Source organism: Stenotrophomonas beteli (genome assembly GCF_001431665.1).
GTDB classification, from domain to species: domain Bacteria; phylum Pseudomonadota; class Gammaproteobacteria; order Xanthomonadales; family Xanthomonadaceae; genus Stenotrophomonas; species Stenotrophomonas beteli.
Genome location: NZ_LLXV01000038.1, coordinates 1 through 57671, shown reverse-complemented (window position 1 = coordinate 57671; position 57671 = coordinate 1). Strand labels below are relative to the sequence as shown.

Here is a 57671-nt window from a genome sequence, read left to right as displayed (position 1 = left end):
GCACGGATTACATCGTGCGTACCGATGCGGCGAAGACTGCGCTGGCCTTCGTCGCCCTCGACGCCAGTGGCGAGCGCAGCTTCAGCTTCTACCGCCCGCCGGCGGCCGACCTGCTGTTCCGTGACAGCGATTTCCAGGCCGCGTGCCTCGACAGCGCGCAGTGCTTCCACGTCTGCTCCAACAGCCTGACCGAGCCGGCCATCGCCGAGGCGACCTTCGCCGGCATGGACCGTGCACGTGCGGCCGGCGCGGTGGTCAGCCTGGACCTCAACCTGCGTCCCGCGCTGTGGCCGGCGAACGAGGACCCGACGCCACGCCTGTGGCAGGCGCTGGAACGCGCCGATCTTGTCAAGCTGTCGCGCGAGGAGCTGGACTACCTGGCCGCGCCGCTCGGTGCCGATGGCGAGGCGACGGTGCTGCGGCGCCTGCTGGCCGCGCAGGCACGCTGGGTCATCGTCACCGACGGTGCGGCCACGCTGCATTGGTACACCCGCGACAACCACGGCACGGTCACAAGTTTCCGCGTGGCTACCGTCGATACCACCGCGGCCGGTGATGCCTTCGTCGGTGGCGTGCTGGTCGGCCTGCTCGAGCGCGGTGGGGCGGGCGCTGGTTTCGCCGCGTTCTGCCAGGACCCGGAGGCGATCACCGCGACGTTGCGCTTCGGCGCCGCCGTGGGTGCGCTGGCTGTTACCCGCAAGGGCGCGTTTGCCGCGATGCCCTCGCTTGATGAAGTGCAGCAGCTGCTGCAGGCCCAGGACATTACCGCATGAGCACCTCGCCCGATTTCCGTTCGCCCGCGTTCCTGCGTGCGCACATCGCTGACACGATGGCGTTCTACCATCCGCGCTGCATCGATCCCAACGGTGGCTTCTTCCACTACTTCCGTGACGACGGCAGCATCTACGATGCCAGCCACCGCCACCTGGTGAGCAGCACGCGTTTCGTCTTCAACTACGCGATGGCCTACCGCGAGTTCGGCAACGCCGAATACCGCGAGGCGGTCGAGCACGGCGTGCGCTACCTGCGCGAGGTGCATCGCAATCCGGCCACTGGCGGTTATGCCTGGACCCTGCGCGACGGCAAGGTCGAGGACGACATGAACCACTGCTACGGCGTGGCGTTCGTGCTGCTGGCCTACAGTTGCGCGCTGAAGGCCGGTGTCGAGCAGGCCCGCGAGTGGATGGACGAGACCTGGCAGCTGCTGGAAGCGCGCTTCTGGGAGCCACAGCACGGCCTGTACAAGGACGAGGCCGATGGCCAGTGGAATTTCACCGGCTATCGCGGCCAGAACGCCAACATGCACATGTGCGAGGCGATGCTGGCGGCGTTCGAGGCCAGTGGCGAGCAGCGTTACGTGGAACGGGCGCTGCAGCTGGCCGACAACATGACCCGCCGCCAGGCGGCCAAGGCCGGTGGCCTGGTCTGGGAACACTATGACGTGAACTGGGAGATCGACTGGGATTACAACCTGGACGACCCCAAGCACCTGTTCCGCCCGTGGGGCTTCCAGCCCGGCCATCAGACCGAGTGGGCCAAGCTGCTGCTGATCCTGGACCGCCACGTGCAGGCTGATTGGCTGGTGCCGACCGCCCAGCACCTGTTCGACGTGGCCGTGGCGCGCAGCTGGGACGACGCCCGGGGCGGCCTGTACTACGGTTTCGCGCCAGAGTCGCGCCGGCAGCCGGGCATGGAGGGCGTACCGATCGGTGGCGACAGCTTCGTCTGCGACGACGACAAGTATTTCTGGGTGCAGGCGGAGACGCTGGCCACCGCCGCGCTGATGGCCAAGCGCACCGGCGAAGACCGTTACTGGCAGTGGTACGAGCGCATCTGGGCGTACGCGTGGGAGCACTTCGTCGACCACCAGTACGGCGCCTGGTTCCGCATCCTCGATGCCGACAACCGCAAGTACAGCGATGAGAAGAGCCCGGCCGGCAAGGTGGATTACCACACCATGGGCGCGTGCTACGAAGTGCTGAACGTCGTGCGCTGAAGATCATTCGAATGCAGCAGTGCCAGGCCCTGCCTGGCCATCCGGAATCGGTAGCGCCGGGCCGCGCCCGGCGGAAGAACAGGAGCATCACGTGCATCGCATTTCCCTCGTTGTCCGTCTGCTCCTGCTGCTGATGGCAGCTTCCGCCTTCCCGGTAGCGGCAGCGCCTCTGCAGGCGAAGTGGGAGTTCCGCATGCTGCCCGGCGACGCGCAGGGCGCAGCCCACCCGGGCCTGCAGCAATGGCGTGCGGCGACGGTACCGGGCAGCGTGCACACCGACCTGCTGGCTCACGAATTGATCCGTGATCCGTATGTCGGTGCGCCCGAGGCCGAACTGCAGTGGATCGGCCTGGCTGCCTGGGAGTACCGCGCGCGCTTCGACGTGGATGCTGCGACCCTGGCAAAACCCAATGCCGAACTGCGCTTCGATGGGCTGGATACCTATGCCGAAGTCATGCTCAACGGCAAGCCGCTGCTGCGCGCGGATAATGCACACCGGACATGGCGTGCCCGCGTGGACGGGCGCCTGCGGGCGAACGGCAATGAACTGCGGATCGTGTTCCGCTCACCGATCCGCACGCTGCTGCCGGGCGTGCAGGCGATGCCGCACAAGATCGCCGGCAACTATCCTTCGCCCTATGGGGATGAGCCGAAAGACGCGATGGTCGGCAACTTCGCGCGCAAGCCGGCCTACCACTTCGGCTGGGACTGGGGGCCGCGCTATGTCACCGCCGGCGTCTGGCGCGGGGTCGACCTGCAGGCCTGGGATGCTCACCGCCTGACCGATCTTGCCGTGCGCATCGATGCACTGAGCGCGCAGGAGGCGAAGCTGGCGGTGCTGCTGCAGGTGGAGCAGGGCGCGGCGGCCGGCTCGGCGGTGGTCGCCGTGGACGTGCGCGATCCGCAGGGCCGCAGCGTGGCCCAGGTGCAGCGCACGGTGCTGCTGAAGCCCGGCCAGAACGCTGTCGAAGTGCCGGTCGAACTGGCCAAGCCGCAGCGCTGGTGGCCGGTCGGCCATGGCGCGCAGGACCGCTACACCGTGCAGGCGCGGCTCGGCGATGGCGCCGATGCAGGGCTGGTGCGCGAACAGCGCATCGGCCTGCGCACGGTCGAACTGCGCCGCGAGGAAGACGCCAAGGGCGGGCAGGGTTTCGCCTTCGTCATCAACGGCGTGCCGATCTTTGCCAAGGGCGCCAACGTGATCCCGTTCGATGCCTTCCCCGCACGCGTGGACGCCGCGCGGCTGCGCCAGGTGCTGACCGCCGCGCGCGACGCCAACATGAACATGCTGCGCAACTGGGGCGGTGGCTACTACGAAGAAGATGCCTTCTTTGATATCGCCGATGAACTCGGATTGCTGGTCTGGCAGGACTTCATGTTCGGCGGCGGCATGCAGCCCGGCTACGATCCGGCGTTCCGCGCCAGCGTTGTCGCCGAGGCGCGCGACAACGTACGCCGGCTGCGCCATCACCCCAGCATCGTGCTGTGGTGTGGCAACAACGAAGAAGAGACCGCCTGGAAGGACTGGGGGCACGGTCGCGACCTGAAGGCGGCCGATCCGGCGTTCGCGGCCAAGGTCTGGCAGGGTTACGTCGATCTGTTCGGCAACGACCTGCGCCAAGTGGTCGGCGAGGAAGGGCTGGGCGTACCGTACTGGTCCAGCTCGCCCGGCAACGATCTGGACGAGAAGGCCAACGACTCGACCCGTGGCGACAAGCACTACTGGCAGGTGTGGGGCAATCCGGCGTTGCCGGTGCAGGCCTATCTGCACGAGACCCCGCGTTTCATGTCCGAGTACGGGTTGCAGGCGTGGCCATCGGTGGCGACGGTGGACCAGATTGCCACCCGTGCCGAGCAGCGCATCGACAGCCCGGTGATCCGCGCGCACCAGAAGTTCATGGCCGGCGAGGGCAACAGCCGCCTGCTGCATTACATCGAACTGGGTTACGGAACGCCGAAGGACTTCGAGGACTTCGTCTACCTCAGCCAGGTAATGCAGGCCGATGGCATCGCACTGGCGGCGCTGCATCATCGCGCCTCCCGGCCCTACACGATGGGCTCGCTGTACTGGCAGCTCAACGATGTCTGGCCAGGCGCCTCATGGTCCAGCGTCGACTACTTCGGTCGCTGGAAGGCGCTGCACTTTGCCGCGCGGCGCTTCTTCGCGCCGGTCACGCTGGCGGCATTGCGTGACGAAGGCAGTACGCGGGTGCGCCTGCTCAATGACGGTGCTGCACTGGATGCACGCTGGCGGCTGCGGGTGATGGACGTCGGCGGCAAGGTGCTGCGTCGTCGCGAGGACGCGGTGACGTTGACGGCGGCGGGTGTCACCACCATTGGTGATTTCCGCGATGCCGAACTGCTGGTCGGCGCCGATCCGAAGCGCACCGTGGCCGTGTTCGAGCTGCTGCAGGATGGCAAGGTCAGTGCGCGCCAGGTGGTCGGTTTCGTCGAGGCCAAGGACCAGGTGCTGCCGCGGCAGAAGCTCAAGGCCACGTTGGCCCTCGATGGTGACCACTACCGGCTGCGGCTGGAAAGCGCGGCGTACGTGCGCGCGACGTGGATCGATTTCGGCGCGCTGGATGTGCAGGTCGAAGACAACCTGCTGGACCTGATGCCGGGCGAGACCCGCGACATCGCGGTGCGCGGCCCGGTCGACCTGGCAACGTTGCGCGAAGCGCTGAAGGTGAAGACCCTCAACGATCGTTGAGGGGTATCCCGCTTTGGTGGGTGCCAACCTTGGTTGGCACACCAGGAGCATGCCAACCGAGGTTGGCCTCTACCATTTTGCTTACAGCTGGATCTGCTGGAAATTCTCGACCCGCTCATGGCCGTTGGCGGCCTGGCCGATGCGCGGCAGCGGGTAATCGTCCAGGCGGTCGATCAGCCGGGTCTGCAGGCCGGCTTCGCGGGCAGCGTCCAGTTCTTCCACCACATCGGACAGGAACAGGATCTCGCCGGCCGGCACGCCGATGTCCTGCACGATACGGCGATAGCTGTCCGCCTCGCGCTTGCCACCGACTTCGGTATCGAACCAGCCCGACACCAGCGGGCTGAGGTCACCGGCATCGCTGAAGCCGAAGAACAGCTTCTGCGCCGGCACCGAGCCGGACGAATACACGTACAACGGCAGGCCCGAGGCGTGCCAGCCTTTCAGCACCGCCGCCACTTCCGGGTAGAAGTGCGCGGTGTAGTCGCCGCGGCGGTAGCCGGCGTCCCAGATGCGGCCCTGCAGGGCTTTCAGCGCGGTGTGCTTGCGGTCCTGGTCGATCCAGCCCTGCAGTGTTTCCACGACCAGGCTGTCCTGGCAGGCGCCACCGATCTCGGTGGCCACCGCGTCCAGCCAGCGGCGCACGTCCGGGTCTTGGCCGTGTTCGGCGACGAAGCCGGGCAGCGCCTGGCGCGCATAGGGAAACAGCACGTTCTTGACGAACGAGATGCTGCTGGTAGTGCCTTCGATATCGGTCAGGATGACGCGGGGCTGCATGGATCAGGATGCCTGGGTAGGGACGTAACGGGGGAACTTCTGCGCGATGTCGGTGCCGGTGAAGTGGCCGACCCAGCCATCCGGCTCGGTGAAGAAGCGGATCGCCACGAAACTGGGCTCATCGCCCATGTCGAACCAGTGGGTGGTGCCATCGGGCACGGCGATCAGGTCGTCCTTCACGCACTCGATCTCGTACACCTTGTCTTCCACGTGCAGGGTGAACAGGCCGGAGCCGGCAACGAAGAAGCGCACCTCGTCTTCCTTGTGGAAGTGTTCGTCGAGGAACTTCTTGCGCAGCTCGGCGCGGTTCGGGTTGTCCGGGGCGATCGAGGCCACGTCCACGCTCTTGAAGCCGCGTTCGGCCACCAGGCGATCGATGTCGGCGCGGTAGGCGGCGAACACTTCCTCCTGGCTGGCGCCGGGCGCGACCGGTGCGGTGGCCTGCCAGCGTTCGAAGGTGACGCCGATCTTCTGCAGTTCGGCAGCGATGACCGCGCCGTCCTGGGTGTCCAGCAGCGGCGATTCGGGGCGGGTGTCGTCGTAGATGCGCAGTCGGCTCATGGCGGCAGCTTGAACGTCTCGGGGGGAAGACAGGGTAGCAGGGTGGGGGCGAGGCGCAGATTCCGGATCGGCATCTGCGCATGCGCGCGGGTTCAGCCGCGCAGCCTGCGCAGTTCCAGTTCGCAGTGGAACAGGAACTCGAACGCTTCCAGGTGGCGGCGTGCTTCGGCCATGTCACGGCCCCAGGCGTACAGGCCATGGCCGTCGATCAGGTAGCCCCACAGGTTCTGGCGGTCGAGCAGATCATCGACCTGCTTGGAAAGCACGTTCATGTCCTGGGTGTTGGCGAACACCGGCACATCGATGGCCATCTCGTGGGTGCTGTTGCCGGCGAAGGCCTTCAGCAGCTCGTAGCCTTCCAGGCGGATATGGCCCTGCGGCGCATACAGGCGCGAGGCGATGGTCTGCACCGGCGAATGGGTGTGCAGCACGCAGCCCACTTCGGGGAAGCGGCGGTACAGTTGGGTGTGCAGCAGGGTTTCGGCGGACGGGCGCAGCGGGCGGCCGACGGCCTGGCCGTCGAAGTCCACCACCATGATGTCGTCCTCGATCAGGCGGCCCTTGTCCTTGCCCGAGACGGTGATCGCCGCGTGGCGGTCGTCCAGGCGGTGGGAGAAGTTGCTGCTGGTGGCCGGAGTCCAGCCGGCGTGGGCCAGTTCGCGGACGTTGTCGATCAGCAGCTGGGCCAGTTCGCTCAGGCGCGCGGTGTCGTACGGGAAGGTGGGGGCGTTCATACCGGCGATTTTACTGGATTCGGCTCGTCGCTGGACCTGCCCAGCAGCGGCGGACCCGCTGAGCGTGCAAGGCGCGGCAGTGCGTTGTCACAGGGGTTGCAGGATTTGGATCGAGCCAGGCACAGCGCTGGCTGAATGGGGGATGCCGCCAGCACGCTGAAAGCGATTCCGGTCGTGGACAGCCTTCACGCTTCGAAACACCATCGAGTGGCCGCAGAGATTCCGGCGAGCGCCAAGGACAGGAGTATTTCGATGATCGCGCGCGCGATGGGAGTGATGGGGGTGATCGGTGTCGTGCTGGCCTGCAGTGGCTGCACGATGGAATGGGTCAAGATGGATCCGGGTGCACGGTCATTCGGCCCCGCCCATTCGAGTTGCAAGGCGCGGGCCGACGATCACTGGCCGGTGAGGAATGAAGTGGCCACGCGCACCGTCTACGAAGACCGCAAGGTGCCCTGCAGGCTTGATGAAGTCTGCACGATCGACGGCAAGTACAACATGGTGCCGATGCCGAAAGAGGAGAGCTATATCGTGGACGTCAATGCGTCCGACCGCAGCAGCGAGTTCAATGCCTGCATGGCCGGTGCCGGCTGGCAGCAGCAGCTCATCTGGTTCAATCGCCGCTAGGCGAGGCGGGTACCCCGCCCAAGGACGGCGGAGGGCAGGGCCGGCGTGGCCCTGCCGTTCTTACTTACCCCGCAGGCGGCTGTGCCTGAAGCCGTAGCAGAAATAGATCACGAAGCCGACGAAGGTCCATACGCCCATCAGCATCCAGTTGTGCATCGTCATCGCCGACAGCAGCGCCAGGCAGCTGAGCACCCCCAGACTGCAGATCAGCCACGCCATGGGCATGCGGAACGGTCGCGGCAGGTCCGGCTGGGTGCGGCGCAGGATCAGCACGCCGGCGCAGACTGCGGCGAAGGCGATCAGCGTGCCCATCGAGGTCAGCTCGCCGAGGATGTCCAGCGGGAACAGCGCCGCCAGCAGCGCGATGCCGATGCCGGTGATCACGGTGTTGATGTGCGGCGTGCGGTACTTCGGGTGGATCCTGGTGAACACCGGCGGCAGCAGGCCGTCGCGGCCCATGATCATGAAGATGCGCGGCTGGCCGATGATCATCACCAGCACCACCGAGGACAGGCCGACCAGCGCGCCGACCTCGACCACCCAGCGCAGCCAGCCCAGCTGCGGGTGCGCCGCCACCGCGGTCACCACCGGCTCGTCGGTGCCCAGCAGCGGGAACGGCACCAGGCCGGTCATCACTGCGGCCATTGCGATATACAGCACGGTGCAGATCACCAGCGACAGCATCATGCCGATCGGCATGTCACGCTGCGGGTTCTTCGATTCCTGCGCCGCCACCGATACCGCCTCGAAGCCGATATAGGCGAAGAACACCATCGCCGCGCCACGCAGCACGCCTTCCATGCCGTACTTGCCCGGGCCTTCATTGGCTGGAATGAACGGGGTCCAGTTGCTGGTGTCCACGTACTTCCAGCCGACCACGATGACCAGCACGATCAGGCCGGTCTTGAGCACGACCATCGCCATGTTCATCGCCGAGGACTTGCTGATGCCGACGTAGCACAGCCAGGTCAGCAGCAGTACCAGCGCGGCGGCGGGCAGGTTGGCGATCGCGCCGGTGGGGCGCAGCTGCGCGTCGAGCGGAGCACTGACCAGGGCTGCGGGTAGATGGATGTCGAACTGGCTGAGCAGGCTGAGGAAATAGCCGGTCCAGCTGACCGCGACCGCCGAGGCGGACACGCCGTACTCGAGCACCAGCATCCAGCCAATGAACCAGGCCGAGAGCTCGCCGAAGGTGGCGTAGGTATAGGTGTAGGCGCTGCCGGAGACCGGCACCATCGAGGCGAACTCGGCGTAGGCCAGTGCGCAGAAGGCGCAGCAGATGGCGGCCAGCACGAACGACAGCATGATGGCCGGGCCGGCGTGGTTGGCGGCAGCCTGGCCGGTGATGACGAAGATGCCGCCGCCGATCACCGCGCCGATGCCCAGGGCGGTCAGGCCCCAGGGGCCGAGGTGGCGGCGCAGGCTCAGGCCGTTGGCGTCTTCATGGGCGGCATGCGGGTGCTTGGTGGCCCACAGTTGCTTGAACATGTGTGGTGGTCTTGTCGAAGCGCGCCATGACCGGCGCGCGGGGAAAACGGAGGGGCCGGCGCGAAGCCGGCCCGTAGGCGGATCAGGGCGACTTGGCCAGCTTGCTGTTGCGGATGCCGTAGCCCAGGTAGATCAGCAGGCCGAGCAGCGTCCAGCCAACGAACAGGTGCCAGTGCACCACGAACGCCTGCCAGAACAGGAACAGGCAGGTGGCCGCACCGAGCGGGCAGATGATCCACACCGCCGGTACGCGGAACGGGCGATGGATTTCCGGCTTGGTATAGCGCAGCACCAGCACACCGATGCAGACCGTGGCGAAGGCCAGCAGGGTACCCATCGAGACCAGTTCGCCCAGCACGTTCAGCGGCACCAGGCCGGCCAGTGCGGCGGCGATCACGCCGACCACGATGGTGGCGACGTACGGGGTGCGGAAGCGGGCGTGGACCTTGCCGAAGAATTTCGGCAGCAGGCCGTCGCGGGAGATGGTGTAGGCGATGCGGGTCTGGCCCATCATCATCACCAGCACCACCGAGGACAGGCCGGCGATGGCGCCGATCTCGACCAGGGTCTTCAGCCACGACAGGGTCGGGTAGGGCTCCAGCGCGGTGGCCACCGGCTTGTCGGTGCCCAGCAGGTGGTACGGCATCATGCCGGTCAGTACCGCGCAGACGATGATGTAGACGATGGTGCACACCGCCAGCGAGCCGAGCAGGCCGATCGGCATGTTGCGCTGTGGGTCCTTGGTTTCGCCGGCGGCGGTGGAGACCGCGTCGAAACCGATGTAGGCGAAGAACACGATCGTGGCCGCGCGGAAGATGCCACTCCAGCCGAACTCACCCGGCACGCCGGTGTTTTCCGGGATGAACGGCTGCCAGTTGGCCGGGTCGATGTGGGCCGCGCCGATGCCGATGAACAGGCAGATGACGGTGACCTTGATCGCCACGATGATGGCGTTGACGAAGGCCGACTGGGTCACGCCCACGTACAGCAGGCCGGACACCGCCGCCACGATCAGCACCGCCGGCAGGTTGAACAGCTTGCCGGAGGAGACGAACTCGCTGCCGGTCCAGGCAATGGGCGCGGCGCTGAGCAGGTCCGGGAACGGCATGTGCAGCGTGGTGGTGATGAAGCTGATCAGGTAGGCCGACCAGCCCACCGCGACCGACGCCGAGGCGAACAGGTACTCCAGCACCAGGCACCAGCCGATGAACCAGGCCATGCCTTCGCCGAGGGTGGCATAGGAATAGGAGTAGGCACTGCCGGAGACCGGCATCATCGCCGCGAACTCGGCGTAGCACAGGCCCGCCAGGGCACAGGCGAAACCGGCCAGCACGAACGAAAGCATCACCGCCGGGCCGGCATGGTTGGCCGCGGCCTGGCCGGTCAGCACGAAGATACCAGCGCCGATCACCGCACCCACGCCAAGCAGGATGAGGTGTTTAGCCGTGAGGGTCCGTTTCAACGTGGCTTCGCCGTCCAGGCTGCCTTCGATGGGTTCGCCGGCATCGACGTGCCCGGCCGGCTGGACCGGCTTGACCCTCAACAGAGCTTTCAGCATGCAGTACTTCCTAGTGATCGGATGGGGTGGGCCACCGATACGTTGCCGGCAACCCTGGAATGGTGAAGGCCGCGCGAACGGCCCGCTGTACCTTAGCCAAAGCTGAAGCCAACGCACAAGCGCAATCGCAACAATGAACGGCGATAATGAGCAGTATTTTTCCAGACCGCCCCCATTCATGCGCCAGACCGCCGAAACCCTTGCCGTGCTTGACGATCGCCTGCGCGGCCTGCTGCGGGACTACGCCCGCCGCGAGCCTGCCCACGACGCACTGGCTGCCGAATTCGGCACATTGCTGGACGATCCGGAGGATCCGTTCCGTCGTGAACGCCTGGCCGGGCACTTCACCGCCAGCTGCTGGCTGGTCAGCGCCGATGGCCAGCGCCTGCTGCTGACCCACCACCGCAAGCTGCAGCGCTGGCTGCAGTTGGGCGGCCACGCCGACGGTGACCGCGACCTGGCCCGGGTGGCGCTGAAGGAGGCCGAGGAGGAGTCCGGCCTGAGCGGCCTGGTGCTGGAAGACCCGGCCATCTTCGATCTGGACAAGCACTGGATTCCGGAGCGCAAGGACGTGCCGGGGCACTGGCACTACGACGTGCGTTTCGTGATCCGCGCGCTCGGTGGCGAGGCCTTCGTACTCAGCGAGGAATCGCTGGACCTGGCCTGGCGGCCGGTGACCGAGGTCGCGGCCGACCCGGAATCGGATGAATCGATGCAGCGCATGGCGCGCCGGTGGTTGGCGCGGTAGCAACCTGTAGAGCCGAGCCGATGCTCGGCTCAGTGCGGGCCGGAACCGCAGCCGAGCATGGGCTCGGCTCTACAAGTGCATGGCGGGATCCGCGTCAATACAGGATGCGCGTGCGCAGCGTGCCCGGAATCGCGGCCAGCTCGTCGCGGACGGCGGCGGCCTGCGCTTCGCTGGCGGTGATGTCGATCACCACGTAGCCCACCTTCGGGTCGGTGCGCAGGAACTGGCCGTCGATGTTGACGTTGTGGCGCGAGAAGATCTCGTTGACCCTGGACAGCACGCCCGGCACGTTCTGGTGGATGTGCAGCAGGCGCAGGCTGTCTTCGTGTTCGGGCAGGGTCACTTCCGGGAAGTTGACCGCCGACAGCGTGCTGCCGTTGTCGCTGTAGCGCACCAGCTTGGCCGCCACTTCCACGCCGATGTTGTCCTGCGCCTCCAGTGTGCTGCCGCCCACGTGCGGTGTCAGGATCACGTTGTCGTGGCGGGTCAGCGGCGATTCGAAGATATCGCCGTTGCCCTTCGGCTCGACCGGGAACACGTCCAGCGCGGCGCCGCCTACGTGGCCGCTGGCCAGGGCCGCGTCCAGCGCATCGATGTCGACCACGGTGCCACGCGCGGCGTTGATCAGGTGCGCGCCCTTGCGCATCTTCGCCAGCTCGGTGCTGCCGATCATCCACTGCGTGGACGGGGTCTCCGGCACGTGCAGGGTGACGATGTCGGCCCGTGCGAGCAGGTCGTCCAGGCTGGCCGCAGCACGCGCATTGCCCAGCGCCAGCTTGGTTTCCACGTCGTGGAAGATGACCTGCATGCCCAGCGATTCGGCGAGCACGCCGACCTGGGTGCCGATGTGGCCGTAACCGATGATGCCCAGCGTCTTGCCGCGCACTTCATGGCTGCCGCTGGCCGACTTCGACCAGCCGCCGCGATGGCATTCGGCGTTCTTCTGCGGAATGCCACGGGTCAGCATGATCGCCTCGGCGATCACCAGCTCGGCCACGCTGCGGGTGTTGGAGTAGGGCGCGTTGAACACCGGGATGCCGGCCAGCTCGGCCGCGTCCAGGTCGACCTGGTTGGTGCCGATGCAGAAGCAGCCCACCGCGATCAGGCGCTTGGCCTCGGCCAGTACCTCGGTGCTGAGCTGGGTGCGCGAACGGATGCCGACGATGTGCGCCTCGGCGATGCGTGCTTTCAGTTCGTCCTCGGGCAGCGCCTTGGTGTGCGCCTCGATCTGGCTGTAGCCGGCGGCGCTGAACACCTCCACGGCGGTCTGGCTGACCCCCTCCAGCAACAGCACGCGGATATCCTGCTTGGGGAACGAGGTCTTCTTCGGCGACATGGGGCAACACGGCCAGTGGGACAGGGGCTGACCACTATGCCAGATCGCAACGCCCATGGTGCAGTGCGCAATTGGTTGCATCCGTAGCTATCTGCACGGCTGCGGGGCTGGACGCTGGCGCGTGCCGCTGGCACGCTTGCCCGTTCTTCACGCCCCGCGCTGGACCGTCATGACCGATTCCCGCATTGCCTCGCTGCAGCAGGCCTGTCCCGGCCTGAAGCTGAAGACCGACCCGGCCGACCTGGAGCATTACGGGCGCGACTGGACCCGGCGCTGGACGCCGGCACCGCTGGCGATCGCACTGCCGGCCACGGTCGAGGACGTGCAGGCGGTGATGCGCTGGAGCGCAGGCGAGGGCGTGGCGGTGGTGCCGTCCGGCGGCCGCACCGGCCTGTCCGGCGGCGCGGTGGCCGCCAACGGCGAGCTGGTGCTGAGCCTGGAACGGATGAACAAGGCGCTGGCCTACGACGCGGTCGATCGCACGCTGGTGGTGCAGGCCGGCATGCCGCTGGAGGCCGTGCACAACGCCGCGCTGGACCACGGCCTGATCTACCCGGTGGATTTCGCCGCGCGCGGCTCGTGCACGATCGGCGGCAATATCGCCACCAATGCCGGTGGCATCCGGGTGATCCGCTACGGCAACACCCGTGAATGGATCGCCGGGCTGAAGGTGGTCACCGCCAGCGGCGAGCTGCTGGAGCTCAACAAGGGCCTGATCAAGAATTCCAGCGGTTATGACTTCCGCCAGCTGCTGATTGGTTCGGAAGGTACGCTGGGGGTGATCGTCGAGGCGACGGTGAAGCTGACCGATCCGCCGCCGGCCAGCAACGTGATGCTGCTGGCCGTGCCCAGCTTCGAAGTGCTGATGCAGGTGTTCGCCGCGTTCCGCGCGCGCCTGCAGCTGGAGGCCTTCGAGTTCTTCACCGACCGCGCGCTGGAACATGTGCTGGCGCACGGTGCGCAGGCGCCGTTCGATGACGTGCATCCGTACTACGTGGTCACCGAGTTCGCCGCTGGCGATGACGCCCAGGAAGCGGCGGCGATGGCGGCCTTCGAAGACTGCATGGGCAACGGCTGGGTCAGCGACGGCGTGATCAGTGCCAGCGATGCCCAGGCCGCGCAGCTGTGGCGCCTGCGCGAAGGCATCACCGAATCGCTGGCGCGCTACAAGCCCTACAAGAATGACGTCTCGGTGCGGATCTCGGTGATGCCGGCGTTCCTGGCCGAGACCCAGGCACTGATCGGGCAGGCCTACCCGCACTTCGATGTGGTCTGGTTCGGCCATATCGGCGACGGCAACCTGCACATCAACGTGCTCAAGCCCGACGACACCAGCGACGCCGATTTCGTGGCGCAGTGCGAGCAGGTGACCAAGCTGCTGGCCCAGGTGCTGGCGCGCTTCGATGGCAGCATTTCGGCCGAGCACGGCATTGGCCTGGTCAAGAAGGGCTACCTGGACAGCACCCGCGGCCCGGCCGAGATCGCCCTGATGAAGGCAGTCAAACGTGCGTTCGATCCCCAAGGGCGGCTGAATCCCGGCAAGCTGTTCGACGCCTGAGCCGGGCAAATCCTTCACGCACCCGTTACGCTCCACGCATCCTCACAACCGGCTTCGAACCGATGACCCGTCCGCTTCTGCTGCTTGCCCTGCTGTCCCTGCCGCTGGCCGGCTTTGCTTCCAGCTTCGCCGGTACGTCGGCCGGTTCGGCCACCGGTGCCTCCTCCGGTTCCTCGGGCAGCAGCTCGGGTGACGACAAGGTGGTGCTGGCGGCACGCGACGATGCCGCTGCCTTCGTCGCCAGCGACGGCCAGATCCGCGGCGTCCGCCTGCAGGCCGCACTGGCCCACCTGCGTGAGCAGAGCGCCGCCGCGCAGCAGCAGAGCGACCTGGAACTGGCCCGCACGCTGCTGGCGCGCTGATCCGGGCGGCATGACCTCCGCGTCATCGCTTTCTGCAGAGCCGAGCCACGCTCGGCTGGACCCCCGCCCGCTGGCCACAACCGCAGCCGAGCAGGGCTCGGCTCTACGGAGCTCGGGGCGGTGGAGCGCAGCCAGGCATGGCCTGGCTCTACTGCTGGCCGTTCCGGCCGCACATGCCAGTGCAGACCTGCGCCTGGATCCGGCAGGGCTGAGCCCTGCACAGCAGCAGGTGGCGATGCAGACGCTCACCGATGTGCAGTCATTGCTGCCGGAGGGCCTGCTGCGCGCGTTGCCGGCACAGATGCAGGTGCGCTGGCGCGACGACCTGCCGGCCGACGTGCACGGCCGCGCTTTCGCCGGCCACATCGATCTGCGTCGCGAGCTGCTGGATGATGCCGTGCCCGGTGCGCGCCGCGCGCGGCGCAGCGCCCTGGTGCATGAGCTGACCCATGTTGCAGACCGTAGCGGCGCGAACTGGTCGCGCAATGCGCGCTGGCGCGATCTGGCCGGTTGGCAGCGCAAGCCCTGGCATCTGGGCCGCGGTGACAACGACTTCCGTGACCGCAGCCCGGATGGCTATGAGCTGAAAAGTCCGGCCGAATATCTGGCGGTGAACGCCGAGCATTTCGTGCTCGATGCCGAATTCACCTGCAGGCGCCCCGCACTGGCGCAGTGGTTCCAGGCCCATTTCGGAACGCCGCCCTCGCTGCCGCGGCCGCACTGTACGGCGACGATGCCGCTGCTGCAGGCCGACGCCCAGGAGGGTGCGGCATCGCTGCTGCTGCTCGATCCCGCCCGCGTCTACGCCGTGGACTATCTGTTCGCCGAAGGCAGCGCGCAGCCGATGAGCCGCTGGGGCCACAGCATGCTGCGGCTGGTGATCTGCCGGCCGGGCCGCGCACCGGGGCCGGACTGCCGCCTGGACCTGGAGTACCACCGCGTGCTGTCGTTCCGCGCGTTCGTTGGCGACGTGCAGATATCCAACTGGCGCGGTCTCACCGGGGGCTACCCGTCGCGCCTGTTCGTGCTGCCGCTGCAGCAGGTGGTAGACGAATACACCAGGGTTGAGCTGCGCGGGCTGCAGTCGCTGCCTTTGCGGCTGCATCACGACGAGATCGCCAGCCTTCTGGAGCGCACCGCCCAGGTGCACTGGAGCTACGACGGGCGCTATTACTTCGTCAGCAACAACTGCGCGGTGGAAACGGCGAAGCTGCTGCAGGCCGGTGTGCCACGGCTGGGCGAGGCCGGGTTGGCCCAGCTGAGTCCGCGCGGCCTGAAACGGCGACTGCTACGGCTGGGCGTGCTTGACGAGCAGGTGCTGGCCGACCGCAGCGCAGCGCAGGCGCAGGGCTATTACTTTGCTTCGGCGCGCGACCACTACCAGCAGTTGTTCGCAGTGGCAGCGGCGCAGCTGGCCTTGCCCGCCCGTGATGTACGCCGCTGGCTGAAGCTGCCCGCGCGGCAGCGCGCGCCCTGGCTGGCGCAGGGCGACCTGCGTGCCAGTGCCGGCCTGCTGCTGCTGGAGCAGGCCGCGCAGCGGCGCGCCGAACTGCGCGCGCGGGACGTGCTCAAGCGGCAGCTGCTGGCGGCGCCGGACAGCGCAGAAACCCGCAGCCTGCGCGCGCTGCTGGAGCAGGGCGGGCAATGGCTGCGCCCGGGTACGCTGCTGCAGGATGGCGGCTACGGGCTGCCGCTGGCCGACGAGCAGGCACTGCTGTCCACGGCCGTGGCCACTGCCAGCGCACAGGCTGTACCGGCATGGCAGGCGTTGCGTGTGCAGTTGCGCCAGCAGTTGCCGGCGCGGCAACGCGAGGAAATGGATGCGATCGACGCCAACCTGGCCGCGCTCGGTGCACGCCTGCGCGCACAGGCCGCGCATCCGGCTACTGGCGCGGCAGTTCGATGACGAAGCGGCTCCCGCCGGCACTGCCCGGCCTGCAGTACGCCAGGCCGCCATGCGCATCGGCGATCGCCTTCACCACCGCCAGGCCGAGGCCGCTGCCGCCGCCCTGGCGCGAGCGGGACCCGTCGGCGCGCATGAACGGGCTGAAGATATCCGAGTGCAGCTCCGGGTCGATGCCGGGCCCCTCGTCTTCGATGGCCACCTGCACATGGCCCGGGGTGTCATGCACCGAGATCCGCACCTTGCCCGGGCTGGCATAGCGACGCGCGTTCTCCAGCAGCGCCAGCAGCGCCTGGCGCAGGCGCGTGGGATCACAGTGCGCGTTGTGTTCCTCGCGGCTGGTTTCCAGTTCCAGCACGAAGCCGGCAGTACGGAACTGCGGATCGACCAGCGTCATCACCGAATGCACTTCGGCCACCACGTCGGTGCGTGCCCGGCGTACGTCCAGCCGTGCGTTGTCGGCCAGGCTGAGCACGCGCAGGTCCTCGATCAGCCGCGACAAACCCTCGACCTGCGCCAGCAGGCTGCGGAACTGCGATTCGTCGGGCTGGAACACGCCTTCAGCCAACCCCTGCAGGCGGCCGCGCAGGATGGTTACCGGCGTGCGCAGTTCATGGGCGATGGCGGCATGCCACATCGCGCGCTCGCTTTCCATCTGCTGCAGACGACGCGCCATCGCGTTGAAGTCCTCGACCAGGGTGGCCACTTCTCCCGGTGAGTTCTCCTCGGCACTGGCGCGCGCGCCGAGATCGCCGTCGGCAAGTGCGCGCACGCTGTCCACCAGCGAGTTCAGCGGTGACAGGATGCGGTGGGCCAGGCGGAACGAAGCGGCGATGGCCAACGCCAGGCCGGTCAGGATCACGCCCACCATCCAGGCCAGTTCAGGGCCGGTCGGCAACCATCCTTCCGGCTCATCGGTGCTGCCGGGGAAGAATTCCACCAGCACCGCATACAGCAGCCACGACGACAGGATCATCATCACGATGACGCCGATCACCATCAGCGACATCGACACGATGATGTGCCGGCTGAGCCCGGAGCGACGCAGTCCGGCCATCAGCGGTCGGCCATCAACCGGTAGCCGACGCCGCGCACGCTGGCCGGCACGTTCAGCATGCCGACCTCATCCAGCTTGCGGCGCAGCTTGCTGACGTGGCTGTCGACGGTACGCTCCAGCGCCTCGCTTTCGGGCAGGCACTCGTGCATCAGCTCGCTGCGGCTGAAGATGCGCGTCGGCGCCAGGGCCATGCAATGCAGCAGCTTGAATTCGGTGAGCGTGAGCAGGACTTCATGGCTGTAGCCGTCTCCTTCCACGTGCACCGCATGGGTGCCCCAGTCGATCAGCAGCGGGCCCACGCGCAGTGCGGTGGGCGCATCGACGCGCGAGGCGCGCAGGGTGCGGCGCAGGACAGCGCGTACACGCGCGGCCACTTCGGCCGGGTTGAAGGGCTTGACGACGTAGTCATCGGCACCCATGCGCAAGGCGGTCAGCTTGTCCAGGTCCTGGTCCAGTGCGGTCAACATGATCACCGGTGTTTCGCCGCGCTGGCGCAGCTGGGTCAGTACGCTCCACCCGTCCAGGCGCGGCAGCTGCACGTCCAGCAGCACCAGGTCCGGGCGGGCGCTGCGGTGCAGGTCCAGTGCGGTGTGGCCATCGGCGGCGCGCAGCGTGCGCAGCCCTTCGCGTTCCAGATAGGCGGTGAGGATGTCGGCGATCTCGGCCTCATCCTCGACGATCAGGACGAGGGCGGCCAGGGCAGGGGAGGCGTGCATGCAGGGACGGGGCCGTAAGGTGCTTGCCTCCATCGTATCTCCACACTTCCTCCATCGAAACCCCATCATCACCCCGCACACTGCGTTCTTCAGAACCTTTCAGCCGCCTGCGCGGCATTGTGCACAGCAATGAGAACCTTCAGGACGCCGGTCGCGTTGATCGCGGCGCTCACCCTGGCCATGACGGCCTGTTCCTCCCCCGAGCCCACTCCGGAAGCGGCGCCGCGCGTCGGCGTGGTCACCGTCGCCCCGCGGCTGGTGCAGCGCGACGACGAACTGCCCGGGCGCGTCGCCGCGGTGCGTACCGCGCAGATCCGCGCACAGGTGGGCGGCATCGTGCAGCGCCGCCTGTTCGAGCAGGGGGCCGAAGTGCGTGCCGGCCAGGCCCTGTTCCAGATCGACCCGGCCGCGTTCCGTGCCGACGTCGATTCGGCGCTCGCCGCTCTGCAGCGTAGCGAGGTGGCGCTTGGCCGCAGTCGCCTGCAGTCGCAGCGGCTGCAGGCATTGGCTGCGGCGCAGGCGGTCAGCCAGCAGCATCGCGACGATGCCAGCGCCGAGTTCGAGCAGGCGCGCGCCGCGGTGAATGAAGCGCGCGCGATCCTCGCCCGTCGCCAGCTTGATCTGCGTTATGCCACGGTCAGCGCGCCGATCGACGGCCGCATCGACCAGGCGCTGGTGACCGAAGGTGCGCTGGTCGGCGTGGCCGACGCCGAGCCGATGGCGGTGGTGCAGCAGATCGATCAGGTCTACGTCGATGTGCGCCAACCCGCCGCACAGCTGGAGTTGCTGCAACGCAGTGCCGCCGGTGGCGGCGAGCTGCCGGTCACCATCATCGGCGCGGCCGGCAAGGCACTGCCGGAGCGTGGCCAGCTGCTGTTCTCGGGCATCAATGTCGATGCGCGCACCGGCGATGTGATCCTGCGGATCCTGGTCGACAATCCGCAGCGCCAGTTGCTGCCGGGCATGTATGTGCGTGCCAGGGTGCCGCGTGGTGCGCCGGCCAGCGCGCTGACCGTGCCGCAGCAGGCGGTGCTGCGCAGTGCCGGCGGCCAGGCCTACGCCTGGGTGGTGGGCGCAGATGGCAAAGCGGTGATCCGCACATTGGAGGTGGACGGCAGCGTCAACCGCCAGTGGCTGGTCCGGCATGGGTTGAAGGCGGGCGAGAAGGTGGTGGTGGAGGGCCAGGAGCGCCTGCAGGAGGGCGTCGTGGTCGATGCGCGTGACTGGCAGTTGCCGGTCGCCGCCACCAGCACCGACGCGCAGGCCGGCAGCAACGGCTGAGCCTTTCCAGGGCCGGCTCCTCCGGGGCCCGCCTCTCCAGGAATTTCCAACATGGCACGTTTCTTCATTGATCGCCCGGTGTTCGCCTGGGTGCTGGCGATCTTCATCATCCTGGCCGGCGTGCTGGCGATACCGCGCCTGGCTGTGGAGCGCTATCCGTCGGTGGCACCGCCCAGCGTCAGCATCTATGCCAGCTATCCGGGCGCCAGCCCGCAGACGCTCAACGATGCGGTGGTTGGGCTGATCGAACGCGAGCTGTCCAGCGTCAAGCACCTGCTGTACTTCGAGTCGTCGGTGGACACTTCCGGCGAGGCCTCGATCACCGCCACGTTCAAGCCGGGTACCGACCCGGAGCTGGCGCAGGTGGATGTGCAGAACCGGATCAAGTCGATCGAGCCGCGGCTGCCGCGCAGCGTGCGCCAGAACGGACTGTTCGTGGAGGCCGCCGATTCCGGTTTCCTGATGCTGGTGGGCCTGCGTTCGCCCGACGCCAGCGTCAGCGAGGCGGCGCTCGGTGATTTCATGGCGCGCAACATCATCGAAGAGCTGCGCCGCGTCGAGGGTGTCGGCCGCGTGCAGCTGTTCGGCGCCGAGCAGGCGATGCGGGTGTGGCTGGATCCGGCCCGGCTGACCGGCTACGGCCTGACCATCGGTGATGTGGCCACCGCCATCGAGCAACAGAACCTTGAGATTTCGCCAGGGCGCATCGGTGATTCGCCGGGCGTTGCCGGGCAGCGCATCACGGTTCCGCTGAGTGCGGACGGGCAGTTGTCCACGCCGGAGCAGTTTGCCGCCATCGTGCTGCGCGCCGGCGCCGATGGCTCTCAGGTGGTGCTGGGCGACGTCGCGCGTGTCGAACTGGGCGCACAGAGCTACGCCTGGGGAACGCGCGAGGACGGCCATCCGGCGACCGCCGCCGGTGTGCAGCTGCGCCCGGGCGCGAACGCGGTGCGTACCGCCACCGCAGTGCGGGAGCGGATGGCGGAGCTGGCGCCGTTGCTGCCGCGCGGCGTGGAATCGAGCATTCCGTTCGATACCGCGCCGTTCGTGAAGATCTCCATCGAGAAGGTGGTGCAGACCCTGCTGGAGGCGATGCTGCTGGTGTTCGCGGTGATGTACCTGTTCCTGCAGAACTGGCGCTACACGCTGATTCCTGCCCTGGTTGCGCCGATCGCGCTGCTGGGAACGTTCGCGGTGATGCTGGCGCTGGGCTTTTCGATCAACGTGCTGACCATGTTCGGCATGGTGCTGGCGATCGGCATCATCGTTGACGACGCGATCGTGGTCGTGGAGGGCGTCGAGCGGATCATGGCCGAGGAAGGCCTGCCGCCGCGCGAGGCGACGATCAAGGCGATGCGCGAGCTGACCGGCGCGGTGATCGGCATCACCCTGGTGCTGACCGCGGTGTTCATTCCGATGGCGTTCTCCAGTGGTTCGGTGGGCGCGATCTATCGCCAGTTCACCGTGGCGATGGCAGTATCGATCCTGTTCTCGGCGCTGCTGGCATTGAGCCTGACCCCGGCGTTGTGCGCGACACTGCTGCGCCAGGCCGATCCCGGCCACCCTGGCCGCGGTGGGCTGCTGGGCAGGTTCAACCGTGCATTCGAACGGATGACCGGGCGTTACCAGCGCGGCGTGGCCGGGGTGCTCAAGCGCAGCGGCCGGGTCATGGCGGTGTTCGGGGCGCTGGTGGCGGCCCTGCTGCTGGGGCTGCACTGGTTGCCGGGCGCGTTTTTGCCCGAAGAGGACCAGGGCTACTTCATGACCTCGATCCAGCTGCCTGCCGAAGCCACTGCCGAGCGCACGCTGGCGGTGGTGGAAGCCTACGAGCGGCATGTCGGATCCCGGCCGGGCATCGCCTCCAACCAGTCGATTCTGGGCTACAGCTTCTCCGGTTCCGGCCCGAGTGCAGCGCTGGCCTACACCATGCTGAAGGACTGGGGTGAGCGCGCAGGGGCCACCGCCGCCGGCGAAGTGGAGGCGGCGCAAAAGGCGATGGCTGCGGTGGGCGAGGGCGAGGTGATGAGCGTGATGCCGCCGGCCATCGACAGCCTGGGGCGATCCTCCGGTTTCTCGCTGGCATTGCAGGCGCGGACCGGGCAGAGCCAGGCCGAGCTGCGCGCGGCGCTGCAGCAGCTGCTGACGCTGGCCGGGGCCAGCCCGTTGTTGTCGGAGGTGCATGCCGATGGCTTGCCCGCAGGCACCAGCGTGCGCCTGGACATCGACCGGGCCAAGGCCGAGGCGATGGGGGTTGGCTTTGCCGACATCAGCAGCACGCTGTCAGCGGCGATGGGGTCACAGTATGTCAACGACTTTCCCAACAAGGGTCGTTTGCAGCAGGTGATCCTGCAGGCCGATGCGCCGCACCGGATGGAGCTGGACGACGTGCTCAAGCTCTACGTGCGCAACAGCGAGGGCGGCATGGTGGCATTGTCCGAACTGGTGGTTCCGCATTGGACCGAAGCCCCGCTGCAGTTGCAGCGCTATCTTGGCTTCCCCGCGCTGAACCTTTCGGGCGCACCGGCGCCGGGCACCTCCACGGGCCAGGCCATGGCCGAGATGGAGCGGCTGGCCCGGCAGTTGCCCGCCGGTTTCGCCCTGCAATGGACCAGCCAGTCGCTGCAGGAGCGTGAAGCGGGCGCGCAGGCGCCGTGGCTGCTGCTGTTGTCGATGCTGGTGGTGTTCCTGGTGCTGGCGGCGTTGTACGAAAGCTGGTCGATCCCGCTGTCGGTGATGCTGGTGGTGCCGCTGGGCCTGCTCGGCGCGGTGGCGGCGGTGCTGCTGCGTGACATGCCGAACGACGTGTTCTTCAAGGTCGGCATGATCACCGTGATTGGCCTGTCGGCCAAGAACGCGATTCTCATCGTTGAGTTCGCTCGCCAGCTGCAGCAGCAGGGCCGGGGCCTGGTCGAGGCGGCGTCGGAGGCGGCACGCCTTCGCCTGCGGCCGATCGTGATGACTTCGCTGGCATTCGCGCTGGGCGTCGTGCCGCTGATGCTGGCGCAAGGCGCGTCGAAGGAAACCCAGCAGGCGATCGGAACGGGCGTGTTCGGCGGCATGGTCAGCGCGACCCTGCTGGCGGTGTTCTTCGTGCCGGTCTTCTATGTAGTGGTGCAGGGCGCGCGGCAATCGATCGCGCGGCGCCTGCGCAGGCGCCGGCCGATGCCGGAAGGAACCGTGGATGGAACGCAACAGCGTTGAAGATCTGCACGAACCCCAATTGATGGCGCTGGAGCAGCGCCTGTGCACGGCACTGCTGGAGAATGATCACGACGCGCTGGCCACGCTGCTATCGCCGGCCCTGTTCGTGATGGATGGCCACGGCGGCCGGATGCTCGACCTGCCGTGGCTGGGGGCGTGGCGGGCCGGTGGCCTGCAGGTGCGGAGCCTGCGCCTGCACGCGGTGGAAACGCTGCTGTGTGGCCGCCTGGCGTTGCGGTCCGGCGACGTGTACGGGTCGGTGCATTGGCAGGGCCAGGAGCGCGAGTTGAAACTGCGCCTGCTGCGGGTCTGGACCTGCAGTTCCGGAGACAGCGGCGCCCGGTTGCTGTCGATGGCGGTGCTGGCCGGGTGAGTGCGGTCAGGCCGCTTTCAGGCCGTGCTCACTGCAAGGTGGTAGGGTCGAGCGTCTCTGTAGTGTCGACAAGGAGTCGAGCCATGCGTGTAGTTCCCAGTCTGTTGGCAGCCTCCCTCGGGTTGGTCCTGGCCGCGTGCCAGCCGGTCCAGCCCCCCACCGCCGGCAGCGACGCCCCGCCTGCGACGCCGCAGCCGAGCGCCAGTACCGGAGGCGGCAGCGAGACCGCCTACAAGTGTGGCGATCTGGACGTGCGCGCGACTTTCAATGGCGAGGATGCAGCCACGGTAGTGATCGGCGACCGTACCTTCACCATGACCTCCGAGCGCGCGGCATCCGGCGCCAAGTACGGTGATGGCCAGGGCAACAGCTTCTGGACCAAGGGCAGCGATGACGGCCTGCTCAGCCTGAAGGGCGAAGCCGATCGCGAGTGCCATGCGGTCGAAGCCACTGAAGGCGATGGCAGTGCCGGCAATGCCGCCTTCCGTGCCACCGGTAACGAGCCGGGCTGGCTGGCGGTCGTCGATGGCGACACGCCGGGGCTGCAGGTCGAAGTCGATTACGGCGAGCGTCGCTTCGACGTGGCCGCGCCTACCGCAGGTGCAGACGGTTGGAGTGGCAAGGCGTCCGATGGCACCGACGTGAAGCTCAGCTTCCAGCGCACCACTTGCCAGGATGATATGAGCGGTGAGGCGTTCGAGGCCAAGGTGAACCTGACCATTGGCACCCGCCAGTACCACGGTTGCGGCAATTTCGGCACAAGGCAGCCGTAAGCCCTCTGTAGAGCCGAGCCCACGCTCGGCTCTACACGACCGCTACATCCGATGCGCTGCCGCTGCCTGCGGCGAGCACGCTGCAAGCAGGGACAGGCGGCCGTTCAGCGCAGGGCGTTTAGTCGGCACGGCCGGCGAATTCGCCGGTGGCGGTGTTCACCAGCACGCGTTCGCCGTTGACAATGTACTCCGGCACCATGATCTCGATGCCGGTGTTGAGCTTGGCCGGCTTCGGGCGCTTGGTGGCAGTGCCGCCCTTCAGTTCCGGCGGGGTCTCGATCACTTCCAGCACCACCGAGGCCGGCAGCTGGATCGCCACCGGCTGCTCGTCGATCACCTGCACGTAGATACCGGTCAGGCCGTCGGTGATGTAGCCGGCGTCGTCGCCGATCACGTCCGCATCCAGGGTGTACGGGGTGTAGTCCTCGTCATCGAGGAACACGAAGGCGTCGCCATCCTTGTACGAATAGGTGGACTGGCGGCGCAGCAGTTCGACCTCGACCAGGTTGTCGTCGGCATCGAAGCTGGCATCGAGCTTGTTGCCGCCCGGCACGCTGTACATGATGAAGCGGAAGCGGACGTTGCCGCCGCGACCCTGCGGCGAGCTGCGCTCGATGTCGCGGATCTGGTACACGCCGTTGTTGTACTCGACGACGTTGCCCTTCTTGATGTCGTTGGCTTTCATGGTGATCTAGGTCGTTGGGGGAGGGCGCCGTCCCGGCGCCCGGGGGGAATCACTTCGGAGCGAGGCGGGTAGCGCCGTCCAGGCGGATGGTCTCGCCGTTGAGGTAGGTGTTGCCGAGAATGAAGCCGACCAGGCTGGCGAAGTCTTCCGGCTTGCCCAGGCGCGACGGGAACGGAATCGAGGCGGCCAGCGACTGCTGCACGGCCTCAGGCATGCCGTCGACCATCGGTGTCCAGAACACGCCTGGGGCGATGGTGTTGACGCGGATGCCGAAGCGCGACAGTTCGCGTGCCATCGGCAGCGTCATCGACACCACGCCGCCCTTGCTGGCGGCATAGGCGGCCTGGCCGATCTGGCCTTCATAGGCGGCGATGCTGGCGGTGTTGATGATCACCCCGCGCTCGCCATCGATGCCGGCCTCGTTGTGCTGCATGCGGTTGGCGGCGGCCTTGGCGACATTGAAGCTGCCGACCAGATTGACCATCACCGTGCCCTGGAAGCCGGCCAGCGGCATTGGGCCTTCCTTGCCCAGCACGCGACCGGCGCCGAGGATGCCGGCACAGTTCATCGCCACGTTCAGGCCGCCGAGGAATTCGTGGGCCAGGTCGATGGCCGTTGCAACCGCCGCTTCATCGCTGACGTTGACGTTGAAATAGCGGGCCTTGTCGGCACCCAGTCCGGCGACGGCGGCAGCGCCCTTGTCATCGTTGAGGTCGAACAGGGCCACCTTGCCGCCCTGGGCGACGAGGTGCTGGGCCACGGCCAGGCCGAGGCCGGAGACGCCGCCAGTGATCACGGCACGTACGGAAGACAGCTGCATTGAACGGTCCTGCAGGTTCGAGAACCGCCGATTCTAACGGAAGCGGCGACCGTCGCTGTTGTGCACTGCGCCGCCCCGGCAGGAGCGGCGCAGCGTGGTGCTCAGCCGGCCGCTGCGAGCGCCTGTCCGGTGCGGCTGGCGGTGGCACGGCCGAGCAGGCCGGCCAGCCAGCGGCCGGTCTCGGCCAGTGCCGGCAGGTCCACGCCGCTGTCCAGGCCCAGGCCCTGCAGCAGATAGACCACGTCCTCGCTGGCGACGTTGCCGCTGGCACCCTTCGCATACGGGCAGCCACCGGCGCCCGAGACTGCACTGTCGACCACGCGCACGCCTTCTTCCAGGCAGGTGGCGATGTTGGCGATGGCCTGGCCGTAGGTGTCGTGGAAATGCACGGCCAGCGCGGCCATCGGGATTTCGGCGGCCACCGCCTGCAGCATCGCGCGTGCCTTGCGTGGGGTGCCGACGCCGATGGTGTCGCCCAGCGAGATTTCGTAACAGCCCATCTGGTGCAGGGCGCGCGCCACGCGTACCACGTCGGCCAGCGGCACCTCGCCCTGGTAGGGGCAGCCAAGCACGGTGGAGACGTAGCCGCGCACGCGCACGCCATCAGCGGCGGCGCGACGCAGGATCGGCTCGAAGCGGGCCAGCGACTCGTCGATGCCGGCGTTGGTATTGGTGCGGTTGAAGGCCTCGGAGGCAGCGGTGAACACCGCCACTTCCTCCACGCCCACCGCGCGGGCGCGGTCGTAACCCTGTTCGTTCGGCACCAGTACCGGGTAGTGGATGCCCGGGCGGCGCTGGATGCCGGCGTAGACCTCGGCGGCATCGGCCAGCTGCGGTATCCACTTCGGGCTGACGAAGCTGGTCGCTTCGATGCTGCGCAGGCCGGTGGCCGACAGGCGGTTGATCAGCTCGATCTTGTCGGCGGTGGCCACCGACTGCTTTTCGTTCTGCAGGCCGTCACGCGGGCCGACCTCGACGATGCGCACGTAATCGCTCATGCGGCTGCTCCGCCGGCGGGGCGGTGGCAGACCGCTTCGATGTTGTTGCCGTCCGGGTCGAGCACGAAGGCGGCGTAGTACTCCGGGTGGTACCACGGGCGCAGGCCCGGGGCGCCGTTGTCGCGGCCACCGGCGGCGAGCGCGGCGGCATGGAAGGCGTCCACCTGCGCGCGGCTGGCGCAGGCGAAGGCCACGTGCACGCCGTGGCTGGCGCTGCCGCCATTGCCGAGCCAGAAGAACGGCTTGCCGTCGCTGCCGAAGCCGACGTGGTCGTGGTCGCCGGTCTGTTCGGCGCTCACTTCCATCACCACGCTGATCTGCAGCGGCGCCAGCGCCTGCAGGAAGAAGGTCTTGCTGCGCGCCAGGTCGGCGCTGGTCAAACCAAGATGATCGAGCATGTTCAGGCTTCCGTGACCCAGTGGGGCGCGCGCTTGTCGAGGAAGGCGCCCAGGCCTTCCTGGCCCTCGGCGGAGACCCGCAGGCGCGCGATCAGGGCCGCATTATCGCGATCCAGGGCGTCGCGGTCATGGCTGTCCCGGACCTGTCGCACCAGTTGTTTGGCGGTGGACGAGGCGATCGGGCCGGCCTTGTCGAGCAGGGCCAGTTGGCGCTCCAGCGCTTCGTCCAGACGCTCGGGCTCGACCAGTTGATGGACCAGGCCGATGCGCAGCGCGGTATCGGCATCGAAGTGCTCGCCGGTGGCGAACCAGCGACGGGCCTGGCGCGGGCCGATGGCCTCGATCACATAGGGCGAGATCACCGCGGGCAGCAGGCCCAGGCGGCTTTCGGTCAGGCCGAAGCGCGCCGAGCTGCTGGCGATGGCGATGTCGCAGCAGGCGACCAGGCCGACGCCGCCACCGAAGGCCGCGCCATGGACCCGGGCCAGGGTCGGCTTGGGCAGCTCGTCCAGGGTGCGCATCAGCCGCGCCAGGGCCAGCGAGTCCTCGCGGTTGTCGGCCTCGCTGGCGGCGGCCATGCCGCGCATCCACTGCATGTCGGCGCCGGCCGAGAAGGAGGCGCCGTGGCCGGCCACCACCACCGCGCGCACTGCTTCATCGCGCCCGGCGGCCTCCAGCGCGGCCGTCAGCCGGGCGATCAGGCCGGCGTCGAAGGCGTTGTGCAGCTCCGGCCGGTTCAGCCAGAGGGTGAGGACGGCGCCACGGCGCTCGATCTGCAAAGCATCGTTCATGGGATTCCAGGGTCACTCCATACCTGTATGGATCATAGCGGGCCATTGGTCATGGGCCATGACGCGACGCGGGAATGTTAGAATCGAGAACCATTTACATCCAGCAGAGAACACGCTAGATGACGCTGTCCGAACTGCCGCTGCATACCTCGGCCGTGGTCGAGTCCGTGCAGGACCTGCATGCCAACGATGCCATCGCCCGTCGCCTGCGCGAGCTGGGTTTCGTGAATGGCGAGGAAGTACGCCTGGTGGCCAAGGGTCCGGTGGGGGGCGAGCCGCTGCTGGTGCAGGTCGGGTTCACCCGGTTCGCGCTGCGGATCAGTGAAGCCAAGCGCGTCGTGGTCGACGCCGCCAGCCAGGAACGACGTGCATGAGTGCCACTGCCACCACCGCCCCCCTGCGCGTTGCGCTGGTCGGTAACCCGAACAGTGGCAAGACCGCGCTGTTCAACCAGCTGACCGGCAGCCGCCAGAAGGTCGCCAACTACACCGGCGTCACCGTCGAGCGCAAGGAAGGCCGCCTGCGTGCGCCGTCCGGCCGTGAATTCGCGGTGCTCGACCTGCCGGGCGCCTACAGCCTGCATCCGGCCAGCCTGGACGAGGCGATCACCCGTGACCTGTGCCGGGGCTTCTACCCGGGCGAAGCGGCGCCGGACGTGCTGCTGTGCGTGATCGACGCCACCAACCTGCGCCTGCACCTGCGCTTCGCGCTGGAACTGCGCGAGCTGGGCAAGCCGATGGTGGTGGCGCTGAACATGGTTGATGCGGCCCAGCGCCGCGGCATCCAGGTGGATGTGGCCGCGCTGGAACGCGAGCTGGGCGTGCCGGTGGTGGAGACCGTGGCGGTGCGCAAGCAGGGCGCCAGGGCCCTGGTCGAGCGCCTCGACGCGATGGTGCCGCACCTGGATGCCCCCGTGCCGGGCCCGGAAGGGGGCATCGACTACCACGCCAAGGTGCGCCAGATCCTGTCGGTGGCCGTGCGCATGCCGGCGCGGACCGCGAAGATCGACGACGCCCTGGACCGCTGGCTGCTGCACCCGGTGTTCGGGCTGATCAGCCTGGCGGTGGTGATGTTCCTGATCTTCCAGGCGGTGTATGCCTGGGCGACGCCGCTGATGGACGGCATCGAGGCCGGCTTTGCCTGGCTCGGCCAGTTCGTCGGCAGCGTGCTGCCGGAAGGGCCGCTGGCCAGCCTGCTGACCGACGGCATCATTGCCGGTGTCGGTGGCGTGGTGGTGTTCCTGCCGCAGATCCTGATCCTGTTCTTCTTCATCCTGGTGCTGGAGGAATCCGGCTACCTGCCGCGTGCGGCGTTCCTGCTCGACCGCATGATGGCCGCCGCCGGCCTGTCCGGCCGCTCGTTCATTCCGCTGTTGTCCAGCTTCGCCTGTGCAGTGCCGGGCATCATGTCCACCCGCAGCATCCAGGACCCGCGTGACCGCCTGGCCACGATCCTGGTGGCGCCGCTGATGACCTGTTCCGCACGCCTGCCGGTGTACGCGCTGCTGATCGGTGCGTTCATCCCGCAGAAGACGGTGTGGGGCGTGTTCAACCAGCAGGGCCTGGTGCTGTTCGGCCTGTACGCCGCCGGCATCCTCAGCGCCCTGGCAATGTCGTGGATCATGAAGAAATGGCGCCGCGACAAGAGTGAGCACCCGCTGATGCTGGAACTGCCGTCGTACCGCCTGCCGCACGTGCGTGACCTGGCGGTGGGCCTGTACGAGCGCGGCATGATCTTCCTCAAGCGCGTGGGCGGCATCATCCTGGCGCTGACCATTCTGTTGTGGGTGCTGCTGTCGTTCCCGGCGGCACCGGCTGGCGCCACCATGCCGGCCATCGACTACAGCTACGCGGGCCAGATCGGGCATGCGATGGCGGTGTTCTTCGCGCCACTGGGCTTCAACTGGCAGATCTGCATCGCGCTGATCCCGGGCCTGGCTGCGCGGGAAGTGGCGGTGTCTTCGCTGGCCACCGTGTATGCGCTGTCGGCGGCCGATGATGATGCGGCCAGCCAGGCACTGACGCCGTTGATCAGCGACGGCTGGTCGCTGGCCACCGCGCTGTCGCTGCTGGTCTGGTACATCTACGCGCCGATGTGCATTTCGACGCTGGCCACCATCAAGCGCGAAACCAATTCGTGGAAGCAGATGGGCTTCGCGGCGTTCTACCTGTTCGCGGCGGCCTACGTGGCGGCGCTCATCACCTACCAGGTGACCAGGGCGCTGGGAGGAGGCTGATGGATACCGGCCTGCTGATCCAGTACCTGATCATCGCGGTGGCCGTGCTGGTCAGTGCCTGGGTGGTAATGAAGAAGCAGTTCCCCGGCACCGTGCGCAAGCTGCGCGGGACGCTGGCGCTGGCCCTGCTGAAGCCGGGGCGCGCGGCCTGGCTGCAGGCGCTGGGGCGCAAGGTCGCGCCGCCGGCCAGTGGAGGTGGTGGCGCCTGTGGCGGTTGCGACAGCTGCGGGCCGTCTCCGCCGAAGCAGCACTGACGCTGATTTTCCTGCCCTGGTGGGGGCGAACCTTGGTCTGCACGCGTGCGGGGTTCATCCACGCACGGCGTGGATGTAACGAGCGCCGGCCGGGTTCAGACCTCTTTGCGGATGATCGCGCGAAAGCGTCCCTCCTGCTGCATCCGCCGTACCGAGGCGCGGTTTCCATGGATTGCCGCGAAGCCCGCCACGTCGGCAAGGGCATTGAGCAGCAGGCGCTTCATTGCGTTGCGATCGCCAGCTTCGAGCAGGTCATGAAGGTCCTGCTGGGTGAAGACCCGGCGCAGCCCTGGCGTCTCTTCGATCCGCCAGTCCACATGGGGGGTGGGAATGCTGGTGCGGTACCTGAAGGCCTTCTCGAGGTCGCACGGTTCAAGCGGGTGCTCAAGCAGCTCTGCAAAGTAGAGCCCGGCATTCACATAGAAGCCCCTGCCGTGACTGGCGGCCTGGTGATTTATGACAAGCGAAGCGCGGTCCAGCAACCGATAGCGTGTGGTCGTTGTTCCGGCAAAGCCTGTCTTCCTTGCACATCTGCTGAAGACTGTCGCGGATTTCATGCGTTCTGCCTGGGCCGGAAGAAGGGCCCACAGCCTTGATGCGCCGTGATTCCAGGTCAATTGGCAAATGCGACACGCGCAACGAGCGCACTCAGGTGGGTGCGAACCCTGGTTCGCACGCCTTGCCCGTGGCGGGATCTAGCCGGCCCGCGCTCCCAGCTCTGCTGCCAACCTCAGCCAACCCTCCCGCTGCGCTGGGGTACTGCTGCGCACCGCGCCCACGCGGCTGACCCGCACCGGGCGGATGCCGCAGAACTCCAGGAGGGGGGCGCGGATCTGGGTGATGCCCGGGTCGCGGTAGATCCAGCGGTAGTACCAGGGTGGCGTATCCAGGGTCGTGATTACCCGTGCACTGCGCCCCGCCAGCAGCCGGTCCCACCACACCGAGTTGCGCCGGTAGCGGAAGGCGAAGCCCGGCAGCAGTACGCGATCGAAGAAGCCCTTCAGCAGGGCCGGCATCGCGCCCCACCACGTGGGATAGACCAGTACCAGGTGATCGCAGGCTTCGATCGCGTCAGCGGCGTCCTGCAGGTCGGCTTCCAGTGCTTGGATCTGTCGGTAACCGTGGCGCAGCACCGGGTCGAATTCAAGGTCGCCCAATGCGATCAGGCGCACCCGGTGGCCGGCGTTCGCGGCGGCCGTGGCATAGCGCTGGGCGAGGGCGCCGCACAGGCTCTCACGGTCAGGATGGCCCAGCAGGATCAGGATGGAACGGGACACGGCAATCTCGGGCAATGGAAAGTGCGCGAGGGTGCGGTCTGCCCCTGGGGCAGAGTCAAATGCCGGTGCAGCCGCTGGGGGCCAGAACGCAGTCGCTGCTGCCGGAGTGCAGCCACTGCTGCAGTTCATCGCTGACCTGCTGCAGGGCGAGGTCGACCTGCTCCAGCCGCGCCCGCTCGCTGGCAATGCGGTTTCGCTGCTGCTGCAGCAGGGCCAGCACTGCCGGCCAGTCGAGCCGGCCATCGGGTGCCTGCAGGCGCGAGACCGCGGCCAGCGTGATGCCCAGGGCCAACGCCTGGCGGATCAGCTGCACCCAGGCCACGTCCTGTTCGCTGTAGTCGCGATAGCGGTTCACGCGTGGTACCGGCGGCAACAAACCGCGCGCCTCGTACAGGCGGATGGCCTTGGCGCTGGCGCCGGTCAGGCGGCTGACCTCGGAAATGCGCATTGGCTCAGTCCCGCACCAGCCCGCCGTCGACCACCAGGTTCTGGCCGGTCACCGCGCGCGACCACGGGCTGGCAAAGAACAGCGCGGCATCGGCGAATTCGGCCGGCGTGGTGACGCTGCGCAGCGGCGTGTTGGCGGCGATGTAGTCGAACACCGATTCAGGCGTGGCGGCGCTGGCATCGGTCGTGCGCAGCAGGCCCCCGGACAGCATGTTTACCGTGATGCCATGCGGGCCCAGGTCGCCTGACAGGGTGCGGGTCAGCGACAGCAGCGCGGCCTTGGCGGCGGTGTAGTCGTGGTAGGGCACCACCGGGTTCTGGAACAGGTTGGTGCCGATGTTGATCACTCGGCCGAAGCGGCGGGCCTGCATGCCCGGCAGGGCGGCCTGCACGGTGTTCAGCGCGCCGCGCACGCTGCCCTCGAACTGCGCCTGGAAGGCCGGCCAGCGGATATCGGCGGCACCGTCGCGGGCGTCGCCATTGAACGAGAAAGCGGCCAGTGCGTTGTTGACCACGGTGGTGACACCTTGGCCGAAGTGGGCCAGCGCGTGCTGCAGCATTGCATCGACCTGGCCGCGGTCGGTGACGTCGGCCGGCAGCGCGATCGCCTGTCCGCCCAGCTCGGCGGCCAGTGCCCGTGCGGGGCCTTCGCTGCGGTGGTAGTTGACGATGACGCGCGCGCCCTGCGCAGCGAACGCGCGGGCGATGTGCTGGCCAAGGCCGCGACCGGCACCGGTGACCAGCACCAGCTGTTCGCTGATCTGCATGAGGTAGCTGCCATCCATTGCATGAAAGGGCATGCAGCGTAGCAGCGATGGCGCTTGCCGGAGCGGGCGTGCTGCCGCTAGCCTGCAGGCATGAACCAGACTCCCCTGCGATTGCTCATTCACGGCGCCTCCGGGCGCATGGGCCAGGCCCTGCTGCGGCTGGCCGCTGAACACCCCGATAGCCTGCAGATCGTCGCGGCGGTGACCGGCCGTGCGCCGGCCCAGCGCGTGGTCGATGGCGTGCCGTTCTTCGCGGCCAGCGAGCTGCCCGGTGCGCCGGTGTTCGACGTAGCGATCGACTTCAGCCTGCCGGAGGGCTTCGACCCGATGTTGGCGCTGTGCGTGGAGCGGGGTGCAGGGCTGGTGTCGGGCACCACCGGCATCTCCAGCGCCCAGCGTCAGGCGCTGGAGGCCGCTGCGGCGTCCATCCCGCTGGTCTGGGCCTCGAACTTCAGCCTGGGCGTGGCGGTGCTGGACGAGCTGGTCGAGCGCGCGGCGCAGGCGCTGGCCGGCTGGGACTGCGACATCGTCGAATCGCACCATACCCAGAAGAAGGACGCGCCGTCAGGCACCGCGCTGACCCTGGGTGCCGCGGCGCAGCGGGGCGGGGCGCAGCCGCATTACGCCAGTCTGCGTGCCGGCGACATCGTGGGTGAACATCTGGTCCAGTTCACCGGGCCGGGCGAGCGCATCGAGCTGGTGCACCGGGCCACCAACCGCGACATCTTCGCCCGGGGCGCATTGTTCGCCGCCCGCCAGCTGCACGGCCGGGCCCCGGGCAGCTACCGGGTAAGGGATCTGCTGGCCTAAGGCGGGCCGATTCCTGGGGTCGGATCCCTTTCCAGCGGAAAGGGCTCTGACCCCATCCGAGGGCGCCTGGGGTCAGAGCCTTTCCCATTCGGGAAGGATCCGACCCCGCCTCCGGCCCGCATACGCCGCCGGATTGAAATGAATGCGCAATCGCCTGTTCATGAAGTGCGATAACCGCTGGCGCGAGCGCCCCGGCAGCGCTACAATTCGCACTCGCCGAATCACCAAAGCCGGACCGGTCCTGAACCGTACGTCCGCGCTTTTTTGCAACCGGATTTCCGTGAAGCACAGGCGTGACTTCGGCACCCCCTCGGTAGCCAAAGTGAGATTTCCGTGACCCAAGCCGCAATCCTCGTCCTCGAAGACGGCACCGTATTCGAGGGCGAATCCGTAGGCGCGCCCGGCCTGTCCGTCGGTGAAGTGGTGTTCAACACCGCCATGACCGGTTACCAGGAAGTGCTGACCGACCCGTCCTACGCCCGGCAGATGGTCACGCTGACCTATCCGCATATCGGCAACACCGGCATGACCGACCAGGACAATGAAGCGTCCAAGGTGTGGTCGGCCGGCCTGATCGTGCGCGACGTGCCGCGCCGCCCCAGCAACTGGCGCAGCCAGGTGTCGCTGCAGGACTGGCTGATCCAGCGTGGCGTGGTCGCCATCGCCGGCATCGACACCCGCAAGCTGACCCGCATCCTGCGCGAGAAGGGCGCGCAGAACGGTGCGCTGATGGCCGGCGACATCGACGTGGAAAAGGCGCTGGAAGCGGCCCGCAAGTTCCCGGGGCTGAAGGGCATGGATCTGGCCAAGGTCGTCACTACCGAGAAGACCTACACCTGGACCGAGGGCCAGCTGGACCTGGATGCCAATGCCTTCGTCAGCGTGCCGGCCAAATACAAGGTCGTGGCCTACGACTTCGGCGTGAAGACCAACATCCTGCGCATGCTGGCCGAGCGCGGCTGCGAAGTGACCGTGGTGCCGGCGCAGACCCCGGCCGCCGAAGTGCTGGCGCTGAAGCCGGACGGCGTGTTCCTGTCCAACGGCCCGGGTGACCCGGAGCCGTGCGACTACGCCATCGAGGCGATCAAGGCCTTCATCGACGTGAAGATTCCGACCTTCGGCATCTGCCTGGGCCATCAGCTGCTGGGCCTGGCCTCGGGCGCGCAGACCATGAAGATGGGCCACGGCCACCACGGTGCCAACCACCCGGTGCAGGACCTGGACAGCGGCCGGGTGATGATCACCTCGCAGAACCACGGTTTCGCGATCGATGAAGCGACCCTGCCGCCGACCCTGCGCGTGACCCACCGTTCGCTGTTCGACGGCACCAACCAGGGTGTGGCCCGCACCGACGTGCCGGCCTTCTCGTTCCAGGGCCACCCGGAAGCGTCGCCGGGCCCGACCGATGTCGGTCCGCTGTTCGACCGCTTCGTGGCGCTGATGGAGCAGGCCAAGGCCTGATCAGTACGCCGCCGGCCCCGGTGGCGTCGCGATGGACCGTAAACCCCGCATCGCTGCTGCCCCTGGCGCGGCGCTGCGGATCGAGATTCCTGATCGACAGCGTGCGATCACTCCCCCTTGTCACGCTGTACTGACTTAGAGAAGAAAATGCCCAAGCGCACTGACCTCAAGACCATCCTCATCATCGGTGCTGGCCCGATCGTCATCGGCCAGGCCTGCGAGTTCGACTACTCCGGCGCCCAGGCCTGCAAGGCCCTGCGCGACGAGGGTTACCGCGTGGTGCTGGTCAACAGCAACCCGGCCACGATCATGACCGACCCGGAGATGGCCGACGCCGTCTACATCGAGCCGATCAACTGGCAGACGGTCGAGAAGATCATCGCCAAGGAAAAGCCGGACGCACTGCTGCCGACCATGGGTGGACAGACCGCGCTGAACTGCGCGCTGGACCTGGCCGACCACGGCGTGCTGGAGAAGTACAACGTCGAACTGATCGGCGCCAAGCGCGAAGCGATCCGCATGGCCGAAGACCGCGAGCTGTTCCGCGTGGCCATGGGTGAGATCGGCCTGGAATGCCCGACCGCCGCTGTCGCCCACACCCTGGACGAAGCGCTGGAAATCCAGACCCGCGTCGGCTACCCGACCATCATCCGCCCCAGCTTCACCCTGGGCGGCAGCGGTGGCGGCATCGCCTACAACCGCGAAGAGCTGGTCGAGATCGTCAGCCGTGGCCTGGAACTGTCGCCGACCACCGAAGTGCTGGTGGAAGAGTCGGTGCTGGGCTGGAAGGAATTCGAGATGGAAGTGGTCCGCGATACCGCGGACAACTGCATCATCGTCTGCTCGATCGAGAACCTGGACCCGATGGGCGTGCACACCGGTGACTCGATCACCGTGGCCCCGGCGCAGACCCTGACCGACAAGGAATACCAGCGCCTGCGCGATGCCTCCATCGCCGTGCTGCGCAAGATCGGCGTCGATACCGGTGGCTCGAACGTGCAGTTCGGCATCAACCCGAAGACCGGCCGCGTGGTCGTCATCGAGATGAATCCGCGCGTGTCGCGTTCCTCGGCGCTGGCGTCCAAGGCCACCGGCTTCCCGATTGCCAAGGTCGCCGCCAAGCTGGCCGTGGGCTATACCCTGGACGAACTGAAGAACGAGATCACCGGTGGCCTGACCCCGGCCTCGTTCGAGCCGTCCATCGACTACGTCGTCACCAAGATCCCGCGTTTCGCCTTCGAGAAGTTCCCGGCCGCTGATGCGCGCCTGACCACCCAGATGAAGTCGGTGGGCGAGGTGATGGCGATGGGCCGCACCTTCCAGGAGTCGGTGCAGAAGGCCCTGCGTGGCCTGGAAACCGGCAAGGTCGGCTTCGACCCGACCGGCCTGGACCTGAGCAACGAAGACGACCTGCAGACCCTGCGTCGCGAGCTGAAGGCGCCGGGCCCGGAGCGCCTGTTCTTCGTCGCCGATGCGTTCCGCGCCGGCATGAGCGTGGAAGAGATCTACGCGCTGTCGTTCATCGATCACTGGTTCCTGGACCAGATCGAGGAAATCATCGCTGCAGAAAGCGAAGTCGCTGCCGGTGGCATCGATGCGCTGGACGCTGCACGCCTGCGCAAGCTGAAGCGTGCTGGCTTCTCCGACGCGCGCCTGGCGCAGCTGACCGGCACCAACGAAGCGGCCATCCGCGCGCTGCGTCGTGCGCACAAGGTGCGCCCGGTCTACAAGCGCGTGGACTCCTGCGCCGGCGAGTTCTCCACCGGCACCGCCTACCTGTACTCGACCTACGAGGACGAGTGCGAGGCCGCGCCGAGCAACCGCGACAAGATCATGATCCTGGGCGGTGGCCCGAACCGCATCGGCCAGGGCATCGAGTTCGACTACTGCTGCGTGCACGCGGCACTGGCGCTGCGCGAGGATGGCTATGAAACCATCATGGTCAACTGCAACCCGGAGACCGTGTCGACCGACTACGACACCTCCGACCGCCTGTACTTCGAACCGCTGACTCTGGAAGACGTGCTGGAAATCGTCGAACTGGAACAGCCGAAGGGCGTGATCGTGCAGTACGGCGGCCAGACCCCGCTGAAGCTGGCGCGCGCGCTGGAAGCCAACGGCGTGCCGGTGATCGGCACCAGCCCGGATTCGATCGACCTGGCCGAAGACCGCGAGCGCTTCCAGCAGCTGGTCGACAAGCTGGGCCTGAAGCAGCCGCCGAACCGCATTGCCCGCAACGACCAGGAAGCCCTGCTGCTGGCCCGCGAGATCGGCTACCCGCTGGTGGTGCGCCCGAGCTACGTGCTGGGCGGCCGTGCAATGGAAATCGTCTACGGCGAAGCCGACCTGGCCCGCTACGTGCGCGACGCGGTGAAGGTGTCCAACGATTCGCCGGTGCTGCTGGACCGCTTCCTCGACAACGCCGTCGAGTGCGACGTCGACATCATTGCCGATGCCCAGGGCAACGTCCTGATCGGCGGCGTGATGGAGCACATCGAAGAAGCCGGCGTGCACTCGGGCGATTCCTCGTGCTCGCTGCCGCCGTACTCGCTGTCGGCTGAAACCCAGGCCGAGCTGCGCCGCCAGGTGGTGGAGCTGGCCAAGGCCCTGAACGTGGTCGGCCTGATGAACACCCAGTTCGCGATCCAGACCAGCGATGAAGGTGCCGACACCATCTACCTGCTGGAAGTGAACCCGCGTGCCTCGCGCACCGTGCCGTTCGTGTCCAAGGCCACCGGCATGCCGCTGGCCAAGATCGCCGCCCGCTGCATGGCCGGCAAGACGCTGGCCGAGCAGGGCGCGACCAAGGAAATCGTGCCGGACTACTACTCGGTGAAGGAGGCGATCTTCCCGTTCGCCAAGTTCCAGGGCGTCGATCCGATCCTGGGGCCGGAAATGCGCTCCACCGGTGAGGTGATGGGCGTGGGCCGCAGCTTCAACGCCGCCTTCGCGCGTGCGCAGGAAGCCGGTGGCATCAAGGCACCGCCGGTCGGCAAGGCCTTCGTCTCGGTCCGCGATCCGGACAAGAAGCGCGTGCTGCCGGTGGCCAAGGCGCTGCTGGCGCGTGGCTACAGCCTGGTTGCCACCCGTGGCACCGCCGCCTGGCTGCAGCAGCACGGCATGGACTGCGAGATCATCAACAAGGTGGTCGAAGGCCGTCCGCACATCGTCGACTCGATCAAGAACGGCGAGATCGTCTACATCGTCAACACGACCGAAGGTCGTTCGGCGATCAACGACTCGTTCTCGATCCGTCGAGAGGCGCTGCAGCATCGCGTCACCTACTCGACCACCATTGCCGGCGCCAAGGCGCTGGTGGATTCACTGGAATTCCGCGGCACCGGTCCCGTCTGGTCGCTGCAGGAGCTGCACAAGGAGTTGAATGCATGAGAGCCCCCATCACGATGAAGGGCGCGCAGCGTCTGCGCGATGAACTGGATCACCTGAAGTCGGTCAAGCGCCCGAAGGTGATCGCCGCCATCGCCGAAGCACGCGAGCACGGCGACCTTAAGGAGAACGCCGAGTACCACGCCGCGCGCGAGGAACAGGGCTTCATCGAAGGCCGCATCAAGCAGCTGGAAGGCGAGCTGTCGCACGCCGAGATCATCGACGTGAGCAAGCTCAACGCCGGTTCGAAGGTGGTGTTCGGCGCCAGCGTGACCCTGGCCGACGTGGAAACCGACGAAGAGAAGAAGTACCAGATCGTCGGTGACCTGGAAGCGGACATCAAGCTGGGCCTGATCGCCATTTCTTCGCCGGTGGCGCGCGCGATGATCGGCAAGCTGGAAGGCGATTCGATCGTGATCGACGCCCCGGCCGGCCAGCGCGAGTACGAGATCGTCAGCGTCAGCTACGTGGACTGACCACGTGGCGACGGCGACCCTGCTGTTGCCTGCACGCAGCCGCTTTGCCGCGGCTGCGCTGCCGGACGATGTGGCACGTGCGCTCGGCCGTGCCACCACGGTGCAGGTCGCACCGGGCGAACGCGCGCAGCTGACGCGCCATTTCACGGTTGCCGCGCCGCATTGGCCGGTGGCCGCATTGACCCGCCAGCGCGACGTCGGCGATGCCGCTGGCGCCTGCTGGCTGCGTGCCGATCCGGCCTGCATGGTGCCGGACATGCACGGTGCGCGGATGATGGCCTACGGCGAAACGCTGCGGCCGACCCTGGCCGACAGCCTGGCGTTGCTGCCGGTGCTGCAGCCGTTGTTCGCCGATGCCGGCTTTGTGCTTGATGCACCCGATCCTTCGCGCTGGTACCTGCGCCTGCCGATCGACCTGGCGTTGCCGGACTTCGACAGCCCCGACGAGGTGCTGGGCGATGACCTGTTCTCGCACCTGCCGGAAGGCGAGGGCGGCCGTCGCTGGCGCGCGCTGATGACCGAGGCGCAGGTGCTGCTGCACAACCACTCCTGGAACCAGCAGCGCGCCGCGCAGGGGCAGCAGCCGATCAATTCGCTGTGGTTCTGGGGCGGTGGCGTGATGCCGGTGTCGGTCAGCACCGGGCACGCGCAGGTGCGCAGCCGCGATGCACTGCTGCAGGGCCTGGCCCAGGCTGCAGGTGTAGCCGTGGATGGCGAGCAGGCGGTGGACGCACTGGTCGACCTGCGCCAGCTGCGTTCATTGCAGCAATTGGGCAACGATGCGATCCGTCCGCTGCTGGCCGCGCTGAAGCGTGGCGAGCTGCAGCGGCTGGTGCTGGATTTCGAGGACGGCCTGCAGTTCCAGCTGGACCGCGGCCAGCGCTGGCAGTTCTGGAAGAAGCCGCGCCAGCTGCACGACTGATCGGGGTCGACCGATCGGGGTCGGATCCGTTTTACATCGGAAAACGGCTCTGACCCCCAGGGTTTGCCGGGGTTGCCGGCCAGCGGCCGGCACTACCGCAGGTAGCGGCGCCTCACGAACCTTGCTGACCACCGTCGGCAGCCGCCAATGCCCGCCCGCCACGCTGCGACACTGGCCCGTCGTGAACTCGCTGCTCTTCACGAAGCGCTCCCCGTCCCACACCCAGTCATTGGCGGAGATGCAATCGCCGACACCGCGGCCTCGGTAACGGCCTCGCAGCGTAGCGTCATCGCGGTCAGAATCTTCGGCCGGGTGGGTGACAAAGGTCGCCTGGTACGGCGATACCGCTCAGGCGCAGGCGCAGCCCTCCGGTCGGCGTCGGGCTTTCGCCATCCTCGCCATTGCGCAGCCGCGCGAGCCCCCCAGGTATCGGGAGAGCCCGGCAAGCCGGGCGGGGTATCATGCGCGGGTCTTCCGTAATCCGGCGATGCCGATGTCCCTTGCCGCCGATGCTGCGCACTCCTCCTCCGATACGCCGATGATCCGCCGCCGCGATGCGGTCGTGCCCGGCAGCTGGCCGGAGGGCACGCTGCCGCTGCTGGCGCGACTCTATGCCAGCCGTGGCGCAGGTACGCCGGAGCTGGCACTGCCGAAACTGGGCAATCTGCATGCCCCCGAGCTGCTGACCGGCATCGATGCTGCCGTGGGCCTGCTGATCGAGGCGATCGCCAACGACAAGCGCATCCTGGTGGTCGGCGATTTCGACTGCGATGGCGCCACCGCCTGTGCGGTCGGTGTGCGTGGCCTGCGCATGCTCGGCGCGCAACACGTCTTCCACGCGGTGCCGAACCGCATGGTGCACGGCTACGGCTTGTCACCTTCCCTGGTGGAGGAACTGGCCGCGCTGCAGCCGGACCTGCTGGTCACCGTCGACCATGGCATCGCCTGCCACGCGGGCGTGACCGCGGCCAAGGCGCGAGGTTGGCAGGTACTGGTCACCGACCACCACCTTCCCGGACCGCAGCTGCCGCCGGCCGACGTGATCGTCGATCCCAATCTCGACGGCGATGCTTTCCCCAGCAAGTCGCTGGCCGGTGTCGGCGTGATCTTCTACGTGCTGATGGCGCTGCGCCGGCAGATGCGCGAGGCCGGCGTCTTTGCCGATGGCAAGGGGCCGGACCTGACCACGCTGCTGGACCTGGTGGCGGTCGGCACCGTCGCCGACCTGGTGGCGCTGGATGCGAACAACCGGGCGCTGGTCAGCGCGGGCCTGCGCCGCCTGCGCGCAGGACAGGGCTGTGTCGGCCTGCGTGCACTGATCGAAGCCAGCGGCCGTGATGCCGCACGACTGACGGCTGCCGATATCGGCTTCGCACTCGGCCCGCGCCTGAACGCGGCGGGCCGGTTGGAAGACATGGCGCTGGGCATCGCGCTGCTGCTGACCGAAGATCCGCGCCAGGCGCGCGAGATCGCGCAGACGCTGGAGCAGATCAATTCGGAACGGCGCGCGGTGCAGCAGTCGATGACCGATGACGCCGAGCAGGCATTGACCCGCGTGGTACTGGACATGGCCGGCCAGCGACCGGTGGCGGCCTGCCTGTTCGATGCCGACTGGCATCCCGGTGTGGTCGGCCTGGTCGCTTCGAAGATGAAGGATCGCCTGCATCGCCCGGTGATCGCCTTCGCCCCGGCCGAACCCGGCGCCGGTACCCTGCGTGGTTCGGCCCGTTCGATCCCCGGCCTGCACATCCGTGACGCACTGGCGCTGGTCGATGCACGCCACCCGGGCCTGATCGAGCGCTTCGGCGGCCACGCCATGGCGGCCGGCCTCAGCCTGCGCCTGGATCATCTTGAGGAGTTCAAGGCCGCCTTTGTCGCCGTCGTGCTGGAAATGCTTGATCCGGCAGCGCTTCAGCAGCAGGTGCTGAGCGACGGCGAACTGGCGGCGGATGAGCTCGATCATCGCCATGCCGATGCGCTGCGCCTGGCCGGTCCATGGGGGCAGGGCTTCCCGGAACCGCTGTTCGACGGCCATTTCGAAGTGGCCAACTGGCGCGTTCTGAAAGAGCGCCATCTGAAGCTGGAACTGCGGCTGCCGGGCGTACCCGGCACGATCAATGCGATCCATTTCGGCGGCTGGCACGGCAATGCGCCGAGCCGCCATGTGCACCTGGCCTACCGGCTGGCCTGCGATGACTATCGCGGCGGCAGCGCCATCCAGCTGATCGTCGAGCATTGCCTGCCGGCTTGAACGGTTACGCTGCCTCGCGCATCGGCATGCGCAAGGCCGCCATCGTGCCTCAGTGCTGGATCTTGCTGACGACGGTGGGCATTTCCCATGCGCCGCCGGCGGTCACCATCCGGCACAGGCCGGAGGTGGCATCGCTGGTCGCCACGAAACGCCTGCCATCCCAGCCCCATTCGGCCGTCCAGCCGCAATCGCCGAGGCCGCGCCCCTTCTGCCAGGTGCTGATGGTAGGGCCGTCGTTGTCGGTCCCGGAGGTGGTTACCAGCACCGGCTGGAACGGTGCCTTGTCGTTGGCCACCCAGAAGCCGTAACCCTCGTTGTATGCGGCGCGCCAGCACAGCGTCGACACCAGCACCTTGTCTTTCGACAGGCGGGTGACGCTCAGTTCCTGCCGCTCGCTGATCATTGGGTCGCCCTCGGCGCTGATTGCGCTGCAGTCGTCGCCCGGCGTCGCGCTGCGCAACGCGGCGCGCAGAGCAGGCGACTGCGCCAGAGCGGCATCGCCAGGTCGCGCCGGTGCCAGCTTGGCCAGCGTCACCACCGGCACCGGCAGTGCCGGCAGCACCTTGCCTTCGCCTGCATCTCCCTTGCGCATCAGGGCGCCGGTGGTACCGAGGCGGCCCTGGAACTCGTCCATCTTCAGCAGCACCGCCGAGGCGCCGCGGTCGGACAGCGTCCAACGCTGCGGGCCGTTGCCGATCACCACGATGCGGCTGCTGCGGGTCAGCGCGGCCAGCAGGGCATCGGTCTGCGCAGCTGAAAGCGTGGTGGCGCCGTCCTGCAGCTGCAGCCGCCCCAGGTCCTTGCCGTTGATCTGCAGGTGCGCCTGCGCCGGGGGTTCCGGCGATTGCTCGTCGTACTGGCCCAGCAGCAGCTGCGCGTCGACACGCTGGCCTGGCCCGGCGGCGCGGGTCAGCAGCACCGACACTGGTGCCGCATCACCTTCATCCTGCTGGTAGCCCGCCGCGCGGCAGGTCCGCGTGTTGTCGCAGGCCAGGGTCCAGTCGTGGTGGGTGAACGGGAAGGTCGCCGAAGGGGCGGCAGCGGCCGGCAGTGACGTGGCCAACAGGGCACAGAGATACAGCGGGCGCATGACACATCCTTTTGAAAGCGGGCGCACATGGTGCGCCTCGGACGATGCCCTGAACAGCCGCCCGACGCCCTCATATCTGTGATCGATTTCGCACTCCCTTCAATTTTCTTAATCAATTCATCTCTTTATCCAGAGGCAGGTGCGTCAAAATGCTGGCGCATGTCACAGGTCAATGGCAAAGTCGGGCCACGACCAACATGGGACGACGGAACGCCCGATGTACGCCGAATCACTGCTTCCTGGCGCCGCGCTGCAGCGCCTGCACCAGGACCGACGCCTGATCCGCGTCGAAACCGCCCTGGACCCGGATACCTTCCTGGTCAAGCGCTTCGAGGGAAGCGAGGCGGTGTCCAACCCGTTCACCTACCGCATCGACCTGCTCTCGATCCAGCCACGGCTGGAACTGAAGCAGCTGGTCGGGCAACCGCTGCGGCTGCAGCTGGGCGACGAGTTCGGCAACCGCAGCGTGCATGGCTACGTGCGCGAGTTCGCCAGCACCGGCCAGCAGGCACAGTTCAGCGCCTACCGCGCCGAGCTGGCGCCGTGGTTCGCCTTCCTGGACTACACCTGCAACTGCCGCATCTTCCAGGACCGCACCACGCTGCAGATCGTCGAAGAGGTGTTCGCCGGCTACGCGCAGCTGGCCAGGTTCCGTTACGACCTCAATGCCGGAAAGCTCGCGCCGCTGCCGTACTGCGTGCAGTACAACGAATCGGACTTCGCCTTCGTCAGCCGCCTGCTGGAGGACGCCGGGCTGTACTACAGCTTCGTGCACGACGAAGAAGGCCACACGATGGTGATCAGCGATGATTCCACGCTGAGCACCGTGCATGGCGAGCCACGCCCGATTGCCTTTGTCTCCGACCAGGGCACGTTGGCCAGCACCGGGCTGCACCGCTGGGGCGCACGCCGCCGGGTCGGGCCGAGCGTGCAGACCCTGCGCAGCTTCGATTTCAAGCAGCCCAGCCAGGCGCTGGATGGCAACCAGGGCAACCAGGTGCCACTGGGCCTGCTGCCACCGCTGGAGCAGTACCGCTACGATGGCGCGGCGCGCTTTACCAACAGCCGCATCGGTACCGCGCTGGCCAATGTGCGCAATGAAGAGGTGACCTGGCCGACCAAGCTGTTCGAATGCGCCGGCAATGCCGGTGAGCTCGATGCAGGTGCCTGCTTCGAGCTGGAGCGGCACCCCGATTTCATCGGCCGCGACGATGCCGATCGCAGCTTCTTCGTGGTCAGCGTGCAACGCGAAGGCCACAACAACTTCGCCGCCGATTTCGGCAGCGCCGAAGCCCCCAGCGTGGAGGTGCAGGCCGAAGTGCTGCGCCGACGCATTCCGTACCGCCCACTGCGGCGCACGCCCTGGCCGCGCATGCCGGGCCCGCAGACCGCCACCGTGGTCGGCCCGCCGGGCGAGGAGCTGCATGCCGACCGCTATGGACGGGTGAAAGTGCAGTTCCACTGGGACCGGCAACTGGATCGCCGCGAGAATGCCTCGTGCTGGATTCGCAGCGCCAGCCCCTGGGCCGGTGCCGACATGGGCGGCGTGTCGCCGCCGCGCGTCGGCCAGGAAGTGATCGTCGACTTTCTCGACGGTGACCCGGACCGGCCGATCATCACCGGCCGTGTCTACAACGAAGACAACATGCCGCCGTTCGGCATGGAGGTCAGCGGCCTGAAGTCGAAAACGGTCAAGGGCGCCGGCTGGAACGAGATCACCATGCACGATGGTGCCGGTGGCGAGCTGCTGAACATGCGCGCGCAGCGCGACATGGTCACCACCGTGCTCAACGACCAGAACGCCAGCATCCAGAACAACAAGTCCACCACCGTGGCGGTGAATCACACGATGGGCGTCGGTGCCAACCAGGACATCAGTGTTGGCGGCAACCGCGGCATCACCGTCACCGGTACCGACACGCTGGGTGTCACCGGCACCCGCACCACCAATGTGACCGGCGCGGTGACCGAGAAGTACGAGACCGGCCAGACCAAGACGATTGCCGCCGCCGGCTACACCGAGACCATCACCGGCGATTTCAAGACCACGCTGACCGGCAACTACACCAGCCAGCGCACCGGTACCTGGACCGAGACCGTCACCTCCACCTCCAGCCGCACCGTGGGTGGCCTGGTCACCGAAACATTGCAGGCCGCCCGCGAAGTCACCATCACCGGCCAGGACAAGCGCAAGGTGCAGGGCAAGGTGGACGACAGCAACGTCGGCGAGCGGGTGATCGATGTCACCGGCAACTTCAGCCAGGATGCCAGCGGCACCTACAGCCAGGGCTCGGACGGCGCGATGAGCCTGGAATCGGCGGTCAAGCTCACCAGCAAGGTCGGTGGCTCGGTCATCGAGATCACCGACAGCGCGATCAAGATCACCGCCGGTGGTTCGGAGGTGGTGATCGATGCCGGTGGTGTTTCGGTCAATGGCAGCGAGATCAAGCTCAACTGCTGAGCCGCACGGGAGAAACACGATGCAGGACACCCCCATGCTGCGCGGCCTGAATGCATTGCGCGATGCCTGGCTGGAAGCCACCGCCGACGGCAGCCGGCGCCTGCTGGTCTGGCGCTTGCCGGCTGCGGCCAGCCGGCTGCTGGCCGCATTCTTCGAGATGCAGCGCCACGACGCCGGCCGTGATACGCCGGACTACTTCCTGCGCATCGATACCGCCTATGAGCTCGGCTTCCGCTACAGCCGGCAGCTCAAGCAGGATCTGCTGGAGCGCTATGTGGCCAGCCAGGAGGATCTGCGCGCACAGCAGGTGCCGCTCGGCTGGCGCGGCCCGCATGAAGGGCACCCGGACAGCGCGCAGGGCGTGGTCGAGGTACTGGAGAGTTTCATCGATCACCACGGCGAGCACCTGCGCCTGCTGGCGGCGGTGCTGGAGCCCGAGCGCTGCGTGCCCGGCGAGGGATTCGAACGCTGGGTGGACGCCGCGCTGGCCGCCGGCCCTGGCCAGCGCCTGCGCCTGGTGCTGGTGGATACCGACGAGGATCCGCGCTGGCAGCCGTTGCTGGAGCGCCACGGCAAGGTCGCACGGATCGTCACTGCGCCGATCGACATGTTCGGCATTGCCCGCGATACCGCTGCGCAGTCCGGTGGCCGCGGCCCGGAAGTGCTGTACCGCCAGCTGCTGGCGGACCTGATGCTGTTGCTGGAGCGCGGAAGCCCGTCGCAGGTCGTTGCCCGTGCCGAACGCGCGCAGGGGCTGGCGCAGCGGCAGGGCTGGCAGGACCAGCAGTCGGTGGTGCAGATGATGGTGGCCGGTGCATGGTTGAAGCACGGCGATCACGGGCAGGCGATCAACAGCTACCGGCAGGCCCGCAGTGCGGCTGAGGGCGCACGCCTGGGCGGCAACCCGGCCGCGCCGGAACTGGTGATGCAGAGTTGGTTCGGCGAGGCTGGCTGCTGGTTGGCGGCCAAACAGCCCGAGCGCGCCGCGCAGACCTACCTGCAGGCCTCGGCGTCGGCAGCCAGCATTCCGCACCCGATGTTCGCGCTGGAGGGCCAGCGCATGGCCGGCTGGTGCCAGTTGCAGGCCGGACAGCGCGAAGCGGCGCGCACCCAGTTGCTGGAGGCGATCCGCATCGCCAAGCCGCTGGCCCCGGCCGACCGCAAGGCCACCACGCTGCCGCAGGCGCTGTGGGACCTGCTGCAGCTTCAGGACGCACGACGCTGCGAACAACTGCATCAGGTCGCCGCCGACTACCTGCAGGCCAGCACCGGCCTGCTGGAGAAAGCCGACGCGCAGGGGCGTGCCCTCGGCCCGCGTCCCCTGCGTCCGGCGCTGGATGCCATCGACGCCGAGCTGGATGCCGCGCTGGAGCGCGGTTTCCACCGCGCCCAGCAGGAGCGCGAGCGGTTGATCCAGGGCGGCGACGAATTCTTCCGCAAGATCGTGGCCGTCGGCCGCGATTTCCTCGACCCGGGCTGGAACGGCCTGCCGGCCATCGAACACCCGCTCGACCACGAGATACCGGTGTGGAGCGAGCCCCCGGCGATGCAGCCGCTGCCCGACCCCAGTGGCCTGCTGCAGGCGCCGGTGGCGGCAGCTGGCCCGACCGTTACAGGAGTGGCTGTTGCATGAAGTCGAACAAGACCGTGGTGATGCTGGTGGCCATCGTGCTGGGCATCATCGTCGTGACCTGGATCAGCGCCGAGTACCGTGACGAAGTAAAGGCGTTCCTGCGCGCGTTGTTCCGCGCCTTGTAAAGCAACAAGGAGTGTTGCCGTGAGCATCGCCGCCAAGCATTTCGATCCGCAGCTGGGCATCGACATCCACATGTACGCGGTGCCGCCGTGCCCGTTGCCGACCCCGCACATCGGCCTGGTGCTGGATCCGTTCGACTACATTCCTTTCATCGGCTCGACCATCAAGGTCAACGGCGTGCATCGCGGCACCGCCGGGACCGGCGGACTGGACATCCACATCCCGCTGGGGGTGTGGGGCCCGCCACTGGCGGCGCCGATGGGCCCGCAGTTCGACGGCGAAGAAATCTTCATGGGTAGCCGCACGGTGTCTGCCGATGGCGAGCCGTTCTCGCGGCTGGCCATGCCAGTGCTGGACTGCAACCTGGCCGGGATGATCAATCCGTTCCGGATGAAGAAGCCGAAGAAGCCACTGCGCGCGATGTCGCTGCCGACCGGCCTGAACGTGGCCATTCCTACCAGCGTCACCGTCGGTGGTCCGCCGACGGTGTCATGGACCGCGCTGGCGTTCCGCGCCGCATTCGCCGGCCTGGGCAAGCTGCGCAAGAGTGCCTTCTTCCGCAAGAAGATGGACGCGTTCGCCAACTGGCGGCGCGGCAAGTGGGGCCATCTGCCCTCTGGCTTCCTGAAGTGCAAGGTGCTGCGTGCCGAGCCGGTGGATATCCGTGATGGCAGCGTGGTGGTCAGCCACCAGGACTTCGACATTCCCGGGCGGCTTCCATTCGCGTGGCAGCGCAGCTACGGTTCGCGCAGGGCGGGCGAGCCCGGCCAATGCGGTGCGGGCTGGCAGACACCGGCCGACATCCGCCTGGAGCTGCTGGACGACGGCAGCGTCTGGCTGTCCGGGCCGGACCAGGTCGCCTTCTTTCCGGAGCTGCCGCCGGCCGATGGCGAGGCCGGAGCGATCCTCGACTTCGTCGATGGCGCACGCCTGCTGCGCCGGCGCGGGCAGTGGCAGGTGCGCTTCAAGAGCGGGCTGCGGTATGTGTTCGGCGGTGAACTGCCTGCGGGCGTGAGCGCGCTGCCCAATCCACAGTCCTGGCCGATCGAGCGCATCGAGGACGCGCACGGCAACCACTGGCGGTTCGAGCGTCGCGACGGCCATCTGGTGCGCATCGTCGAGAGTGGCATCGGTGACCTGCAGGGCCGCTTCATCGAAGTAGAGGCGCGGCACGGCCGCATCGACCGCATGGCGCTGCATGACCCGGCCACCGGCCTGGTGCATCCGCTGGTGAGCTATCGCTACAGCGGCGAGGGTGACCTGCTGGCAGCGGTGGATGCGCTTGGGGCGCCGCGCACCTTCGCCTACGAGCAGCACCGGATGGTGCGGCACACCGACCGTGTTGGACTGTCGTTCCACTACGCGTTCGACGCGCAGGGCAGGGTGGTGCATTCGTGGGGCGATGGCGGCCTGTACGATTATCACTTCGAGTACGACGCGCTGCTGCGCGAGACCCGGGTGACCGACTCGCTGGGCCACCTGAGCGTGGTGAAATTCGACGAGAACCAGCTGCCGCTGTGCGAGATCGATCCGCTCGATGGCGTGACGCTGTTCGAGTACGACGATTTCGGGCGCACCGTGGCGGTGACAGATCCCGAGGGGCTGCGCACGGCGTTTGCCTATGATGCGCATGGCAACCTGGTCTGCCTGACCCGCGCCGATGGCACGTCGATCCAGATGGAGTACGACCTGGACGACCATATGGTGTCGCTGCGGACGCCGGATGGTTTCGATTGGCAACAGGCGTATGACTGCCAGGGCTTGCTGGTCAGCCAGACCGATCCATTGGGTGCAACCACACGCTTCGAGTACGACGCACGGGGACAGTTGGAGTCGCAGACCAACGCGCGGCAGGCAGTCACACGCCTGCGCTATGACCGTCATGGGCTGGTGGCAGCGGTCGTTGATGCGCTCGGCCATGAGAGCCGCTTCGAGCACGATCCGCTCGGCAACCTGCTGCGCCAGGTAGATCCGCTGGGACAGACCAGCCGCTACGAGTACGACGCGAAGGGACGCCTGTTGGCCACTGCTGGCCCCGATGGGAACGGTGTGCGCTGCGAGTACGATGCCGAAGATCAACTGGTGCGCTACACCGATGAAGTGGGCGCGCAGACGCGGCTGCAGTACGTGGGCATCGGCCAGATCGGCAAGCGCCTGCAGGCCGATGGCCACAGCGTGGAGTACCGCTACGACACCGAAGAGCAGCTCATCGCGGTCATCAACCAGCGCGGCGAGACCTATCAGCTCGTACGCGATGCGCTGGGCCGCATCGTCGAGGAGGTGGACTACTGGGGGCAGTCGCGGTGCTATACCTATGACGCGGCCGGACGACTGACCTCCACCGTGGATCCGCTGGGCCAGCGCATCGCCTTCACCACCGACAAGCTCGGGCGCATCACCCGCAAGACGCTGCCGGACGTACGCCAACCTGGCCAGCAGGTGCAGGAACACTTTGTCTACGACGTGCAGGGGCAGATTGTCGAGCTGCGCAATCCGGCGCGTACGGTGAAGCGCCGGTATGACCCGCTGGGGCAATTGCTGGAGGAACTGCAGGATGGCTTCCGTGTCGGCTATGGCTACGATGAAGTGGGAAATGAGGTCCTGCGCGAGACATCGGCGGGTAACCGGGTGGCGTTTGGCTACGACCTGCGGGACCAGACGGTGTCGGTGGCGATCAATGACGAGTCGCCGATCTCGATTGAACGCGACGCGTTGGGACGCACGACACGCGAGCAGCTGAGCCCGCATCTGCAGCGCGACTTCACCTATGACAGCCGCAACCTGCTGACCTCGCAGTCGGTGCTGAAGGATGCCGCGCCGCTGTTCGAGACTCGCTACGACTATGACCGCAGTGGCAACCTGACCCGCCGCAGCGACAGCGCACAGGGCGTGGACGAGTACCGCTACGACGCGATCGGGCGCCTGCTGCAGCACATCGACCCGAAGGGAAGGGTCGAGCGCTACTTCAACGACCCGGCCGGCGACAGGCTGCGCACCGAGGTGAAGCAGGTGCAGGCGCGCAAGGTGGTGGGCGGCGAAGATGACGACCTGACCACCTGGACGCGCGAGGGCACCTACCAGGGCGTGCACTACGTGTTTAACCGGGCGGGCGATCTGGTGAGCAAGGGTGCGCCGCAAGGGGATGCGCCCGATGACCTGACGCTGATCTGGGATGCCAATCATCGGCTGGCCGAGAGCCGTCGCAACGGGCAGTCAACGTACTACGGCTATGACCCGTTGGGACGGCGGGTGTTCAAGCGAAATCCGACGCAGACCACGTGGTTCTTCTGGGATAACTTCAGGATCGTAGGCGAGCTCGTAACCGATTCAGTGTCGCCAGTAGTACTCTCTTCTCCCGCCGAGAGTGTTTTGAGTCTGACTCAATATCGGCGATGGGGGCGTCTTCTGCATGAAGTGTTTGATCGTGCGGTAGAGTTTGTCTTCTATCCAGATACCTTCGTTCCGCTCGCCCTAATCAGCTGGGACGCCAAAGCGCTGTCATCTGACGAGAAGAAAGCGGGAATCCCGGAAGTTCGGTCCGCTATTCCAACGGCGCCACTTGGGAGGCTGGATGTCGGCACGTCGCTCGGGGGCGCCGTCGCACCCACCGATGCTTCTTCAGCCCGTCGCGGTATGCTCGGGGAGATCATGCTAGGGGCAGGCGCTAGTCTGACGAGCAGGGAGCCCGTTACGCAGCACGTTTCAGCCAATGCGTCCGCGGAACCCCCGGTCCGCCACGACATTCAGAGTGCGGCCATCCTTCAAGAAGAATGTGATGCACAAAATGCAGGGCAAGGCCGGCCCGAGCGATCCCTTGTCCTCCTGCATGCCGATCCAAATGGAATTGTCTTTAGAGCTTTGGATGGACTTGGGGATCCGATAATTGAGATGCCTGCCCTTCGATCATTCCTTCATCAGGGCCAGTATATGGATGTCGAGACAGGCCTTGCTTACAACGTGCACCGATATTTTGATCCTGACATCGAGGGCTACATCGGTCAGGATCCTATCGGGTTGTCAGGAGGGGTTAATCCCTACGCGTATGGGTTGAATGTATTGGGGTGGGTTGACCCGCTCGGGCTGTCGAGCACATACCAGTTGACCAAAAATTTGAATGCGGCCGGTCGACCATTGCTGCCTGGACAAACTGCCCATCATATAGTCCAACAAAACAATCCAAGTAGATATGCGGTGCTTTCGAGGGATCTGCTGGTTAGGAATGGATTGGACGTTGAGATTGCGGAGAATGGGGCAAGGCTATGGGGTACGGCGGGCTCTCAGGTTGCACAGGCCGGCCATCCGGGACGAGCGGCCGCCAGATCTGCGGGAACCTATCATGCTGGAAAACACATTCATAGTCCGATAAATGACAAGATGATATATAGGATGTTGAGGAGCGCAGAGAAGAGAGGAGGGGCTGATGCAATACGGGCCGCGCTCAGCGAGCTTGGGCGTAGGCAGGAGAGTGGTAGTTGGAAGAATACATTCAAGGCATGCAGGGGTTGATGTGATAAAGGTTAATCAGATTAAGTCGACTGGTGAGGCCGAGAAGCTCGTTTCTGTCGATGTGGCGGGATTTGTTTTGGCGCGCTCATGCTCCCCGGGGGCATTGGACGTGGATGAGTACAAGCGCCTCGGCGCTATGCTTGATTGCGCTCATGCCATATTTCCGCTTGATGGTGTTGAAGATATTGGGTTCTGCAGGGAGCTGGTTGATGAGGTAAAGCCCCGCTACCTGGAGTTCACGATCGTGGATCCGGAAAAGGCAGAATTGAGCTTTGCTCAATTGGATGCGCTTTCGAAGCTGGATGTCGGTAAGGTGGCTAGCGGTCTTTTCTTGCTCAAGGATGATCTTTCACTGCTTGATAGAACTTCGCACATGGATGCGCTGATGCAGGCGGGAGTTGAACTGTTTCAGGTTGAGGTTGAGTCCTTGGTAGATCCTGAGGCAAGACTTGGTCCGAAGGCGAGAGCGCGGGTTGCAGAGTTCTTTTCTCGCTATCCTTCGATAATTGGAGACTCATTCTCTGTGAGTGTAAAGGTTCCTGATGTCCATCAGCGAGGGTACTACTTTAATCTTTCTGCCGATGGTGGTCGTTCATATGATTATTCGCAGCAGAGTTACTCTTTGTCGGCTGCAATGAGAGCGATTAAGGGGCTGCGGGCTGCGCCTTGATGAGTGGGCTGATTGGGCTGAATGGTGGCCCTTCTATTCTTTATGGAAGGGTTCCGGGTCAACTCCAATGGGCTCCGTGAACTGGCAGAGCCTGAGGTTTGTGGCGCGGTAGATGATGATCTGATCCATAGGGAATTATGAATGCAGCAGGCAGCGTGCCCAAGGAGGGCCGGTCACTGAATCAGATCCGCGCAGCCCGGGTGAACCGGGTGGATGAATTCGCCGGGGATGCACTGCGGCATTGAGCAAGCCGCGGGACTGGTACAGTGAGTACTGACCCACCCCCGATTCCCGATGCATTTCAAAGTGGAAAATCCGGCGTTCTACGGCACCCTGGATTTCGCATGGGACCCGTGTTTCAGGGCGAATTCCTCCGGGGTTTTCCATCCTAGTGCACTGTGGGGACGTTCCTCGTTATAGAAGCGCCGCCACCCTTCGATCTTGCTCCGTGCGTCGGCCAGTGACAAGAACCAATGCTCATTCAGGCACTCCGGCCGAAGGCAACCGTTGAAGCTTTCTACAAGCGCGTTGTCTGTCGGCGTGCCGCGTCGGGAAAAATCCAGCTCCACCCTGTTTTCATAAGCCCAACGATCCATGACCTTCCCGGCGAACTCGCTGCCGTTGTCCACCTTGATTGCGCCCGGCGATCCTCGCTGGGCTGCCAACCTTGTCATTCCCTCCGCCACACGCTCCCCGCGTAGCGACTGGTCCACGACGATGGCAAGACACTCATGCGTGAAGTGATCAACCACGGTCAGCATCCGGAAACGGCGACCGTCAAACAGTGCGTCGCTGACGAAGTCCATTCCCCAAAGTGCATTGGGCGCAACGGCTATCTTTATCGGTTGACGCCGGCGTGCACTTCTACTGCGCCGAGGCCGGCAATGCCTTAAAGAAAGGCCTTCCTCCTTGTAAATCCGATGGACCCGTTTGTGGTTGTCACGCCAGCCTTCTCGGCGCAGAACCACGAACACGCGCTCGCAACCGTAGTGCACCCGACTTGAGGTGATCTCACGCATGCGCATTCGTACCGCCTGACTGTCCCTTGCCTTGCCCTTGTACGAATAGCTGGAATACGACATCGCCACCATCTGCAGTGCCCGCCGCATGCTGACCCCAAAGCGCTCTTGCAGCCGGCCGACCCAGGTGCGTCGCTGGGCAGGCCTCAGAGCTTTTTTGTGACCACCTCCTGCAACATTGCTTTGTCCAGGCTGAGATCAGCAACCAATTGCTTGAGCTTTCGGTTTTCCTCTTCCAGCAGCCTTAGACGTTTCAATTCCGAAGGGCCAAGCCCACCGTACTTCTTTCGCCATACGTAGAAGGTAGCCTCGGCAATACCCATTTTCCTGCAGATCTCGCCTACTGCCGTTCCCAGCTCCGCCTGCTTCAGCGCGTAGGCAATCTGCTCCTCGGTGAAACGCGACTTCTTCATGCCTGAATCCTCGTTTGTCACGGGGCCCAATGCTGCCGACGTCTCTACTTTAGCCTGCACCAGTTTTCTGGGGGTGGGTCAACTTGGCGGATGCGTCTGTTCTTTGGAACTGCATTGCAGAGAAGGGTGACCGAGCTTGCGAAAGGCGATAGTGTTCTATCCGTTCTTAGGCCAACAAGCGGAAACGCGCCACAGGACTATTTTGGTCCTGGGGGGCTTGGGTACGAGATTACAGGAGGAAGCAGGAGCTCGATCTTTAGCCACAGACAAAGATCCGGGGTGGATGCGGTGGTCACATACGAATCCATACCTTCTGATTTTGCGTATAAATGGGTTGATTGGAGTATTGGTGGTGGATGATTTTCGTATCTTATATTCGTTGGCCGGGCCGTCTCGTCTTGGTGAGCGATCCCTGATCGGTCGAAAATTCCTCAAGGAGAAGTTTGATCGGTTGCTTTTTGGGCCGGGGGATCCTTCTTCCGGTGCTGTTGTGGTCAAGGATTGCGAGTTTGTGTCGTGTTCAACTGACAGCACGTTTGCGGTATCCCAGGGTGTTCATATGTCTTCTGTCGTTTTTGACGACGTTAGGGCTCCTGATGCAATGATGGTGTCCGCTGCGGCAGTTCTGGATAATGTCGTAATTCGAGGTGGGAAACGATCAGCTGGGCTCTGGTGTGCGCCCCCTTTTGAGGGTGATGTAGGCGAGGATATTCTGGATTGGTCGAGAGCCGGGATGGCTGGCGTCGAATTGGCTATCGATTTCTCCGAACTTACGGCTCCGGATAGTGAGGTTGTGGGAATTCCACTGTCGAAGTTGAAGTGGAATCCAGAGATCCACATTCCAGTTTTTGCAGCGTGGTCGGATTCCGACTGCTGGGATGAGTTGGATCTCCCTAAGAAAAGTTTTTGGAGAATTCTGGTTTCTAGGCTCCGAAATATGGGGTGCTCGGAGGGGGTGTTCACAATCCCATTTCCAGGCGATAGGAATTATAATTTGAAGATGGAGGAGCTGGTGCGTATCGAGGATGCAGGGCTTCTCAAGCGGTGAACTGTTCTACTCTGCTCGAACCCGTGACGATGTCTAGCCTGAGCTCCTAGAGGCGAGTCGGCGCTTGGCTGGGCGCGCCAGGAGGGGGCGGGGCGCGCGAACATCCAGTGCAAAGCCGTCAGTGCCGACAAGCTAGGGTGCAATCCGCAGTCGCGGCCGATCAACTGTGATAAAGGCGCAGTGTAGGAGTTAATGTGAATATCCTGTATTCGAATTTTATGAATTTTCTTGTGGGAAAGGGCTGGATTTTGATTGGTAGGGGTGATGGTGATGGATCGTCGCCTATTGTCGATGATTTTGGAGGTGCCGACATCCCGAGATTTTACTTGGAGTTTCTTTCGGATTTCACGTCGCTCTCGAGCGAGGATGAGTCGCGGTGGTTTGTTTCAATGGGGGAGTTTGCGGGTGTCTCGGATAGTGAATTCTCCTGGGGTGATTTTGAAAAGATGGGCATTGGCGCTGCAATGACGGATGCTGATGGCGAAGATGTTCGAAAGTTCTGGGCAGAGTATTTGCCGATATTTATGGCGGTCGATGGAGACTATCAGTTCGTTGGGCTGGGCCGGAGCTCCGGGGTGGTTGTGCACGGCGTTGAACCCGAGTTTGAAAGTGTTACTAGGCTTGCCGAGACATTCGACGAATTTCTCACTGCGGCGATGAATGGCCAGTACCACGAACTATTCTTTGGGCGCTAGTTGCCGGGTGCGCACCGGTGACATCCGCTGGCGCGCAGACGCGGCTGCAGTACTGGGCATCGGCCAGATCGGCAAGCGCGTGCAGGCCGATGGCCACAGCGTGGAGTGCCGCTACGACACCGAAGAGCAGTTGGTCGCGGTCATCAACCAGCGCGGCGAAACCTATCAGCTAGTGCGCGGCGCGCGGGGACGCATCGTCGAGGAGGTTGACTACTGTTGCCAGTCGCGGCGCTACAGCTACGATGCTGCTGGACGACTGACTGCCACCGTGGATCCGCCGGGCCAGCGCATCGCCTTCACCACCGACAAGCTCGGGCGCATCACCCGCAAGACGCTGCCCGATGCGCGCCATCCTGGGCAACAGGTGCAGGAACATTTCGTCTACGACACGTAGGGCCAGATTGCCGCGCTGCGCAATCCGACGCGTACCGTTAAGCGCCACTACGGCCTGCTGGGGCAATTTCTGGAGGAGCTTCAGGGTGGTTTCCGTTCGATAGCTTCAGGGAGTCATATTGGAAGGCGAGAGCGCAATCAATACTTGCTGGCTGCTGACAATGAGGTGTGTTCATGTTTGATAATCTGGAGGCGCTGGTAGCGCAGCACCCGCGAGTCAAGGTATTTCCTGGGCGCCAGGTTGAACCTGGCCTTATCCGGGAGGCCGAATCTGAGCTGGGGGTTCCATTGCCTGATTCGTACAAGGAGTGGTTGCTCAAGTATGGGAATCTGAGGGTCGGCGCTTATCCTGTTCGGACCCTTGCGCCTCGGGATGTGCGTGAAATTTCCGATAGTGATCTGATCTGCAATTTCAGGCTGGATTCACGTGATGGCGACCTGCCGGGCGGGTATATCTCAATTCATTTGCCGGATGCGGATGAATCATTCTATTTCGATGCCAGTAACGGGCTGATTGGTGGAGAGTATCCAGTTGTCAGGCGGGATTGGTCTGACGGATCTTATGAGCCGTTTGCCGATAGTTTTATGGGCTTTCTAGAGGAGATTGTTCGGCAGTCTTGATGTGATTTGCGATTTCGCGCGTCACAAATGAATGATGGAACTTGATGGGGTTCGATTGGGTTCCAGAATTTGAACGTGTTGATGAAAGGATTGCTGGAATATCGTGCCTCAGGGTCATTCCTGGCCGCGCTGTTCCTTCACGGCTGATGGAGGATGCAGGGGAGTGCTTGGCCTGCCTCGGCCGCTGTCCCACAAGGCACGGCTAGCTGAGTGTCGGCCGGTAACCGCGTTGCGTTTGGCTGCGACCTGCGGGACCAGACGGTATCGCTGGGGATCAAAGACGAGTCGCCGATCTCGATGGAACGTGAAGCGCTGGGCCGCACCACGCGCCAGCAGTTGAGCCCGCATCTGCAACGCGAGTTCACCTACGACAGCCGCAATCTGCTGACCTCGCGGTCGGTACTGAAGATCACAGTGAGATCTTCGTCAGGTGCACGGTTCACGAATCCATTGGAAGGTGAACGCCCGGTTTTGGGGGCTACACGTGACTGGAAATTCGTTCTCTCGCTTCTACGATGCGGATTCGCTGGAAGTGAGTACCAAGGTGCTTGGCGACTTTGGACTTGATCCTTTGTCCAGTGAGTTGATGTTGCAGCTCGGTTTGCCGTCAAGACTTCCTGGTGAAGTACCCGTTGTGCAGTTCGAAGCGCCGCAGATAGCCGATTTCTATGGCGAGGCGCTTCTGGTCGTGGCGCACGAGCCATGGGGAAAGGAACTGCTGCTCTGCCTTTCCTTGGCCGGAAAGGTGATTGCGGCAGGTGACGGCGGACATCAGTTCGTCAATAGTCGCCTTTCGAGCTTCCTTGGCTTTCTGGAGGCGTATGAGGTTTTTCAAGCGCAGGCAACATCAAGCGATTCCATGCCGGTTGTCTACTCTCCGGCAGTAACGCAGGCCAGACTTGAGGCGTTCAAGCGAGACGAGATTCACGCGCGTCCAGCAAGACAAGGGTTCAATCGCGATGATGAAATCAAGGCGATGGCGGCGGCATGGGCAAGGCTTGATCCTGCTGCACTTGCCGATGGCTCATGGTGGTCCGTCGTGCTGGAGCAGCGCGAAGACGGCCTGATCTGAAGCTGCGCTGTGCGGGACGGCATCCCGAAGTCGCCCCCCCCATCCAACCCCATTCCCCCCCTGCACGCGTTGACCCGTCCCACCCGCATCTGCAGAGACGTCATGCCCCTCGGGCGCCGCGCGAGCCCATCCGCACTGGCCCTGCTGCTCTGCGCCGACCCCGGCGCCGCGCACGCGCAGTCCACCAG

49 protein-coding genes and 2 pseudogenes (1 of these 51 running past the window's edge) are annotated in these 57671 nt (G+C 66.0%); 31 read left to right on the top strand and 20 right to left on the bottom strand.

The features are described from left to right. The 3 genes from ARC23_RS09820 to ARC23_RS09810 form a co-directional block, all read left to right on the top strand. Positions 1-773, top strand: the 3' portion of a protein-coding gene (locus ARC23_RS09820) for a carbohydrate kinase family protein (protein WP_057497063.1). It extends 223 nt beyond the left edge of the window; the window shows 773 of its 996 coding nt (coding positions 224-996); the start codon falls outside the window, past its left edge; its stop codon occupies positions 771-773. Next, positions 770-1996 carry an AGE family epimerase/isomerase gene (locus ARC23_RS09815; protein ID WP_057497062.1) on the top strand — a complete coding sequence of 409 codons (1227 nt, stop codon included), beginning with the start codon at positions 770-772 and terminating at the stop codon, positions 1994-1996. Before ARC23_RS09820 ends, ARC23_RS09815 begins: the two co-directional genes overlap by 4 nt. A 91-nt stretch (positions 1997-2087) precedes the next feature. Continuing rightward, positions 2088-4706, top strand: coding sequence for a beta-mannosidase (locus ARC23_RS09810; RefSeq protein WP_057497061.1), 2619 nt, complete (start codon positions 2088-2090; stop codon positions 4704-4706). Between the two features lie 81 nt (positions 4707-4787). On the opposite strand, the gene mtnC is transcribed toward ARC23_RS09810, so the two are convergent. The 3 genes from mtnC to ARC23_RS09795 all read right to left on the bottom strand — a co-directional run bounded on the left by mtnC (position 4788) and on the right by ARC23_RS09795 (position 6778). After that, complete coding sequence (mtnC, locus tag ARC23_RS09805; protein ID WP_057497060.1) at positions 4788-5483, bottom strand: acireductone synthase; 696 nt, start codon at positions 5481-5483, stop codon at positions 4788-4790. A 3-nt stretch (positions 5484-5486) separates the two neighbouring features. Next, positions 5487-6044 (bottom strand): 1,2-dihydroxy-3-keto-5-methylthiopentene dioxygenase, encoded by a 558-nt coding sequence (locus ARC23_RS09800; protein ID WP_057497059.1) that lies wholly within the window; start codon positions 6042-6044, stop codon positions 5487-5489. Positions 6045-6136: 92 nt separating this feature from the next. Beyond that, positions 6137-6778 (bottom strand): methylthioribulose 1-phosphate dehydratase, encoded by a 642-nt coding sequence (locus tag ARC23_RS09795; protein ID WP_057497058.1) that lies wholly within the window; start codon positions 6776-6778, stop codon positions 6137-6139. Between the two features lie 252 nt (positions 6779-7030). Here ARC23_RS09795 and ARC23_RS09790 point away from each other — a divergent pair, with 252 nt between their 5' ends. Beyond that, entirely contained in the window at positions 7031-7405 is a 375-nt protein-coding gene (locus ARC23_RS09790; RefSeq protein WP_057497057.1) for a hypothetical protein, read from the top strand. A 60-nt stretch (positions 7406-7465) separates the two neighbouring features. Here ARC23_RS09790 and ARC23_RS09785 read toward each other — a convergent pair whose 3' ends face one another. Further along, positions 7466-8893 carry an amino acid permease gene (locus tag ARC23_RS09785; RefSeq protein WP_057497056.1) on the bottom strand — a complete coding sequence of 476 codons (1428 nt, stop codon included), beginning with the start codon at positions 8891-8893 and terminating at the stop codon, positions 7466-7468. Positions 8894-8975: 82 nt separating this feature from the next. Further along, the gene (locus tag ARC23_RS09780) at positions 8976-10451 is read right to left on the bottom strand and encodes an amino acid permease (RefSeq protein ID WP_057497055.1); all 1476 of its coding nucleotides are present in this window, start codon (positions 10449-10451) and stop codon (positions 8976-8978) included. 133 nt (positions 10452-10584) lie between these two features. Here ARC23_RS09780 and ARC23_RS09775 point away from each other — a divergent pair, with 133 nt between their 5' ends. Then, entirely contained in the window at positions 10585-11199 is a 615-nt protein-coding gene (locus ARC23_RS09775) for an NUDIX hydrolase (protein WP_080393063.1), read from the top strand. Between the two features lie 94 nt (positions 11200-11293). Here the strand turns inward: ARC23_RS09775 and serA are convergent, their stop codons facing one another. Beyond that, positions 11294-12535, bottom strand: a complete 1242-nt coding sequence (gene serA / locus ARC23_RS09770; protein ID WP_057497053.1) for a phosphoglycerate dehydrogenase — start codon at positions 12533-12535, stop codon at positions 11294-11296. Between the two features lie 169 nt (positions 12536-12704). On the opposite strand from serA, the gene ARC23_RS09765 reads away from it, so the two are divergent. The 3 genes from ARC23_RS09765 to ARC23_RS09755 all read left to right on the top strand — a co-directional run bounded on the left by ARC23_RS09765 (position 12705) and on the right by ARC23_RS09755 (position 16361). Continuing rightward, on the top strand, positions 12705-14093 hold the full coding sequence (locus ARC23_RS09765; protein WP_057497052.1) for an FAD-binding oxidoreductase: 1389 nt from the start codon (positions 12705-12707) through the stop codon (positions 14091-14093). 62 nt (positions 14094-14155) lie between these two features. Further along, positions 14156-14455, top strand: a complete 300-nt coding sequence (locus ARC23_RS09760; RefSeq protein ID WP_057497051.1) for a DUF2388 domain-containing protein — start codon at positions 14156-14158, stop codon at positions 14453-14455. Between the two features lie 10 nt (positions 14456-14465). Next, a complete protein-coding gene (locus tag ARC23_RS09755; protein WP_080393062.1) occupies positions 14466-16361 on the top strand; it encodes a DUF7844 domain-containing protein in 1896 nt (631 codons plus the stop codon). On the opposite strand, the gene ARC23_RS09750 is transcribed toward ARC23_RS09755, so the two are convergent. Together ARC23_RS09750 and ARC23_RS09745 are read right to left on the bottom strand one after the other, a co-directional pair. Then, on the bottom strand, positions 16339-17415 hold the full coding sequence (locus ARC23_RS09750) for an ATP-binding protein (protein WP_057497050.1): 1077 nt from the start codon (positions 17413-17415) through the stop codon (positions 16339-16341). The two genes, ARC23_RS09755 and ARC23_RS09750, sit on opposite strands and share 23 nt — an antisense overlap. Beyond that, on the bottom strand, positions 17415-18131 hold the full coding sequence (locus ARC23_RS09745) for a response regulator (RefSeq protein WP_203226352.1): 717 nt from the start codon (positions 18129-18131) through the stop codon (positions 17415-17417). The genes ARC23_RS09750 and ARC23_RS09745 overlap by 1 nt, the downstream gene beginning before the upstream one ends. A 129-nt stretch (positions 18132-18260) precedes the next feature. Here ARC23_RS09745 and ARC23_RS09740 point away from each other — a divergent pair, with 129 nt between their 5' ends. From ARC23_RS09740 to ARC23_RS09725, 4 genes are all read left to right on the top strand, one after another. Next, positions 18261-19412, top strand: a complete 1152-nt coding sequence (locus ARC23_RS09740; protein ID WP_057497048.1) for an efflux RND transporter periplasmic adaptor subunit — start codon at positions 18261-18263, stop codon at positions 19410-19412. A gap of 51 nt (positions 19413-19463) precedes the next feature. Beyond that, on the top strand, positions 19464-22613 hold the full coding sequence (locus tag ARC23_RS09735; protein ID WP_057497047.1) for a multidrug efflux RND transporter permease subunit: 3150 nt from the start codon (positions 19464-19466) through the stop codon (positions 22611-22613). Beyond that, positions 22594-22986, top strand: coding sequence for a nuclear transport factor 2 family protein (locus ARC23_RS09730; protein ID WP_057497046.1), 393 nt, complete (start codon positions 22594-22596; stop codon positions 22984-22986). Before ARC23_RS09735 ends, ARC23_RS09730 begins: the two co-directional genes overlap by 20 nt. A gap of 83 nt (positions 22987-23069) precedes the next feature. Continuing rightward, positions 23070-23759: a COG3650 family protein gene (locus ARC23_RS09725; protein WP_057497045.1), complete on the top strand. Its 690-nt coding sequence runs from the start codon at positions 23070-23072 to the stop codon at positions 23757-23759. A 118-nt stretch (positions 23760-23877) separates the two neighbouring features. On the opposite strand, the gene yeiP is transcribed toward ARC23_RS09725, so the two are convergent. The 5 genes from yeiP to ARC23_RS09700 form a co-directional block, all read right to left on the bottom strand. Continuing rightward, positions 23878-24444: an elongation factor P-like protein YeiP gene (gene yeiP / locus ARC23_RS09720; protein WP_005409468.1), complete on the bottom strand. Its 567-nt coding sequence runs from the start codon at positions 24442-24444 to the stop codon at positions 23878-23880. Between the two features lie 49 nt (positions 24445-24493). Then, positions 24494-25264: an SDR family oxidoreductase gene (locus tag ARC23_RS09715; RefSeq protein ID WP_057497044.1), complete on the bottom strand. Its 771-nt coding sequence runs from the start codon at positions 25262-25264 to the stop codon at positions 24494-24496. Between the two features lie 101 nt (positions 25265-25365). Continuing rightward, a complete protein-coding gene (locus tag ARC23_RS09710; RefSeq protein ID WP_049444837.1) occupies positions 25366-26262 on the bottom strand; it encodes a hydroxymethylglutaryl-CoA lyase in 897 nt (298 codons plus the stop codon). Beyond that, positions 26259-26660 (bottom strand): VOC family protein, encoded by a 402-nt coding sequence (locus ARC23_RS09705; protein WP_057497043.1) that lies wholly within the window; start codon positions 26658-26660, stop codon positions 26259-26261. The genes ARC23_RS09710 and ARC23_RS09705 overlap by 4 nt, the downstream gene beginning before the upstream one ends. A 2-nt stretch (positions 26661-26662) precedes the next feature. Continuing rightward, entirely contained in the window at positions 26663-27451 is a 789-nt protein-coding gene (locus ARC23_RS09700) for an enoyl-CoA hydratase/isomerase family protein (RefSeq protein ID WP_057497042.1), read from the bottom strand. A 119-nt stretch (positions 27452-27570) separates the two neighbouring features. Here ARC23_RS09700 and ARC23_RS09695 point away from each other — a divergent pair, with 119 nt between their 5' ends. From ARC23_RS09695 to ARC23_RS09685, 3 genes are read left to right on the top strand one after another with little or no spacing between them, the layout of a single operon-like run. Then, a complete protein-coding gene (locus ARC23_RS09695; protein ID WP_005416370.1) occupies positions 27571-27825 on the top strand; it encodes a FeoA family protein in 255 nt (84 codons plus the stop codon). After that, positions 27822-29687, top strand: a complete 1866-nt coding sequence (feoB, locus tag ARC23_RS09690) for a ferrous iron transporter B (protein WP_057497041.1) — start codon at positions 27822-27824, stop codon at positions 29685-29687. The genes ARC23_RS09695 and feoB overlap by 4 nt, the downstream gene beginning before the upstream one ends. Continuing rightward, positions 29687-29941, top strand: a complete 255-nt coding sequence (locus ARC23_RS09685; protein ID WP_057497040.1) for a DUF6587 family protein — start codon at positions 29687-29689, stop codon at positions 29939-29941. The genes feoB and ARC23_RS09685 overlap by 1 nt, the downstream gene beginning before the upstream one ends. Positions 29942-30036: 95 nt before the next feature. Here ARC23_RS09685 and ARC23_RS09680 read toward each other — a convergent pair whose 3' ends face one another. The 4 genes from ARC23_RS09680 to ARC23_RS09665 all read right to left on the bottom strand — a co-directional run bounded on the left by ARC23_RS09680 (position 30037) and on the right by ARC23_RS09665 (position 32432). Continuing rightward, a complete protein-coding gene (locus ARC23_RS09680) occupies positions 30037-30498 on the bottom strand; it encodes a DUF4304 domain-containing protein (RefSeq protein WP_057497039.1) in 462 nt (153 codons plus the stop codon). Between the two features lie 138 nt (positions 30499-30636). Then, positions 30637-31218 (bottom strand): NAD(P)H-dependent oxidoreductase, encoded by a 582-nt coding sequence (locus ARC23_RS09675; RefSeq protein WP_057497086.1) that lies wholly within the window; start codon positions 31216-31218, stop codon positions 30637-30639. A gap of 55 nt (positions 31219-31273) precedes the next feature. After that, positions 31274-31666 (bottom strand): MerR family transcriptional regulator, encoded by a 393-nt coding sequence (locus ARC23_RS09670; RefSeq protein ID WP_057497038.1) that lies wholly within the window; start codon positions 31664-31666, stop codon positions 31274-31276. Between the two features lie 4 nt (positions 31667-31670). Beyond that, the gene (locus ARC23_RS09665) at positions 31671-32432 is read right to left on the bottom strand and encodes a 3-oxoacyl-ACP reductase (protein WP_411847906.1); all 762 of its coding nucleotides are present in this window, start codon (positions 32430-32432) and stop codon (positions 31671-31673) included. A gap of 90 nt (positions 32433-32522) precedes the next feature. Between ARC23_RS09665 and dapB the strand changes: the two genes are divergently transcribed. From dapB to ARC23_RS09640, 5 genes are all read left to right on the top strand, one after another. After that, positions 32523-33242: a 4-hydroxy-tetrahydrodipicolinate reductase gene (dapB, locus tag ARC23_RS09660; protein WP_080393061.1), complete on the top strand. Its 720-nt coding sequence runs from the start codon at positions 32523-32525 to the stop codon at positions 33240-33242. A 333-nt stretch (positions 33243-33575) separates the two neighbouring features. Then, the gene (carA, locus tag ARC23_RS09655; protein ID WP_057497035.1) at positions 33576-34703 is read left to right on the top strand and encodes a glutamine-hydrolyzing carbamoyl-phosphate synthase small subunit; all 1128 of its coding nucleotides are present in this window, start codon (positions 33576-33578) and stop codon (positions 34701-34703) included. 147 nt (positions 34704-34850) lie between these two features. Next, positions 34851-38093, top strand: coding sequence for a carbamoyl-phosphate synthase large subunit (gene carB / locus ARC23_RS09650; protein WP_057497034.1), 3243 nt, complete (start codon positions 34851-34853; stop codon positions 38091-38093). 8 nt (positions 38094-38101) lie between these two features. Beyond that, the gene (gene greA / locus ARC23_RS09645) at positions 38102-38566 is read left to right on the top strand and encodes a transcription elongation factor GreA (RefSeq protein WP_170272484.1); all 465 of its coding nucleotides are present in this window, start codon (positions 38102-38104) and stop codon (positions 38564-38566) included. Positions 38567-38570: 4 nt separating this feature from the next. Then, on the top strand, positions 38571-39488 hold the full coding sequence (locus ARC23_RS09640) for a hypothetical protein (protein WP_057497033.1): 918 nt from the start codon (positions 38571-38573) through the stop codon (positions 39486-39488). A gap of 138 nt (positions 39489-39626) precedes the next feature. Here ARC23_RS09640 and ARC23_RS21305 read toward each other — a convergent pair. Continuing rightward, positions 39627-39779: pseudogene (locus ARC23_RS21305) on the bottom strand (DUF1176 domain-containing protein); the annotation flags it as partial. A gap of 202 nt (positions 39780-39981) precedes the next feature. On the opposite strand from ARC23_RS21305, the gene recJ reads away from it, so the two are divergent. Then, complete coding sequence (recJ, locus tag ARC23_RS09635) at positions 39982-41739, top strand: single-stranded-DNA-specific exonuclease RecJ (protein ID WP_057497085.1); 1758 nt, start codon at positions 39982-39984, stop codon at positions 41737-41739. A 49-nt stretch (positions 41740-41788) separates the two neighbouring features. On the opposite strand, the gene ARC23_RS09630 is transcribed toward recJ, so the two are convergent. Then, complete coding sequence (locus ARC23_RS09630; RefSeq protein WP_057497032.1) at positions 41789-42829, bottom strand: DUF1176 domain-containing protein; 1041 nt, start codon at positions 42827-42829, stop codon at positions 41789-41791. Positions 42830-43046: 217 nt separating this feature from the next. On the opposite strand from ARC23_RS09630, the gene ARC23_RS09625 reads away from it, so the two are divergent. From ARC23_RS09625 to ARC23_RS09610, 5 genes are all read left to right on the top strand, one after another. After that, on the top strand, positions 43047-45290 hold the full coding sequence (locus tag ARC23_RS09625; protein ID WP_057497031.1) for a type VI secretion system Vgr family protein: 2244 nt from the start codon (positions 43047-43049) through the stop codon (positions 45288-45290). Between the two features lie 19 nt (positions 45291-45309). Continuing rightward, complete coding sequence (locus ARC23_RS09620) at positions 45310-46923, top strand: hypothetical protein (protein WP_057497030.1); 1614 nt, start codon at positions 45310-45312, stop codon at positions 46921-46923. Continuing rightward, positions 46920-47048 carry a hypothetical protein gene (locus ARC23_RS21300; RefSeq protein ID WP_006441023.1) on the top strand — a complete coding sequence of 43 codons (129 nt, stop codon included), beginning with the start codon at positions 46920-46922 and terminating at the stop codon, positions 47046-47048. The genes ARC23_RS09620 and ARC23_RS21300 overlap by 4 nt, the downstream gene beginning before the upstream one ends. Before the next feature lie 19 nt (positions 47049-47067). Beyond that, on the top strand, positions 47068-51552 hold the full coding sequence (locus ARC23_RS09615; protein WP_080393060.1) for an RHS repeat-associated core domain-containing protein: 4485 nt from the start codon (positions 47068-47070) through the stop codon (positions 51550-51552). A 109-nt stretch (positions 51553-51661) separates the two neighbouring features. Then, a complete protein-coding gene (locus ARC23_RS09610; protein ID WP_160321655.1) occupies positions 51662-52222 on the top strand; it encodes a hypothetical protein in 561 nt (186 codons plus the stop codon). A gap of 323 nt (positions 52223-52545) precedes the next feature. Here the strand turns inward: ARC23_RS09610 and ARC23_RS09605 are convergent. Then, positions 52546-53654, bottom strand: a protein-coding gene (locus tag ARC23_RS09605) for an IS3 family transposase (protein ID WP_152985244.1) whose coding sequence is annotated in 2 segments (ribosomal slippage) — positions 52546-53402 and positions 53402-53654 — 1110 coding nt in all. Because the reading frame shifts where the segments join, the coding sequence is not laid out codon by codon here. Positions 53655-54006: 352 nt separating this feature from the next. Between ARC23_RS09605 and ARC23_RS20780 the strand changes: the two genes are divergently transcribed. From ARC23_RS20780 to ARC23_RS09585, 5 genes and pseudogenes are all read left to right on the top strand, one after another. Further along, positions 54007-54702, top strand: coding sequence for a hypothetical protein (locus ARC23_RS20780; RefSeq protein ID WP_152985243.1), 696 nt, complete (start codon positions 54007-54009; stop codon positions 54700-54702). Between the two features lie 194 nt (positions 54703-54896). Continuing rightward, on the top strand, positions 54897-55397 hold the full coding sequence (locus ARC23_RS09595) for an SMI1/KNR4 family protein (protein WP_152985242.1): 501 nt from the start codon (positions 54897-54899) through the stop codon (positions 55395-55397). 17 nt (positions 55398-55414) lie between these two features. Then, positions 55415-55920, top strand: a pseudogene (locus ARC23_RS20460) (type IV secretion protein Rhs); the annotation flags it as partial. A gap of 44 nt (positions 55921-55964) precedes the next feature. Next, positions 55965-56411, top strand: a complete 447-nt coding sequence (locus ARC23_RS20455; RefSeq protein ID WP_080393059.1) for an SMI1/KNR4 family protein — start codon at positions 55965-55967, stop codon at positions 56409-56411. 484 nt (positions 56412-56895) lie between these two features. Next, a complete protein-coding gene (locus ARC23_RS09585) occupies positions 56896-57483 on the top strand; it encodes an SUKH-4 family immunity protein (protein ID WP_152985241.1) in 588 nt (195 codons plus the stop codon). The last annotated feature ends 188 nt before the right edge of the window (positions 57484-57671 follow it).

What these genes read in the sequence shown, in the direction of transcription:
- yeiP (WP_005409468.1), bottom strand. Translation starts at nt 24,444, where the DNA reads ATGAAAGCCAACGACATCAAGAAGGGCAACGTCGTCGAGTACAACAAC.
- ARC23_RS09680 (WP_057497039.1), bottom strand. Translation starts at nt 30,498, where the DNA reads ATGAAATCCGCGACAGTCTTCAGCAGATGTGCAAGGAAGACAGGCTTT.
- ARC23_RS09715 (WP_057497044.1), bottom strand. Translation starts at nt 25,264, where the DNA reads ATGCAGCTGTCTTCCGTACGTGCCGTGATCACTGGCGGCGTCTCCGGC.
- ARC23_RS09785 (WP_057497056.1), bottom strand. Translation starts at nt 8,893, where the DNA reads ATGTTCAAGCAACTGTGGGCCACCAAGCACCCGCATGCCGCCCATGAA.
- ARC23_RS09760 (WP_057497051.1), top strand. Translation starts at nt 14,156, where the DNA reads ATGACCCGTCCGCTTCTGCTGCTTGCCCTGCTGTCCCTGCCGCTGGCC.
- ARC23_RS09730 (WP_057497046.1), top strand. Translation starts at nt 22,594, where the DNA reads ATGGAACGCAACAGCGTTGAAGATCTGCACGAACCCCAATTGATGGCG.
- mtnC (WP_057497060.1), bottom strand. Translation starts at nt 5,483, where the DNA reads ATGCAGCCCCGCGTCATCCTGACCGATATCGAAGGCACTACCAGCAGC.
- ARC23_RS09705 (WP_057497043.1), bottom strand. Translation starts at nt 26,660, where the DNA reads ATGCTCGATCATCTTGGTTTGACCAGCGCCGACCTGGCGCGCAGCAAG.
- ARC23_RS09630 (WP_057497032.1), bottom strand. Translation starts at nt 42,829, where the DNA reads ATGCGCCCGCTGTATCTCTGTGCCCTGTTGGCCACGTCACTGCCGGCC.
- ARC23_RS09625 (WP_057497031.1), top strand. Translation starts at nt 43,047, where the DNA reads ATGTACGCCGAATCACTGCTTCCTGGCGCCGCGCTGCAGCGCCTGCAC.
- ARC23_RS09725 (WP_057497045.1), top strand. Translation starts at nt 23,070, where the DNA reads ATGCGTGTAGTTCCCAGTCTGTTGGCAGCCTCCCTCGGGTTGGTCCTG.
- ARC23_RS09710 (WP_049444837.1), bottom strand. Translation starts at nt 26,262, where the DNA reads ATGAGCGATTACGTGCGCATCGTCGAGGTCGGCCCGCGTGACGGCCTG.
- feoB (WP_057497041.1), top strand. Translation starts at nt 27,822, where the DNA reads ATGAGTGCCACTGCCACCACCGCCCCCCTGCGCGTTGCGCTGGTCGGT.
- recJ (WP_057497085.1), top strand. Translation starts at nt 39,982, where the DNA reads ATGTCCCTTGCCGCCGATGCTGCGCACTCCTCCTCCGATACGCCGATG.
- ARC23_RS09700 (WP_057497042.1), bottom strand. Translation starts at nt 27,451, where the DNA reads ATGAACGATGCTTTGCAGATCGAGCGCCGTGGCGCCGTCCTCACCCTC.
- ARC23_RS21300 (WP_006441023.1), top strand. Translation starts at nt 46,920, where the DNA reads ATGAAGTCGAACAAGACCGTGGTGATGCTGGTGGCCATCGTGCTGGGC.
- ARC23_RS09745 (WP_203226352.1), bottom strand. Translation starts at nt 18,131, where the DNA reads ATGCACGCCTCCCCTGCCCTGGCCGCCCTCGTCCTGATCGTCGAGGAT.
- carB (WP_057497034.1), top strand. Translation starts at nt 34,851, where the DNA reads ATGCCCAAGCGCACTGACCTCAAGACCATCCTCATCATCGGTGCTGGC.
- ARC23_RS09815 (WP_057497062.1), top strand. Translation starts at nt 770, where the DNA reads ATGAGCACCTCGCCCGATTTCCGTTCGCCCGCGTTCCTGCGTGCGCAC.
- ARC23_RS09670 (WP_057497038.1), bottom strand. Translation starts at nt 31,666, where the DNA reads ATGCGCATTTCCGAGGTCAGCCGCCTGACCGGCGCCAGCGCCAAGGCC.
- ARC23_RS09620 (WP_057497030.1), top strand. Translation starts at nt 45,310, where the DNA reads ATGCAGGACACCCCCATGCTGCGCGGCCTGAATGCATTGCGCGATGCC.
- ARC23_RS09685 (WP_057497040.1), top strand. Translation starts at nt 29,687, where the DNA reads ATGGATACCGGCCTGCTGATCCAGTACCTGATCATCGCGGTGGCCGTG.
- ARC23_RS09800 (WP_057497059.1), bottom strand. Translation starts at nt 6,044, where the DNA reads ATGAGCCGACTGCGCATCTACGACGACACCCGCCCCGAATCGCCGCTG.
- ARC23_RS09695 (WP_005416370.1), top strand. Translation starts at nt 27,571, where the DNA reads ATGACGCTGTCCGAACTGCCGCTGCATACCTCGGCCGTGGTCGAGTCC.
- ARC23_RS09795 (WP_057497058.1), bottom strand. Translation starts at nt 6,778, where the DNA reads ATGAACGCCCCCACCTTCCCGTACGACACCGCGCGCCTGAGCGAACTG.
- dapB (WP_080393061.1), top strand. Translation starts at nt 32,523, where the DNA reads ATGAACCAGACTCCCCTGCGATTGCTCATTCACGGCGCCTCCGGGCGC.
- ARC23_RS09755 (WP_080393062.1), top strand. Translation starts at nt 14,466, where the DNA reads ATGACCTCCGCGTCATCGCTTTCTGCAGAGCCGAGCCACGCTCGGCTG.
- ARC23_RS09790 (WP_057497057.1), top strand. Translation starts at nt 7,031, where the DNA reads ATGATCGCGCGCGCGATGGGAGTGATGGGGGTGATCGGTGTCGTGCTG.
- ARC23_RS09735 (WP_057497047.1), top strand. Translation starts at nt 19,464, where the DNA reads ATGGCACGTTTCTTCATTGATCGCCCGGTGTTCGCCTGGGTGCTGGCG.
- serA (WP_057497053.1), bottom strand. Translation starts at nt 12,535, where the DNA reads ATGTCGCCGAAGAAGACCTCGTTCCCCAAGCAGGATATCCGCGTGCTG.
- ARC23_RS20455 (WP_080393059.1), top strand. Translation starts at nt 55,965, where the DNA reads ATGTTTGATAATCTGGAGGCGCTGGTAGCGCAGCACCCGCGAGTCAAG.
- ARC23_RS09765 (WP_057497052.1), top strand. Translation starts at nt 12,705, where the DNA reads ATGACCGATTCCCGCATTGCCTCGCTGCAGCAGGCCTGTCCCGGCCTG.
- ARC23_RS09665 (WP_411847906.1), bottom strand. Translation starts at nt 32,432, where the DNA reads ATGCAGATCAGCGAACAGCTGGTGCTGGTCACCGGTGCCGGTCGCGGC.
- ARC23_RS09750 (WP_057497050.1), bottom strand. Translation starts at nt 17,415, where the DNA reads ATGGCCGGACTGCGTCGCTCCGGGCTCAGCCGGCACATCATCGTGTCG.
- ARC23_RS09740 (WP_057497048.1), top strand. Translation starts at nt 18,261, where the DNA reads ATGAGAACCTTCAGGACGCCGGTCGCGTTGATCGCGGCGCTCACCCTG.
- ARC23_RS09775 (WP_080393063.1), top strand. Translation starts at nt 10,585, where the DNA reads ATGAACGGCGATAATGAGCAGTATTTTTCCAGACCGCCCCCATTCATG.
- ARC23_RS09780 (WP_057497055.1), bottom strand. Translation starts at nt 10,451, where the DNA reads ATGCTGAAAGCTCTGTTGAGGGTCAAGCCGGTCCAGCCGGCCGGGCAC.